The 55,919-nt window shown below is 61.0% G+C and carries 54 protein-coding genes (2 of these 54 cut by a window edge); 33 read left to right on the top strand and 21 right to left on the bottom strand.

Going from position 1 to position 55,919, the window contains the following annotated elements; genetic code table 11:
* Nucleotides 1–685, bottom strand: partial view of a GMP reductase gene (locus AACQ95_RS10360; RefSeq protein ID WP_042867634.1) — the 5' portion only. The gene continues 359 nt to the left of window position 1, outside the view; only the first 685 of its 1,044 coding nucleotides appear in the window; the start codon lies at nt 683–685; the stop codon falls past the left edge of the window.
* A 393-nt stretch (nt 686–1,078) separates the two neighbouring features.
* Between AACQ95_RS10360 and rloA3 the strand changes: the two genes are divergently transcribed.
* Complete coding sequence (gene rloA3 / locus AACQ95_RS10355) at nt 1,079–1,585, top strand: retropepsin-like aspartic peptidase RloA3 (protein WP_241278530.1); 507 nt, start codon at nt 1,079–1,081, stop codon at nt 1,583–1,585.
* A gap of 78 nt (nt 1,586–1,663) precedes the next feature.
* On the opposite strand, the gene AACQ95_RS10350 is transcribed toward rloA3, so the two are convergent.
* From AACQ95_RS10350 to AACQ95_RS10320, 7 genes are all read right to left on the bottom strand, one after another.
* A complete protein-coding gene (locus tag AACQ95_RS10350) occupies nt 1,664–3,106 on the bottom strand; it encodes an ATP-binding protein (RefSeq protein WP_241278529.1) in 1,443 nt (480 codons plus the stop codon).
* Nucleotides 3,103–3,792: a response regulator gene (locus AACQ95_RS10345; protein WP_043555117.1), complete on the bottom strand. Its 690-nt coding sequence runs from the start codon at nt 3,790–3,792 to the stop codon at nt 3,103–3,105. The genes AACQ95_RS10350 and AACQ95_RS10345 overlap by 4 nt, the downstream gene beginning before the upstream one ends.
* An 83-nt stretch (nt 3,793–3,875) precedes the next feature.
* Nucleotides 3,876–4,514, bottom strand: coding sequence for a tetratricopeptide repeat protein (locus AACQ95_RS10340; RefSeq protein ID WP_241278528.1), 639 nt, complete (start codon nt 4,512–4,514; stop codon nt 3,876–3,878).
* A 1-nt stretch (nt 4,515) separates the two neighbouring features.
* Nucleotides 4,516–5,361: an SDR family oxidoreductase gene (locus AACQ95_RS10335; protein WP_241278527.1), complete on the bottom strand. Its 846-nt coding sequence runs from the start codon at nt 5,359–5,361 to the stop codon at nt 4,516–4,518.
* Nucleotides 5,358–6,017, bottom strand: coding sequence for a TenA family transcriptional regulator (locus AACQ95_RS10330; RefSeq protein ID WP_241278526.1), 660 nt, complete (start codon nt 6,015–6,017; stop codon nt 5,358–5,360). Before AACQ95_RS10330 ends, AACQ95_RS10335 begins: the two co-directional genes overlap by 4 nt.
* Nucleotides 6,014–7,480 (bottom strand): AMP-dependent synthetase/ligase, encoded by a 1,467-nt coding sequence (locus AACQ95_RS10325; protein WP_241278525.1) that lies wholly within the window; start codon nt 7,478–7,480, stop codon nt 6,014–6,016. Before AACQ95_RS10325 ends, AACQ95_RS10330 begins: the two co-directional genes overlap by 4 nt.
* Nucleotides 7,477–8,121, bottom strand: a complete 645-nt coding sequence (locus tag AACQ95_RS10320; RefSeq protein WP_241278524.1) for a thermostable hemolysin — start codon at nt 8,119–8,121, stop codon at nt 7,477–7,479. Before AACQ95_RS10320 ends, AACQ95_RS10325 begins: the two co-directional genes overlap by 4 nt.
* A gap of 238 nt (nt 8,122–8,359) precedes the next feature.
* Here AACQ95_RS10320 and AACQ95_RS10315 point away from each other — a divergent pair, with 238 nt between their 5' ends.
* The 3 genes from AACQ95_RS10315 to AACQ95_RS10305 all read left to right on the top strand — a co-directional run bounded on the left by AACQ95_RS10315 (nt 8,360) and on the right by AACQ95_RS10305 (nt 11,120).
* A complete protein-coding gene (locus AACQ95_RS10315; protein ID WP_005317224.1) occupies nt 8,360–8,998 on the top strand; it encodes a class I SAM-dependent methyltransferase in 639 nt (212 codons plus the stop codon).
* 74 nt (nt 8,999–9,072) lie between these two features.
* Nucleotides 9,073–10,293, top strand: coding sequence for a winged helix-turn-helix domain-containing protein (locus tag AACQ95_RS10310; protein ID WP_241278523.1), 1,221 nt, complete (start codon nt 9,073–9,075; stop codon nt 10,291–10,293).
* A gap of 50 nt (nt 10,294–10,343) precedes the next feature.
* Nucleotides 10,344–11,120 carry a substrate-binding periplasmic protein gene (locus tag AACQ95_RS10305; RefSeq protein WP_241278522.1) on the top strand — a complete coding sequence of 259 codons (777 nt, stop codon included), beginning with the start codon at nt 10,344–10,346 and terminating at the stop codon, nt 11,118–11,120.
* A gap of 171 nt (nt 11,121–11,291) precedes the next feature.
* Here the strand turns inward: AACQ95_RS10305 and AACQ95_RS10300 are convergent, their stop codons facing one another.
* Nucleotides 11,292–11,933 (bottom strand): TetR/AcrR family transcriptional regulator, encoded by a 642-nt coding sequence (locus AACQ95_RS10300; RefSeq protein WP_241278521.1) that lies wholly within the window; start codon nt 11,931–11,933, stop codon nt 11,292–11,294.
* 93 nt (nt 11,934–12,026) lie between these two features.
* Here AACQ95_RS10300 and AACQ95_RS10295 point away from each other — a divergent pair, with 93 nt between their 5' ends.
* The gene (locus tag AACQ95_RS10295; protein WP_241278520.1) at nt 12,027–12,725 is read left to right on the top strand and encodes a DAPG hydrolase family protein; all 699 of its coding nucleotides are present in this window, start codon (nt 12,027–12,029) and stop codon (nt 12,723–12,725) included.
* A 138-nt stretch (nt 12,726–12,863) separates the two neighbouring features.
* On the opposite strand, the gene frdD is transcribed toward AACQ95_RS10295, so the two are convergent.
* The 7 genes from frdD to mscM all read right to left on the bottom strand — a co-directional run bounded on the left by frdD (nt 12,864) and on the right by mscM (nt 22,702).
* Nucleotides 12,864–13,220 carry a fumarate reductase subunit FrdD gene (gene frdD, locus AACQ95_RS10290; RefSeq protein ID WP_042867662.1) on the bottom strand — a complete coding sequence of 119 codons (357 nt, stop codon included), beginning with the start codon at nt 13,218–13,220 and terminating at the stop codon, nt 12,864–12,866.
* 11 nt (nt 13,221–13,231) lie between these two features.
* Complete coding sequence (locus AACQ95_RS10285) at nt 13,232–13,630, bottom strand: fumarate reductase subunit C (protein ID WP_021138209.1); 399 nt, start codon at nt 13,628–13,630, stop codon at nt 13,232–13,234.
* 16 nt (nt 13,631–13,646) lie between these two features.
* Nucleotides 13,647–14,381, bottom strand: coding sequence for a succinate dehydrogenase/fumarate reductase iron-sulfur subunit (locus AACQ95_RS10280; RefSeq protein ID WP_043135695.1), 735 nt, complete (start codon nt 14,379–14,381; stop codon nt 13,647–13,649).
* Entirely contained in the window at nt 14,374–16,158 is a 1,785-nt protein-coding gene (gene frdA, locus AACQ95_RS10275) for a fumarate reductase (quinol) flavoprotein subunit (RefSeq protein ID WP_043555131.1), read from the bottom strand. Before frdA ends, AACQ95_RS10280 begins: the two co-directional genes overlap by 8 nt.
* Before the next feature lie 517 nt (nt 16,159–16,675).
* Complete coding sequence (locus AACQ95_RS10270; protein WP_043555132.1) at nt 16,676–18,553, bottom strand: methyl-accepting chemotaxis protein; 1,878 nt, start codon at nt 18,551–18,553, stop codon at nt 16,676–16,678.
* Between the two features lie 156 nt (nt 18,554–18,709).
* The gene (locus AACQ95_RS10265; protein ID WP_241278519.1) at nt 18,710–19,396 is read right to left on the bottom strand and encodes a glycerophosphodiester phosphodiesterase; all 687 of its coding nucleotides are present in this window, start codon (nt 19,394–19,396) and stop codon (nt 18,710–18,712) included.
* Between the two features lie 24 nt (nt 19,397–19,420).
* Nucleotides 19,421–22,702, bottom strand: coding sequence for a miniconductance mechanosensitive channel MscM (gene mscM, locus AACQ95_RS10260; RefSeq protein ID WP_241278518.1), 3,282 nt, complete (start codon nt 22,700–22,702; stop codon nt 19,421–19,423).
* A gap of 155 nt (nt 22,703–22,857) precedes the next feature.
* Here mscM and AACQ95_RS10255 point away from each other — a divergent pair, with 155 nt between their 5' ends.
* A complete protein-coding gene (locus tag AACQ95_RS10255) occupies nt 22,858–24,192 on the top strand; it encodes an MATE family efflux transporter (protein WP_241278517.1) in 1,335 nt (444 codons plus the stop codon).
* A gap of 99 nt (nt 24,193–24,291) precedes the next feature.
* On the opposite strand, the gene AACQ95_RS10250 is transcribed toward AACQ95_RS10255, so the two are convergent.
* Together AACQ95_RS10250 and AACQ95_RS10245 are read right to left on the bottom strand one after the other, a co-directional pair.
* The gene (locus AACQ95_RS10250; RefSeq protein WP_241278516.1) at nt 24,292–25,116 is read right to left on the bottom strand and encodes a M23 family metallopeptidase; all 825 of its coding nucleotides are present in this window, start codon (nt 25,114–25,116) and stop codon (nt 24,292–24,294) included.
* Nucleotides 25,117–25,163: 47 nt separating this feature from the next.
* Nucleotides 25,164–26,009 carry a hypothetical protein gene (locus AACQ95_RS10245; protein WP_241278515.1) on the bottom strand — a complete coding sequence of 282 codons (846 nt, stop codon included), beginning with the start codon at nt 26,007–26,009 and terminating at the stop codon, nt 25,164–25,166.
* A gap of 177 nt (nt 26,010–26,186) precedes the next feature.
* Here AACQ95_RS10245 and AACQ95_RS10240 point away from each other — a divergent pair, with 177 nt between their 5' ends.
* A complete protein-coding gene (locus tag AACQ95_RS10240; protein ID WP_241278514.1) occupies nt 26,187–26,963 on the top strand; it encodes a BPSS1780 family membrane protein in 777 nt (258 codons plus the stop codon).
* A gap of 66 nt (nt 26,964–27,029) precedes the next feature.
* On the opposite strand, the gene AACQ95_RS10235 is transcribed toward AACQ95_RS10240, so the two are convergent.
* Nucleotides 27,030–27,929, bottom strand: coding sequence for a LysR family transcriptional regulator (locus tag AACQ95_RS10235; RefSeq protein ID WP_043135682.1), 900 nt, complete (start codon nt 27,927–27,929; stop codon nt 27,030–27,032).
* A gap of 127 nt (nt 27,930–28,056) precedes the next feature.
* Between AACQ95_RS10235 and AACQ95_RS10230 the strand changes: the two genes are divergently transcribed.
* From AACQ95_RS10230 to oxyR, 4 genes are all read left to right on the top strand, one after another.
* Nucleotides 28,057–28,917: a Vmh family MBL fold metallo-hydrolase gene (locus AACQ95_RS10230; RefSeq protein WP_043555148.1), complete on the top strand. Its 861-nt coding sequence runs from the start codon at nt 28,057–28,059 to the stop codon at nt 28,915–28,917.
* An 82-nt stretch (nt 28,918–28,999) separates the two neighbouring features.
* Nucleotides 29,000–29,635: a DsbA family protein gene (locus tag AACQ95_RS10225; protein WP_098982969.1), complete on the top strand. Its 636-nt coding sequence runs from the start codon at nt 29,000–29,002 to the stop codon at nt 29,633–29,635.
* A gap of 225 nt (nt 29,636–29,860) precedes the next feature.
* Nucleotides 29,861–31,501: a methyl-accepting chemotaxis protein gene (locus AACQ95_RS10220; protein ID WP_241278513.1), complete on the top strand. Its 1,641-nt coding sequence runs from the start codon at nt 29,861–29,863 to the stop codon at nt 31,499–31,501.
* A gap of 161 nt (nt 31,502–31,662) precedes the next feature.
* Nucleotides 31,663–32,559: a DNA-binding transcriptional regulator OxyR gene (gene oxyR / locus AACQ95_RS10215; RefSeq protein ID WP_043135675.1), complete on the top strand. Its 897-nt coding sequence runs from the start codon at nt 31,663–31,665 to the stop codon at nt 32,557–32,559.
* 72 nt (nt 32,560–32,631) lie between these two features.
* On the opposite strand, the gene AACQ95_RS10210 is transcribed toward oxyR, so the two are convergent.
* Entirely contained in the window at nt 32,632–35,121 is a 2,490-nt protein-coding gene (locus AACQ95_RS10210) for a penicillin-binding protein 1A (protein WP_241278512.1), read from the bottom strand.
* 285 nt (nt 35,122–35,406) lie between these two features.
* Between AACQ95_RS10210 and tapM the strand changes: the two genes are divergently transcribed.
* The 21 genes from tapM (at nt 35,407) to AACQ95_RS10105 (ending at nt 54,401) form a co-directional block, all read left to right on the top strand.
* Nucleotides 35,407–36,480 (top strand): PilM family type IVa pilus assembly protein TapM, encoded by a 1,074-nt coding sequence (gene tapM, locus AACQ95_RS10205; protein ID WP_156994840.1) that lies wholly within the window; start codon nt 35,407–35,409, stop codon nt 36,478–36,480.
* Complete coding sequence (gene tapN / locus AACQ95_RS10200; protein ID WP_043135670.1) at nt 36,468–37,046, top strand: PilN family type IV pilus biogenesis protein TapN; 579 nt, start codon at nt 36,468–36,470, stop codon at nt 37,044–37,046. Before tapM ends, tapN begins: the two co-directional genes overlap by 13 nt.
* Complete coding sequence (gene tapO / locus AACQ95_RS10195; RefSeq protein ID WP_241278511.1) at nt 37,043–37,642, top strand: PilO family type IV pilus biogenesis protein TapO; 600 nt, start codon at nt 37,043–37,045, stop codon at nt 37,640–37,642. Before tapN ends, tapO begins: the two co-directional genes overlap by 4 nt.
* Nucleotides 37,639–38,169: a pilus assembly protein PilP gene (locus AACQ95_RS10190; protein WP_043135667.1), complete on the top strand. Its 531-nt coding sequence runs from the start codon at nt 37,639–37,641 to the stop codon at nt 38,167–38,169. Before tapO ends, AACQ95_RS10190 begins: the two co-directional genes overlap by 4 nt.
* 15 nt (nt 38,170–38,184) lie before the next feature.
* Complete coding sequence (locus tag AACQ95_RS10185; RefSeq protein WP_241278510.1) at nt 38,185–40,383, top strand: type IV pilus secretin PilQ; 2,199 nt, start codon at nt 38,185–38,187, stop codon at nt 40,381–40,383.
* Nucleotides 40,384–40,574: 191 nt separating this feature from the next.
* Nucleotides 40,575–41,093, top strand: a complete 519-nt coding sequence (gene aroK, locus AACQ95_RS10180; RefSeq protein ID WP_005298388.1) for a shikimate kinase AroK — start codon at nt 40,575–40,577, stop codon at nt 41,091–41,093.
* 14 nt (nt 41,094–41,107) lie between these two features.
* Nucleotides 41,108–42,187: a 3-dehydroquinate synthase gene (gene aroB / locus AACQ95_RS10175; RefSeq protein WP_241278509.1), complete on the top strand. Its 1,080-nt coding sequence runs from the start codon at nt 41,108–41,110 to the stop codon at nt 42,185–42,187.
* Nucleotides 42,180–43,781, top strand: coding sequence for an SPOR domain-containing protein (locus AACQ95_RS10170; protein ID WP_241278508.1), 1,602 nt, complete (start codon nt 42,180–42,182; stop codon nt 43,779–43,781). The genes aroB and AACQ95_RS10170 overlap by 8 nt, the downstream gene beginning before the upstream one ends.
* Nucleotides 43,782–43,851: 70 nt before the next feature.
* Nucleotides 43,852–44,724, top strand: coding sequence for a Dam family site-specific DNA-(adenine-N6)-methyltransferase (locus AACQ95_RS10165; RefSeq protein ID WP_241278507.1), 873 nt, complete (start codon nt 43,852–43,854; stop codon nt 44,722–44,724).
* A 314-nt stretch (nt 44,725–45,038) separates the two neighbouring features.
* The gene (gene rpe, locus AACQ95_RS10160; RefSeq protein WP_042867708.1) at nt 45,039–45,713 is read left to right on the top strand and encodes a ribulose-phosphate 3-epimerase; all 675 of its coding nucleotides are present in this window, start codon (nt 45,039–45,041) and stop codon (nt 45,711–45,713) included.
* Nucleotides 45,700–46,368, top strand: coding sequence for a phosphoglycolate phosphatase (locus AACQ95_RS10155; RefSeq protein WP_241278506.1), 669 nt, complete (start codon nt 45,700–45,702; stop codon nt 46,366–46,368). Before rpe ends, AACQ95_RS10155 begins: the two co-directional genes overlap by 14 nt.
* Nucleotides 46,369–46,407: 39 nt before the next feature.
* Nucleotides 46,408–47,412 (top strand): tryptophan--tRNA ligase, encoded by a 1,005-nt coding sequence (trpS, locus tag AACQ95_RS10150; protein ID WP_042867712.1) that lies wholly within the window; start codon nt 46,408–46,410, stop codon nt 47,410–47,412.
* 123 nt (nt 47,413–47,535) lie between these two features.
* On the top strand, nt 47,536–47,751 hold the full coding sequence (locus tag AACQ95_RS10145; protein ID WP_042867714.1) for a hypothetical protein: 216 nt from the start codon (nt 47,536–47,538) through the stop codon (nt 47,749–47,751).
* 21 nt (nt 47,752–47,772) lie between these two features.
* Nucleotides 47,773–48,354: an aminodeoxychorismate synthase component II gene (locus tag AACQ95_RS10140; RefSeq protein ID WP_241278505.1), complete on the top strand. Its 582-nt coding sequence runs from the start codon at nt 47,773–47,775 to the stop codon at nt 48,352–48,354.
* A gap of 277 nt (nt 48,355–48,631) precedes the next feature.
* Nucleotides 48,632–49,849 (top strand): aspartate aminotransferase family protein, encoded by a 1,218-nt coding sequence (locus tag AACQ95_RS10135; protein ID WP_241278504.1) that lies wholly within the window; start codon nt 48,632–48,634, stop codon nt 49,847–49,849.
* 75 nt (nt 49,850–49,924) lie between these two features.
* Entirely contained in the window at nt 49,925–50,944 is a 1,020-nt protein-coding gene (astA, locus tag AACQ95_RS10130) for an arginine N-succinyltransferase (protein ID WP_043135651.1), read from the top strand.
* A 71-nt stretch (nt 50,945–51,015) separates the two neighbouring features.
* On the top strand, nt 51,016–52,485 hold the full coding sequence (gene astD / locus AACQ95_RS10125; RefSeq protein ID WP_241278503.1) for a succinylglutamate-semialdehyde dehydrogenase: 1,470 nt from the start codon (nt 51,016–51,018) through the stop codon (nt 52,483–52,485).
* A gap of 130 nt (nt 52,486–52,615) precedes the next feature.
* Nucleotides 52,616–53,413 (top strand): DUF1338 domain-containing protein, encoded by a 798-nt coding sequence (locus tag AACQ95_RS10120; protein ID WP_241278502.1) that lies wholly within the window; start codon nt 52,616–52,618, stop codon nt 53,411–53,413.
* Between the two features lie 185 nt (nt 53,414–53,598).
* Nucleotides 53,599–53,853 carry a hypothetical protein gene (locus tag AACQ95_RS10115; protein WP_241278501.1) on the top strand — a complete coding sequence of 85 codons (255 nt, stop codon included), beginning with the start codon at nt 53,599–53,601 and terminating at the stop codon, nt 53,851–53,853.
* 81 nt (nt 53,854–53,934) lie between these two features.
* The gene (locus AACQ95_RS10110; protein ID WP_156140160.1) at nt 53,935–54,186 is read left to right on the top strand and encodes a hypothetical protein; all 252 of its coding nucleotides are present in this window, start codon (nt 53,935–53,937) and stop codon (nt 54,184–54,186) included.
* The gene (locus AACQ95_RS10105; protein WP_241278500.1) at nt 54,186–54,401 is read left to right on the top strand and encodes a hypothetical protein; all 216 of its coding nucleotides are present in this window, start codon (nt 54,186–54,188) and stop codon (nt 54,399–54,401) included. The genes AACQ95_RS10110 and AACQ95_RS10105 overlap by 1 nt, the downstream gene beginning before the upstream one ends.
* Before the next feature lie 7 nt (nt 54,402–54,408).
* On the opposite strand, the gene AACQ95_RS10100 is transcribed toward AACQ95_RS10105, so the two are convergent.
* On the bottom strand, nt 54,409–55,005 hold the full coding sequence (locus tag AACQ95_RS10100; protein ID WP_241278499.1) for an HAD family hydrolase: 597 nt from the start codon (nt 55,003–55,005) through the stop codon (nt 54,409–54,411).
* 186 nt (nt 55,006–55,191) lie between these two features.
* Between AACQ95_RS10100 and AACQ95_RS10095 the strand changes: the two genes are divergently transcribed.
* Nucleotides 55,192–55,919, top strand: partial view of an MDR family MFS transporter gene (locus AACQ95_RS10095; RefSeq protein ID WP_241278498.1) — the 5' portion only. It continues 637 nt past the right edge of the window; the window shows 728 of its 1,365 coding nt (coding positions 1–728); the start codon lies at nt 55,192–55,194; its stop codon lies beyond the right edge, outside the window.

The raw sequence follows: 55,919 nt of genomic DNA, 5'->3' as shown, positions 1-55,919 counted from the left end.
CCACGTCACCCGGGCAGGTGCAGCCGCCGTCACCGACGATCTGGCCACCGAGGCCGTGGGCCGCATCGGCGCACTCTATGATGGCGGAGAGCTGGGGGTAGCCGACCCCTGTCTTGACCCTGGTGGTGCAGACAGAGCCCGGGCCTATGCCGACCTTGACGATGTCGGCGCCGGAGAGGATCAGCTCCTCCACCATCTCGCCTGTGACCACGTTGCCGGCCAGGATGACGTGGTTCGGGCAGGCTTCACGTATTTTGCGCAGGAACTCGACGAAGTGCTGGGAGTAGCCGTTGGCCACGTCCACGCAGATGAAGCGCAGGGCCGCCGACATGGCCAGGATCTGGCGGGTCTTGATGAAGTCCTCTTCGGAGGTGCCGGTCGATACCATCACATGGCCCAGCAGCGCCGGGTCTGTCTCGTTCACGAAGGCTTGCCACTGCGCAAGGCTGTAGTGCTTGTGGACTGCTGTCATCATCTCGAAGCCGGCCAGGGTTCTGGCCATGGCGAAGCTGCCGACGGTATCCATGTTGGCGGCGATGACGGGAACGCCCTGCCATTGAGTCTGGGTGTGCTTGAAGGTGAACTGACGGGTCAGGCTGACTTGGGAACGGCTCTTGAGAGTGGAGCGCTTGGGGCGGAACAGAACATCCTTGAAACCGAGCTTCAAGTCTTCTTCGATACGCATGACGAATTCCTTATTGAGCCTTGTTGAAAGTCACTTTTGCAGTGGTCAATTTTCGGCAGGCGCAAAAAAACCGGCGGTTTTCATGGCCTCCGGTTTACAACAGTGTAGGCAAAAATCCCGCCAGAACAAGACTGATAATTCACTCATCATTGTGTTAGCCTTTGGCGTCACAACCTGAGCGCAGCCTCGGGTGTCATCCAACACCGCTTTTCGGCCTGAACCTCCCCGCGAACACACTCCTCAATCACGCCTTTTTACCAGCCCATGTCGCGCCTTCGACGCGGGCGGAACAAGTCCGTCTGCCGCCGCGCTTCGCCAGTTGACAGCCGCCGTTTGCATCCCCATTCTGGGCCTCTCGGGCCAGCCTGGGCCCTGTCTGGACGAGGAACTGACATGTTTGGATCGCGAATGATGCCGCTGTTGCTGCTGGCCTGCCTCTCCCTGCCGGGGGCTGCCCATGCAGCCTCGGCTCCCGCCGTGTATGGCTGGATCGAGAAGGGGCTCATCATGCCAAGCGGCGTGGCGGTGAAGATGAAGCTGGATACCGGGGCGCTCACCTCCTCGATGGATGCGCGGGATCTGCACCACTTCAAGCGCGATGGCAAACCCTGGGTGCGCTTTACCCTGCAGGTGACGGATGCCAATACCGACCGGCAGGTGCGCCAGACCCTGGAGCGGCCGGTGGAGCACATGGTGACGGTGCGAGGCGCCGGCGGCATGGAGCAGCGCCCCACGGTCACCATGTCCATCTGCCTGGGCGACAAGGTGTATGAGGAGTGGTTCACCCTGCGGGATCGCAGCAAGATGATCTATCCGGTGCTGCTCGGTCGCCGTCTGCTGGCGGATCTGGGAGCGGTGGATTCGAGCCGTACCTTCACTGTGCAGCCCGGCTGCCGCTGAGTGGTGTCGCGCCAGAGGCGCTGCAAACAACAGAAACGGGGGCTCAGGCCCCCGTTTTCCATGCGCGCCGAGGCGGTATCATGAAGAAGGCTGCGGCGGCACGGGCAGCAGCACGCTTACCTCCAGTCCTCCCTCTGACCGGTTGTGGATGTCCAGATCCGCGCCGTGCAGCTGGGCGATGCGCGAGACGATGGCCATGCCGAGGCCGACCCCGTCTCCTTGCTGGGGATTGACCCGAAAGAAGCGCTCGCACAGGCGTGACAGGGCGGCGGTGGGGATGCCGGGGCCGTTGTCGCGGATATCGACCCTGACCCTGTTGCCTTCGTGCCGCACCTCGACCGCTATCTCGCCCTGCGCCTGGGTGTAGCGCAACGCATTGTCGATGAGGTTGCTGAACATCAGGTCCAGCAGGGTGGCTTGCCCCATCACTGTGAGCTGCTCCGGCCCCTCCAGTGACAGCTGCTGATCCTTTTTCAGGGCTATGGGGGCCAGGGTGGCCAGGGTGCCTTGCAGCAGCTGGTTCAGATTGAGCTCGGTCAGCTCCAGCCCCTGCTGGTTGTCGATACGGGCCTGGGTCAGCAGCTGGCGCAGCAGGCGATCGCTGCGATCGAGCGCCAGCAGCATCTTTTGCAACGACTGCTCGCGGCTGGCGTCATCCTCGGCTGCCAGCGCGTTTTCGCTGTGGATGCGCAGCACCGCCAGCGGGGTGCGCAGCTCGTGGGCCGCCTCGTTGGTGAACTGTTTCTCCCGCTCTATGGTGTCGGCCAGGGCGTGCATCAGGCGGTTGATCTCGTTGGTGAGCGGGGTCAGCTCCTGGGCGCGGATCTTCAGGTTGAGCGGGCTCAGGTTGGCGGGGTGGCGTTCGCCTATGGCCTGGGCCAGCAGTCGCAACGGTGCCAGGCCGCGGGAGATGAGCCACCACAGCAGGCCGAGCAGGAAGGGCAAGGTGATGAGCAGCGGCAGCATGGTCAGGGTGGCCATCTTGCTGGCCAGTTCGCTGCGCTCGTCGTCCCGCTCCGCCACCACCAGCCAGGTATGTTCGTCCCGGTTGTAGAGGGTGAAGGTGCGCCACTGATGCTGGTCTTTCTCGACCGTGTTGAAGCCGGGCGCCAGTTCGACCAGTGGCTGGCTGGGGGCGCTGGGGGAGCGCAGCAATATGCTGCCCTGTTCGTTCAGCAGCTGGAAGTAGAGGTTGCGTTCGAACTCGTGGCCGAAGGGGGTCAGCTCCCTGTCTTCGCCGCTCAGATTGAGGCTGGTGTCCTTCTGCCACTGATCCGGGTTGTGTTGCTCCCAATCTTCGTAGACGGTGCCGTTGGCGGGCAGCTCGCCATTTTGCTCCAGATAGCGGCTGAGCAGCTGATTGGTGATGCGGGAAGACTGGGCGAGGCGGGCATCGAACAGCTCCTCCATCTCGTGGCTGGCCTCCAGATAGCCGATGAGGGCGCTGATGGCCAGGCTGACGCTGACCAGCGCCAGTATGCCGGAGAGCAGAAAACGGCGGATGGAGCGGGGACTCGTCATGCCCGGCCGTCCCGGCGTTGGGCCTGCTCAAGCTGGGGAATGATGTAGCCGACCCCGCGAATGTTGCGGATGAGGTCGCTGTAGAACTTCTTGCGCAGGTGGTGGATATGGACCTCCACAGCATTGCTTTCGGCCCCCTCATCCCAGCCGTAGAGGCTCTGTTGCAGCTGATCCTTGCTCAGTACCCGGCCGCTCTGGGTGATGAGTTCCTGCAACAGCTTGTATTCGTGGGGGGTCAGCTTGACCGGCTCGCCCCGATAGATGACCTGCTGAGACTCGGGATAGAGCTGCAGCTCGCCATATTCCAGCATCGCCTGGGCCTGGCCCTTGCTGCGTCGCACCAGGGCGCGCAGGCGGGCGTTGAGCTCCTGCAGGGCGAAGGGCTTGACCATGTAGTCGTCGGAGCCCGCATCCAGCCCCAGTACCCGGTCGTCCAGGGCGTCGCGGGCGGTGAGGATCAGCACGGGCAGTGTCTGGCCTTCCCGGCGCAGCTTGCGCAGCAGGCTGATGCCGTCGATGTCCGGCAGGTTGAGATCCAGAATAAGGGCCGCAAACTCCTCGCTCTTGAGCACCGACAGGGCGGGCAGCCCCTGCTGCAGCCAATCCACCGTGTAGCCACTGCTGCGCAGGGCATCCACCATGCCATCGCCCAGCATCACATCATCTTCGACCAACAGGATCCGCATAGTCACTCCCCCTTAAACGACGCTGCCCACCAGTATGCAAGCGGGCGGGCAGAGTTTAAATAGCTGTTTGATCCGGCTTGTTTTTATAGCTTGGCGAGGCGATCCCGGATCTCGATGCGACGGCCCTGATCCGCCAGCTCGCGGCCGGGGCGGTCCGGCGCCGCCAGTGCCTTGTCCAGATAGGTTTTGGCTTCATCCTTGCGGCCCTGATCGAGCAGGAAGTCGCCGTAGAAGAAGTTGGGATCTATGCCGGTCGGGTTGATGAGCAGCGCCTGCTTGAGCAGCTGCTCGGCCTTCTCGTCATCGCCAAAGCCCACCGGCCAGCCCGGCACCTGATAGTAGAGCGAGCCCAGGCTGGTGTAGGCGGAGCCTTCCAGCGCCTTGGGATCCTGCTTGAGGGCTATCTCCAGCTTGGCCTTGGCCTCCTTGACCAGGCCCAGCGCCCCCAGCCCGCCCTTGGCACCAGCCCAGGTGCTCTTGACGATGGCAGACCAGATCAAGAGGTCGGTGCGAAAGGCCTCCTTGGCGCTGGCCTGATCGGCCCGGCCGCTCAGCTGTTCGAGGCAGTTCTCCTTGGCCTTGCCGGTCTGCTGATACTGACAGACGGCCCACTGCTGCTGGATGACGGGCAGGGCGTCGGCGGCCTGGGCCAGACCTGAGCCCAGCATGAGCAGCAGGAGGGTGCCGTGGCTGAAACGGGGGCGGAAAGTGGCGTGCTTCATCTTAACGTTCCTTCTCTGTCATGACGGAAGTGGAGTGCCCCGGATTGCCGGCAGCGGGCGCCGCGTGGCGGGCATAGCGCTCTATGATGGGTTTTTGCTTGGCCAGCGCCCGATCGACCAGGCCGGGCAGCAGGGCGTTGAGCCGCACGAACAGCTTCTCCGGCCAGCCGAGCCAGCTGCGGCGGGTTTCGTTGCACAGGGCGATGACGGCCTCCTCGGCCACGTCCTGCGGGCTGTCGGTGTGAGTGCCGAGCTCGGCATTCATCTCGTAGGCCGCCTCCGAGTTGAGGCGGGTGCGGGTGGCGCGGGGGGCGAAGTGCAGCACCTGGATGCCGGTCCCCTCCAGCTCGCGGCCGAGCGCCTCGCTGAAGCCGCGCAGGGCGAACTTGCTGGCGCAATAGACGCTGTAGCCGGCGTAGCCGATGGCACCGAAGCTGGAGCCTATGTTCATGATCACCGCCGGTTTGCGCAGCCGGGGCAGCAGCATGCGGGTGAGCTGGATTGGCGCCTCGACGTTGAGCAGCAGCTGGCGCTCGACCTGCTCGCTGTTCTGATCCTCCAGCCAGGCAAACTGGTTGCAGCCGGCGTTGTTGATCAGCACGTCCAGCCCCTCGTCCAGCGCCGGGTGCTGCAGCAGTTTGGCCCGCTCCTGTGGCGAGCCCAGATCGGCGATCACCGTCTGGTGGCGCTCCGGGTGCGGCAGCTCCTTGCAGAGGCGCTCCAGCGCACTGGCCCTGCGTCCATGCAGCAACAGGTGTGCCCCCTGGGCCGCCAGCTCCTGGGCCAGCGCTTCGCCGATCCCGCCGCTGGCGCCCGTGAGCAGCACGAGTTTTCCTTCAAGCTTCATGATGTCTGGTTTTCCGTCAGTTGATAGAGCATGTCGGCGTAGAGGCGGTAGACCACCCTGGCCGCGTGAATGATGGCGGCCTGATCCGCCGGGTCTTCCACCCGGTTCATCAGGGATTCGAAGAACTTGAGGTGCTCCTGATCCAGCGCGCCGTGGGAGCTCAGGTAGCTCATGGCCTGGGGGGGCAGGCCGAGACCCGTTTTCAGCTGATCGGCTACGGTCAGGGCGATGGCGACGCTGGTGCCTTCCAGCACCTGCACCATGCCGAAGAAGCCCATGGGGTTGCCGCGCTGTACCTGGTCGTAGAGAAAGGCCACCATCAGTTCGATGGGCAGTTCGGGCTGGCCGTGGCGCACCGCCTCGGCATCGCCACCACAGGCGCGGATGTCGCTCAGGATCCACTCCTGATGGCCGTACTCCTCGTCGATGTACTCGGCAATGGCGCCGCGCACCCATTCATACTCCTGGCCCAGCTTGCCGCCGGTGGCCATCAAGAGCGGCACCGTGTGGCGCACGTGATAGAAGGCCTGGGCGAGGAAGCACAGGTAGATGTCGCGGGAGATCTCCCCCTTGCGGCACGCCTCTATGATGGGGGCTTTGAACAGATGCTCCCGGGCCTGGGCTGTGGCTTGTTGCAGCACTTGGTAGAAGCTCATGAGGTCTCTCCTGTAAGGCATTGGCTGATCTGCCGGGAAAAGTGGTGATAAATCCGCTCGCGGCGGGGGCGACCGTTGGCGGTCAGCAGTTCCGGATGCTGATCCAGCGCCACCGGCAGCCAGTGATGGATGCGGGCGTAATCAGGCAGGCGGTGATTGAGTTGCTCGATCTGCTGGGCCAGCTGGGCGTCGGCGCCGGGCAGTGGCTGGATCAGGGCGACGTTGGCCGGTTGGCCGTCACCGAAGATCACGATGCGGGCGATGGCGGGACAGAGCTGGGCTTCCGCCTCGATCCACTCGGGGGAGAAGTTGCGGCCAAAAGCGGTGATCTGGACGTTCTTCTTGCGCCCCGTGATGTGCAGGTAGCCCTCATCATCCAGGTGGCCCAGATCGCCGGTGGCAACCAGTTCTGGCGCCGGTTCATCGCTGCCCAGATAGCCGAGCATGGCAGCCCCCTCCACCAGGATCTCGCCGTCGGCGGCGATCGATACCCGGCAGTGGGGCAGTGGCTGGCCTACGCTGCCCAGGCTGTGTCCATCCGGGCCGTTGAGCGCCACGACGGAGCCGCACTCCGACAGGCCATAACCTTCATAGACAGGCAGCCCCAGCTTGCGGGCCCGGCTGATGAGTTCGGGCGAGACCTTGCCGCCCCCCACAGCGACGAAGCGCAGGCCGGCCAGCTGCTCGGCCAGCGCCGGGTTGGCACTGCACAGGGCCAGCAGCAGGCGCAGCAGCTCGGGCACCAGCACCAGGCTGTGGGTGGGCCAGCGCAGCAGGGCCTGGGCCAGGGTGGCCGGGTCCAGCTTGCTGGAGCCGGCAAAGCCGAGCTCTCCCAGCGAGGGAATGCGGCTGCAGGCGCCGGTGAGCAACGGTACGTAGAGGCCGGTCAGGTTTTCCAGCAGTGTGGTGAGCGGCAGCAGGGTCAGATGTTTCTCAACGTTGGCCGGGGCGACCCGCTCGGCCAGCGACGCACAGACCGCCATCATCTGGGCCAGCGACAGGCAGACCCCTTTGGGCTGCCCCGTGCTGCCGGAGGTGTAGGTGATCTTGGCCGTGCCGGCCGGCAGGGGCGGCAGACTGGCAGGGGTGCGGCGCCACAGCGGCAGCTCGCCGACCGCCAGTTGCAGCGGCTCGCTGGCCTGCCAGCCGGGATGGTGGGGGCCGATCAGGGCGTCGGCGCCGCTGCTCTCCAGCAGCCACGCCTGCTGCTCCGGGCTGAAGAAGTGGGGAACCGGGATCACCACTATGCCGGCCTTGGCGCAGGCCAAGTCGATCAATGCCCAGGGCAGGCCATTGTCCAATTGCAGTGCCAGCCGGGCTATGCCGGCCTGCTGCAGACGCTCGGCCAGGGCGGACATCTGCAGCCACAACTGTTGGTAGCTGATCCTATGCTCGCCGCCACTCAGGGCCGGGCTGTGGGGGGCATGGCGGGCGAAATGGGCTATCTGGTCAAACAGCATCATAGGGCGTTCCGGTGCGGGCAGTTGAACAGGGAGGGCATGGGGGCCAGCAGGGAGAGCAGCAGGCTGCCCTGGGCCAGTGCCTGCCGTCCCTGGCCGAGATCCCCGACCATCACCTTGGGCTGGCAGTGGTAATAGGCGCCCCAGGCGCTGGCATCGTCACCCACCTTGTCGGCCTGGGCAGGGGCCAGCTCCACCGGGGTGAGGTGGAGGCGATGGAAGCTGTTGCGAAGCCGGGCTGTGCCGGTGAACACAACATAATCGAGGTCGTTGTCGCACAGCAGGCGGCAGAGCGCAGCAAACATCAGACGGGCGTTGCCCGGTTCGCTGCAGGCGAGATTGCCCACCTCTACGATGCGATTTCGCCGGGCGGGGGCACCCAGCCTTGTCTCGATGGCGACCTCTATGGGGTGGTCCAGATACTGTTCCAGATAGAGGCGTTCATCACTTGCCAACTTGAGGCCGCAGGCGCCGACCAGCAAGCCATCGGCCCGGTAGAGACCCAGCAAGCAGGGCAGGAAGTGGGGGATACGGGCATCGAATTCGTGGCTGTAGGCGGCCTGAATATAAGCCTGCAAGGCCATGACCTGTTCCGGTGTGTCGGCCAGGATCAGCCGGTAGGGGGCTTGAATGTCTGTGGTCATGGATGGCTCCTTCTTGTCTGTTAGGGTCAGACTAAAGGGGCAAACTTAAGAAACACTTAAGAGTGGGAAGAACAGCCTCATTTTTACCCAAAGGAACAGAAAACAGCCGCAACTAGCGGGGCTGCAGGCGGTTATTCCATGGGACAAAACCCCTTGTCAGCGGCCGCCCGGGCAGGCAAGCTGGCGCCCATTTCGAGCCCATCCCGGATTGGGCCTGTCACTCTTGTGAGGAAATCCCATGTGCCCGTCTCCTTGCCCGCTGTGCGGTGCAGTCGATTCCTATGCGCTGCCGGTGGCCGGCAAGCATTACCATCGTTGCCGGTCCTGCGAGCTGGTCTGGCTGGATGGCGCCGATCACCTGGGGCCGTCAGCGGAGAAGGCAGTCTATGACGGACACGACAATCAGGTGGACGATCCCCGCTACCGCCATTTTCTGATGCGCGCCTTCGGCGAGGTGCTGAGCCGGGTACCGCCACCGGCCAGTGGTCTCGATTTTGGCTGTGGCCCCGGGCCTGCGCTCATCGCCATGGGGCGGGAGGCGGGCTACCAGATGGCGGGTTATGACAAGTTCTATGCCGATCTTCCCGACTTGCTCACCCGCCAGTATGACTTCATCACCAGCACAGAGGTAATCGAGCATATCGCCGACCCGCGTGCTGCACTGGACGTGCTCTGGGGCTGCCTCAAGCCCGGCGGCATCCTGGTACTGCAGACCCAGCGGGTGCTGGACGATGACCGTTTCAAAACCTGGCGCTACCGCCATGACCCGACCCACATCGTCTTTTTTGCCGAGGCCTCGTTTCGCGCTTTGGCCATTCGCTGGCAGGCCGACGTCCTGTTTCCCCATGGGGATGTGGTTGTCTTCACCAAACCCTGAGCAGGGCGTTTTCATTTGGTCATGAGTTGGGCATGCTGATGGCCTTAAACCCCGGAACGGATGCCCCTATTTTCATGTCGATCCCTCATTTGTCACTGCAAGATGCCCGCCACCTGCAGCTCGCAGCCCAGGGGCTGCTGACCCCGCGTCGTGCCAAGGCCAAGCCTGCGGATCTGCTGGCGACCATTCGGCGTATGGCGCTGCTGCAGATAGATACCATTTCAGTGGTGGCGCGCAGCCCCTATCTGGTGCTGTTCAGCCGGCTGGGGCAGTACGATACGCGCTGGCTGGAGCAACTGCTGGCCGACGGCGATCTCTTCGAATACTGGGCCCACGAGGCCTGCTTCGTGCCGCGCGAGGATTACCGCCTGCTGCGCCATCGCATGCTGGATCCCGCCGCCATGGGCTGGAAGTTTTCGGCCAACTGGCTCGCCACCCATCAGCAGGAGATAGGCCAAATCATCGAGCGCATTCGCCAGCATGGCCCGGTGCGGGCGGCCGATTTCGAGCGCAAGGAGGGGAAGGGCAACGGCTGGTGGGACTGGAAGCCGGAGAAGCGCCATCTGGAGGTGCTCTTTACCGCGGGCCAGCTGATGGTACGCGAGCGGCGCAACTTCCAGCGGGTCTATGATCTGGCCGAGCGTATCATGCCCGACTGGCGTGACGAGCGGGATCTGCCGAGCCCGGAACAAGCTCAAAGGGACATGGTGCGGGCCAGTTGCCGGGCGCTGGGGCTGGTCAAGACCGGCTGGGTGGCCGACTACTATCGGCTGCGGCGCGGCAAATACGACGCTCTGCTCCACCAGCTGGCGGACGAGGGAGAACTGCTGCCGGTGCGGGTGGAGGGGTGGCAGCACGGCGCCTTCGTGCACGCCTCCCTTGCCGATGAGCTGGCGAGGGCCCAGGCAGGCACCCTCAAGGCGACCCACACCACGGCGCTGTCGCCGTTTGATCCGCTCGTTTGGGATCGCAAGCGAGCAAGTGAACTGTTCAACTTTGACTATCGCATCGAGTGCTATACCCCGGCGCCCAAACGCCAGTACGGCTACTTCGTGCTGCCGCTGCTGCATCGCGGCAAGCTGGTGGGCAGGATGGACGCCAAGGCCCATCGCCAGCAGGGGATCTTCGAGATAAAGAGTCTCTATCTGGAGGCGGGGGTCAGGGTGACCCGCACCCTGGCGCAGGATCTGGCCAGGGCGCTGCAGAAGCTGGCGCAGTGGCATCAGACCCCGAGCCTGCAGTACGGCGTCATTCCCGCGCCCCTGCTGGCCCTGTGGAGCGATCTTGACGGATGAGCGGCTCAGTCCTCTGAACTAAGCTGCAAGGGTAGCGAGGGAGGGAGACGATGACGCGATCCATGTTGTTGCTGCTGGGATGGGGCTTGGCCGGGCTGGTGGAGGCGGCCAAGCCCGAGGTGCAGATCTGCTTGGGAGAGGGCAACGAGTGGGCCCCCTTCACCTATTGGGAGCGCAAGGATGGCGTGCCCGACACCCGCCGCCTCACCGGCTCGGCCACCACACTGGTGCTCGATGCCCTGAAAAAACTGGGACTGTCGCACCAGGTCCGCTACCTGCCCTGGGCACGGGTGCAGCAGGAACTTGCGGATTATCGCCAGAACGGACTGTGCGAGCTGACCTGGGATGCCAGTTACAAACCCGAGCGGGCCGAGTATGCCTTCTACAGCGTGCCGCTCTACTACACCCACCTTGGTTTTTTCTATCTCAAGCGCCGCTTCCCCGAGGTGCCCGATCTGCAGACGGTAAACCGCTCCCGTGTGTGCGGTGTGATCGGCTACAACTATGCCCCCTATGGGCTGGTGCTGGAGCCGCGCCGGGTCAAGCAGTTGCAGCAGGCGCTGGACATGCTGGGGCGCGATCGCTGCGACTTCTTGCCCAGCGAGATTGAACCGCTGATGAGCGGCATCGGCCTTGGCATCTACCAGAGCGAGAGCGGTCTGCTCAACCTCGCCCTGCCCAGTCGCAAGGGCTTCTATCTGCTGGTGAGCAAGGGCTCACCACGCGCCTATGAGCTGGTGACCCGTATCAATCAGGTGCTCATCGACTTTCAGGACAGCGGCTACAGCGACGAGGTGATGCGCCGCTTCTTGCCACCGGTGGAGTGATGGCCGTAAAAAACCGGGCCTGATGCCCGGTTTCTTAATGACCGGGATGGGACCGGCTGACGGTGGGAGCCCCTCGGCAGTTCTCCGCACTCAGATGCCATCCCGTCCTTTGCCTGGACAGGCCTGAGAGCGTCTTCGCCGTGGTGTTGCATCCTTGCTGACGAAGGACACCTACCTTCGCATCAAACCAGGCAGCACCAGTGCAACGGCCGCGGCGATGCGCTCGTGGATGTCGCTGCCTGGCGCTAGCAAGCCGAGTGTCATCTGGCGCAGCGGCTCCGCCATGGTCATCGCCAGCAGCAGGTCGCTGGTTTGGGCGACATCCAGCTCGCGCAGCCAGCCCAATTGCTGCTGGCGCTGCAACCAGCTGGCCAGGGTCGCCCTGCCGCGCGCAATGCCGTTCTCCTGATAGGCCGCCAGCAGGGCATCGCGCCCCGCGAACTCATGTTGCAGCAGCCGGAACATGCCGACCGCCGGCGCGCTCAACACCTGGCCCGCAATCGCCTGCAAACCCAGCGCCAGCATATCCCCCAGCGCATCGGGGTGAGCTGCATCCTGCTCGAATGCCGGTTGGAAGGCATCGGTCCAGCTGCGTACCGCCTGCGCCACCAGCTCGTCTCGATTGGCGGCGAAGCGGTACAGGGTTTTCTTGGCGACCCCCGCCTGTTTGGCTACCGCATCCACGGTCGCGGCGCCGTACCCACCCTTCAGCAACAAGGTCAGCGTCGCCTCGGTCAGGGCGGCACGCAGGTCGGATTCCGGGGTGGCCGGCCGGCCGCGTGAAGGTACTGCGTCATCGGTTTGGTTCGACATGATTGGCTCCTGACAAGCATTGACAGACCCAGCATACAGGCATAGCGTAAATTAGGAAACGAACTTCGTTTCCTAATTTATCGGAGTCTCATCATGCATACTTCCGCTTTGTTTGCCCCCTGGGGCGTCAATGACATCAATGAGTTGCTCAGGCCGCAGCCGCTGCGCCTGGAAATGGGCCTGACCCGCAGCACCGGCGGTCTGCTGACGGTCGCCATCCGCACCGATCTGCACGGCTGCAAGGGGCGCATGCTGGATTGGTGGTTCACCTTCTTCGAGACGACCCAGCACATCAAGTGGTGGCACCCGCACGACCACGTCGAGCACCGGGGCTGGGATCATCACTGGAAAAGAGGAGAGCGCTATGTGGGGGCCAGCATAGATGCGGTGGAGTGGCTTGCCGAGCTGCCGCCAGTGGCGGCCCGCCTCAAGTTTCACGCCGCCGAAGAGGTATTCGCCCCGCAGCCGCTGCACGAGGCCCGGGAGACGCAGGCATTGTCTGCCGCCATCTGCGCCCGCATCGGCTTTGGCGATCAGGTGGCGCTGGATGAGCAGGGTGCACCGCTGGATGGCGAGATGCTGCACCTGGCGCGCGATACCCCTTATGGCTGCGTGCTGCGCAGCCGCTTCCTGCTGGGCAAGGCCTGCGCCAATCCACTTGATGAGGTGCCGGATGAGATCGGCTTCAATCTGATGCGCCACTGCTATAGCGAGTTCAGCTATCTGGCGCAGTTCCTGCCGTCGCTCTATTACGCGGAAAACGGCCGTGAACCCGCGCCGCGGCTCTGGTGAAGGGATGTGGAAAGTTGTTGCTGAGTGCCTTGTTTCATAAAGGGACCAGGCCCGCTATCGGACTGCAGTGTGAGCAGCCGAGAGGGATAATAAAAAAACCGGGCACTTGGCCCGGTTTGTCATTGCGTCAGGATGCGCTTACTGGAAGACCAGCACCATCAGCAGACCGACGGTAATGGCAGACACCAGGAAGGCGAAGCCATAGAACACATAGTGGTGCAGCTTGGTGGTATGGATCCCCAGATCATGCAGACCGTGGTAGATACGGTGCATGCCGTGCCAGATGGGCAGGGCTATGATCACCAGCAGGATGCAGGCACCCCACCAGGAGCTGGCGAACTCGAGTGCGCGTTCGTAGCTCATGGTCTCCACGTCCATGATGCCCATGGGCACCAGCAGACCTGTAATGAGGACAATCACCGGCAGCAGCATGGCAACCACCATGCCACCGGCACCAAACAGTCCCCAGTAAATGGGTTCGTCAGAACGTCTCATCATTAATCTCCTCAAGCCACGATGATCAGGATCAGCAGGGATACCACCGCCAGCGCCACATACTGGGCGATGACGATCGGCTTCTCCGGCACCAGGTCTTCACCACGGAAGATGCGCATGGCCTTGGGCGCCAGGGCGAACCAGGTCTTGGCGTGGAACAGGCAGGCTGCCAGCGCGATGACGTGGAACAGGATGGCGATCGGGCTTTGCAGGGATTCCAGCCAGCCGTTGAACGCCTCCTGACCCTGAACCAGACGCAGCAGACCCCACATCAGCACGACGGCATAGATGGAGACGAAGATGCTGGTGCCTTCGCGGATCATGTAACCGGTGTAGAAGGCATTCTTCAGCCACCAGTCTTTCTTCATTTCGCGGACGTAAGGCTTACGTTTGCTATTGGTGTTGTTCATGGTCTCATTCCTGATCTCAATCTGGCTTGAACATGGCGATCATGTAGTCCTTGGCGCTCTCGACCTTGCCAAGCTGGATGGCTGCGGCCGGATCCACACCCTTGGGGCAGACATCGGAGCAATAACCCACGAAGGTACAACCCCAGACACCCTCGTCCTGGCTGATGATCTTCATCCGCTCTTTGGACGCGCTGTCGCGGTTGTCGGCGTTGTAGCGATAGGCCAGTGCCAGGGCCGCCGGACCGGTGAACTTCTTGTTGATGCCATACTGCGGGCAGGCGGCGTAGCACAGACCACAGTTGATGCACATGGAGAACTGGTGATACTTCGCCATGTCGGCCGGAGTCTGGGTGTACTCGCCCTCGCACAGGCTGCGCGGTTCGCTCGGGATGATGTAGGGCTTGATGCTCTCCAGCTTCTCGATGAAATCGGACATGTCGACCACCAGATCGCGCTCGATCGGGAAGTTGTTGAGCGGCTCTATGGTCATCTTGCCCGGCAGATAGTCACGCAGGAAGGTCTTGCAACCCAGCTTCGGAATACCGTTGACCATCATGCCGCAGGAGCCGCAGATCGCCATGCGGCAGGACCAGCGGAAGCTCAGGGTGGAGTCGAGCTGATCCTTGATGTATTGCAGCGCATCCAGCAGGGACATCTCTTTCAGATAAGGCACCTGGAAGGTCTGCATCCAGGGCTCGTTGTCCTGCTCAGGGCGATAACGCAGGATTTCAATTTCGATCATCTCAGCCATTCTTCTTAGCCTCGTCTTGTTTCTCACCCTCGGAACCGTATACGCGTTTTGCCGGTTGGGATTTAGTGATCTTCACATCGGAGTAATCGATGGTCGGGGCGCCTTCCTGGTTGTAGAAGGAGAGGGAGTGCTTGAGGTAGTTCACGTCATCCCGCTCTTCATAACCGTCCAGACGCTGGTGGGAACCGCGGGACTCTTTCCGGTTGATGGCGGAATGTGCCATGGCTTCGGCTACGTCCAGCATGTAGCCCAGTTCGATGGCGTACAGCAGATCCGTGTTGAAGACAGAGGACTTGTCGTTGATCTTGACCTTCTTGTAACGGGCTTTCAGCTCGTTGATCTTGTCGATGGTGCCCTGCATCAGCTCTTCGGTACGGTAGATACCGACACCGGCTTCCATGGACATGCCCAACTCGTTGCGGATATCGGCCGGGTTTTCGGTACCGTCTATGTCCATCAGCGAGAGGTGTTGCTTGATCAACTGCTCGGCCTTGGCGGCCAGTGCCTGGGTGTCGCCGTGCGCCTGGGTCTTGGCGAATTCACCGGCGTGCTCGCCCGCTACCTTGCCGAATACCACTATCTCGGACAGGGAGTTGGAGCCCAGACGGTTGGCGCCATGCAGACCGACGGAGGCACACTCGCCCAGGGCGTAAAGGCCCGGCATGCGGGTGGCGCACTGACCGTTGGTCTCGATACCACCCATGGTGTAGTGGGCGGTCGGACGTACCGGGATAGGTTCCTTGACCGGATCCACACCCACGTAGGCCTTGGCCAGCTCGCAGATGAAGGGCAGACGCTCTTTCAGGTACTTCTCGCCGAGGTGGCGCAGGTCGAGGTGAACCACGTCGCCCATGGGGCCCTGGATCACGCGGCCTTTCTGCTGTTCCTGCCAGAATGCCTGGGAGAGACGATCGCGCGGACCCAGCTCCATGTGTTTGTTCTTCGGCTGGCCGACCGGAGTTTCCGGGCCCAGGCCGTAGTCTTGCAGGTAGCGGTAACCATCCTTGTTGACCAGGATGCCGCCTTCACCACGACAACCTTCGGTCATCAGTATGCCGGTGCCCGGCAGACCGGTCGGGTGATACTGAACGAATTCCATGTCGCGCAGCGGCACGCCGTGGCGGTAGGCCAGCGCCATGCCGTCACCTGTGACTATGCCACCGTTGGTGTTGTAGCGGTAAACGCGACCGGCGCCACCTGTGGCCAGAATGACGGACTTGGCCTGGATGAAGCGGGAGACGCCGTTCTGGATATCGAAGGTCAGCACGCCCTGCACGCGACCGTCGTCCACGATCAAGTCCATGCAGAAGTGCTCATCAAAGCGCTTGATGCTCGGGTACTTGATGGAGGTCTGGAACAGGGTGTGCAGAATGTGGAAACCGGATTTGTCTGCCGCGAACCAGGTCCGCGGGATCTTCATCCCGCCGAAACGACGCACGTTGGCCTTGCCGTCCGGCTTGCGGCTCCAGGGGCAACCCCAGTGCTCCAGCTGGATCATCTCGTTGGTGGCGTTGTTGACGAAGTAGTCGACCACGTCCTGCTCACACAACCAGTCGCCACCGGATACGGTGTCGTTGAAGTGGTTTTCGAGGGAGTCATCATCACGGACAACACCGGCGGCACCGCCTTCTGCGGCAACTGTGTGGCTGCGCATCGGGTAGACCTTGGAGATCAGGGCGATGTCCAGATCCGGGTGTGCTTCTGCTATGGCGATTGCGGCACGCAGGCCACCACCACCGGCACCGATGATGGCGACATCGGTCTTGATAATATCCACATCTGCCTCCTTAGGGATAGATTTGCTGGGCACGATTTTGCTCTATGAAAAAAATTCAGGCTTGATGCAAGTCAAACTGGTTTGTTTTAGTGCTTGGCAATGGTGACTTTTATCAAAATCACCCCATTCCATGGATGAAAACGCCGTAATTATCGCCATCCTTCAGTTATCGGTATCAGCCGCTGTCATTGCTATGGTTATTTTAAGCTCAGGATTATACGTAGTTTTCTTTCAAAAAAATGAGAAACACCTCTCTTTTTAGGTATTACCCATAAAGTTTTTAAGTTTTTTATCAAAAATATTTAATAAGAATTATTCACGGATTGGCTAATGGCGCGGATGAATTCAAAAAACTAATCCGAAAGTCGGTCTTGATGCGTTGCTTTATGACGAGATACCGCTTCGTATGAGAATTTCCATCCCCATAGTCCCGATCGTTGATATGGTAATAACTATTGAAACAAAAGCATTTTTTCATAAAAAAAGGGGCCTGTGTGGCCCCTTTGATTTACGCCGATCAGATGCGGAACATGCCGACCTGATTGCTCAGTTCACCTGAAATATTTTTAAGTTGTTCAGACAGATGGCGAGAACTGTCGGCGTCTACCGCCAGTTCGTCCGACACATCCTTGACCGCCTGGATGTTGCGGCTCACCTCATCGGTCACGGCGCGCTGCTCCTCGGCGGCGCTGGAGATCTGGGTGGCCATGTCGGAGATCTGGTTGATGGAGGCGGTGATCTGCTCCAGCGCCTGCGTGGCATCGTTCGCATCTTCCACGCTGTTCTGGGCCAGCAGCTGGCCTTCGTGCATGGTACTGACGGCGCCCTGGGTGTTGCGTTGCAGCGTCTCTATCATGCTGCGGATCTCGACGGTGGAGCTGTGGGTACGCTGTGACAGCACCCGCACCTCGTCGGCCACCACGGCAAAGCCACGACCCTGTTCACCGGCCCGCGCAGCCTCGATGGCGGCGTTCAGCGCCAGCAGGTTGGTCTGCTCGGCTATGCCCTGGATGGTGGAGAGTATTGTGTTGATCTCCTGCGCGTTCTTCTCCAGTTCCTGAATGATGCCGGAGGCCTGTTTGACCTGGGTGGCGAGATCCGTGATGGAGCGCTGGTTGCGGGCGATAACCTGCTTGCCGTGATCACAGCTGCTGGAGGAGCTGCGGGCCGCATCTGCGGTCTGTTCGGCGTTGCTGGCCACTTCCACCGCGGTGGCGGACATCTCGTGCACTGCAGTGGCGATCTGGGAGATCTCGTTTTGCTGGCGAGCCAAGCCCTGGCTGGATTTCTCCGCCATGTTGTGGGAGGACTTGGCCTGCTGGTTCAGTTGGCCGGAGGAGTTGGAGATATCCTGCACCATCACGTGGATGCGATCGATGAAGGTGTTGACGTGCTTGGCCACGACCCCCACCTCGTCTTCACGCTCGATCTTGACGCGGCGAGTCAGGTCACCGTTGCCGCGAGAGAGATCGGCAATCGCTTCCCCCAGGGTTTTCAGCGGGGCCAGGGAGCCGTTGATGGCGACGTAGGAGAAGCCGGCCACGATGAGAATGGTGAGCAGGCCTTGCAACAGGGCGGAAGTGACCATGCGCGACACGGACTGATAGGCAACCGCCTCATCCACCACTATGCCGAAATACCAGTTGGTGTTGGGGATCTCGGTCAGGTCGAACACGCTGGGTTTGCCGCTGATCTCCATCTCCGAGATGGTGTTGTCATGGGCCAGCTCGTTGACCTTGGCGGCGGTTAGATCCGGGGAGATGGCGGTCGCCTGTTTGAGGGCCAGCTCCTTGTCCGGGTGGGCTATGATGGTGCCATTGCTGTCCACCAGGATGGCGTAGGTGCCCTCCGAGTTGATGGCCAGCACATCGCGTACCAGCGCATCGATGGAGACGTCACCGGCGATCACCCCCTGGGTATTGCCGCGGGTGAAGGGCTCGGCGATGGTGATGATGAGTTGACCCGTGGTGATGTCGGCGTAGGGCGCCGTGATGGCGAGCTTGCCGGCAGCCATGGCGTCCTTGTACCAGGGGCGCTGACGGGGGTCATAGCCGGCCGGCAGATTGGTCGGCTTGCTCTGGATCATCTTGCCATCTTTCGTGCCCGCATAGACCAGATCGAAGTTGCCGGCATTCATGGATTGGGCCAGATGGCTGATGGGTTCGTCTTCCTTGGTGAAGGCCTCCTTGGTGGAGGTGACCATGCTGATCCGGGCGTCCAGCCAGCGGGAGATGCCTTTCACATTGGCAGCCGAGCTGTCGTCGATGAAACTCCAGATAAGGCGTTGGGTTTCGCTTCTCAGTTGGGAGGTGTTGTACCAGACCTGCAGGCCTGTGATGACCAGGATAATGACCCCGATGGCGAGGACAAGTTTGTTCTTGATGGATAAGTTCATATTTACATCCTTGTGAGCGTCAGTCTGCGATGTGTCGTTTTATTGTTATGAGCCAACTGTTATCGGCCAAAGTCGAACTTTTTGTATCCCGGTGCGCACTTAAATTTATAGCCTAAATCAGCATTTATCGATCTCCTGCCGAAATAATGAGTCCGATCAGGCCGGAGTAAGGAAGCGGTCCGGCCGGTTGGTAAATATCCCGTCCACCCCCATGGCGGCCAGTGCCGCCAGGTCGGCAGTGTGATCGACCGTATAGACCAGCACCTTCAAGCCCCGTCGATGGGCATCCATGACCAGCGCTGCCTCGACAAAGTCCAGGTCGCAGTTGAGCGACCAGGCTCCGAGCTCGGCCGCAAACGCCGCCAGGGTGAGGGGTATGGTGGCGGTCAAGGCTCCCAGTCGGATCTCGGGCCGCAGGGCGGCAAAGCGGGCCAGCTCAGGATGGTGGAAGGAGGAGACGACCCAGTGCGCTGGCGTGAAGCCGAGCTCCGCCTCGGCACGCCGGGTCAGTCGGGCCACCTCGTCGGCTGTTTGTGCCCCTTTCAGCTCGATATGCAGCTCGGCCTTGCCGGCGATGGCCTCCATCACCTGCCACAGGGTCGGGATAGGCTCCCCTTCCCCCGCATCAAGTCCCGCCAGATAGGCACGGGATTGCGCCGTCAGCACGCCGCTGCCGTCGGTGCAGCGTTCCAGTCGCCGGTCGTGGAAGACCCACAGCTCGCCGTCGGCCCGCTGCACATCTATCTCTATGGCCTGAGCGCCCAGTGTCAGCGCGAGCCTGATGGCCTTGAGGGTATTTTCCGGCGCCAGCCCGCTGGCGCCGCGATGGGCGATGATTTGCATGATATGGCTCCTGTTGCGCCGCGATCAGGCGCGGCTCAGTCGAATGTCGATCTGCTGGTGCGGCAGCCCCAGCCCCTGTTGTTGCAGCTTCTCCAGCACCAGCGAGTGCACCTCATGAGTGATGGGCATGCGGTGATCCATGCTGTTCACATAGAGCCGGATCTCGTAGATCAGCGCCGAGTCGGTGAATTCGATCAGGAACACCTCGGGGGAGGGGGTCTCAAGCACCAGGGTGGAGGCCCGGATCGACTCTTCCAGAATGGTCTGTACCCGCCTGGGCTCCTGGGTCAGGCCGATGCGGATGCGCAGCCGTACCCGGGTGATGGCATCGGACAGGGACCAGTTGATGAACTGCTCTGTGATGAAGGCCTTGTTGGGGACGATGATCTCCTTCCTGTCCCAATCCACTATGGTGGTGGCGCGGGTCTTGATCTTGGTGACTGTGCCGGTCAGCTCGCGGATGGTGACTGTGTCGCCGAGCCGGATCGGTTTCTCGAACAAAATGATGAGACCCGAGACGAAGTTGGCGAAGATCTCCTGCAGGCCGAAACCTAGGCCGAGAGAGAGGGCAGCCACCATCCACTGCGCCTTGGACCAGTCGATGCCGAGGATGGAGAAACCGCTCAGCGCCCCCACCACCAGCACTATGTATTTGGTGACAGTGGTAATGGCAAAGCCGGTGCCGGGGGAGAGGCTCAGGTGCTGGAGCAGGGTCAGCTCCATCAGGCCAGGCAGGTTGCGGGCCGTGACCACGGTCAGGATGAAGGTAAACGCCGTCAGCATCAGATCCTGCAATGTGATGGCGGAAAGCTGCTCTATGCCGCCAATCTTGCTGGTGACCTGCCACACCTCTATGCTGCGCAGGAAGCTGAACGCCGAGTTGAGTTCGGACCACTGCACCACCACCAGCATGGTGAAGCCCAGCATCAGCAGGGTGCGCACCAGCCCCAGCGACTGGGCGCTGATGGTATCCAGATCCAGCTCTGTATCTTCCACCACGTCCGGGATCTCCGAGCTGAGCTCGTCGTGCCCCTCCTCCCGGCCGCGTTGGGCCAGTATCTCGGCCCGCTTGCTCTTGGCCCGCTCGAAGGCGAGACGGCGGCGCTGGATCAGCATCCAGCGGTGCGCCAGATAGTAGACGAGCAGGCAGCCCAGCCCCATCAGCAGGCTCAGCTCCAGCTGGCGCAGCAGGATGCGCGAGGTGTAGAAGTAGCCGAGCAGGGAGCCGATCACTGCCAGCAGCGGGGCCAGCATCAGGCTGTTCCAGATGAAGTGGTGCAGCAAATGCGGCTTGGTCATGTCGGCCTGGCCCCAGGTGAGCGGCAGCCGCTCCCGGTTGAGACGAGCAAAAAACAGCAGCAGCCAGAGGGCGCCGACGATGAAGGCCATCCGGCCGAGGGAGTCGTAGAAGGCGTGATCCTGATAGCTGTTGGCCATCCCCTGCACGAAGAAGCTGGGGATGATCACCAGCAAGAGGGTGCGAAACTGGCTCCACACCTTCTGCACCCGTTCTTTCTGCCAGCGAAAATGGAGGCTCAGGATCCCCTTCTCCAGCGTCAGGTGACGCGCCATCAAGAGTGCCAGCAGCAGGAACCAGATCTCGCCGAGACCGCGGGCCACCGCCACCGCGAACGGATATTGCCAGGCGCCGTCGAGCAGGCCACGCACCATCAGCACCATGGCGGGCAGGGGCAGGGAGGCAAGCAGGGAGCGCATCAGCAGCCGGCTGGTGAGGCTGAACTTGTCCTGGGTCACCTTGCCGATACGGGGCGCTATGTGCTGGCTGTATTGGGTCAGATGGCGGGCCAGCTTGAACCAGCACCAGGCCAGCACCAGGATGCCGATGCCGGCGAAGGTGAGGGTGATGGGGTTGTTCTCGGCGATGGCCCGGGGCAGTTGCAACCAGTTGACCGGGTTGAGGGCGAGGCCGAGAGCCGCCGGTACCCCGAGCAGCACGGCCGGGGTGAGCGGGCGCACGTCCGGCATCCAGAACAGGTGGCTGGCACTGAGATCGCGGATCTCGTCGATCTTGCTGTTCTGGCGACTGTAGAGCAGCTTGAGCCGGGTCTGCTCCTGAATGAGGCTGTCGGAGGCGTCGTTGAGCCTGGTCAATAGCTGGCGACGGGCCTTGAGCAGGTTGTCGAGCACCGCCTGCTGGGAGCGGTCGAGGGCCATCTCATCGGTGGCCATCAGCTGCTCGCGCAGCTGGCGCGGATCCTTGAGCGCGTCCTGCTCCGTCTCGTACTGGTACTTGGCCATGCGCGCGTTGACGATGGCGGATTCCAGCTTGTCGAGGGGGAAGTAGGCCGGCAGATCGGAGAGCTTGCTGCGCAGGTTCTCGCCGTAGGCATTGCTGATCTGCAGCCACTCCAATTGCTCCCGCACCGAGTTGACCAGATCGTTCAGGGTCGAGAGGTTCTTGTCGATGGCCCTTTGATCGTCCTGCACCCGCTCTATCTGATCCTCCAGCGCACCGAGCTGGATGGAGAGCGCCTGGTTCTGCTGTTGCTGTTCCAGCAGCAGCGGCATGTCGGAGGTGAGTTGCTTGCGCAGCCGCTCGCTCTCCGCCAGCGCCAGCTCCGTCTTCTCCCGTCGCAGCTGGTTCTGCTGGTTGAGCAGGCTGGTCTGCCACTCGTCCTCGTCCGTGATGGCGAGGTTGAGCTCCTGCAGCTTCAGCTTGCCGAGATCGTTACGCTGCTGGGCGGAGAGTTGCTCCAGCTCCAGCATCTGGATCCGGTCGGACAGGCTCTGCTCCTTGAGGCGGGTGACCAGCTGCTGGGCCTCCTGCTGGCGATCCGATTCGCTGCTGAAGCTGAGCCGATCGAGCAGGGTGCGGGTCTGCTGCAACTGCTTGCGCAGCTCGTCGACCCGCAGGTGATACTCCTGGCCCGTGCTCTCCAGCTGGTTGAGGCTGTCCATCACAGCCTGGCGCTCCTTGCGCAGGTTGAGCTGGCGGTTGCTGCTCAGGCCTATGGCCTGGCGCAGCGGCTCCTCCTTGAGGGAGGAGAGCGGCGGGCGAGACTGGGGCTGATAGTTGTGCAGGCTCTCCTTGAGGCGGGCCGACTCCTTGGGGTAGTCGATGAGGATCTGCTGATAGGCCTTGCCCTGCTCGCGATAGCGCTGGGCTTCCCGGGCAAATTGCAGCGCCTGCTGATAACTTTCCCGCAACTTCTGGTTTTCCGGGCTGTCGGTCTTGGGCACGCTCTGCAGCAGCTCCTCCACCTGGGTGATGGCGTCATTGGCCTGAGCGAATGCAGGGGAGAGGCAGAGGGAGAGCAGCAGCAGGGAGAGCAGGCGTTGCAACATGGCGCACGTTTCCGTTCATGAGAGGTCGCCCTAGCCTAAAGCAGGGGCCGAGGCGGGTAAAGTTTTCCATATTAATGATTTGTAACATAAATAACGGGCGATCCGGACCTTGTTTGGCTATTATTCCGGCCGTTTTCCCCTCCTTAGAGCATCTTATGTCAGCAGTCGATCTGGGCACTGCCCCCCTTTCCCGCCTGTTTTGGCGCTACGTCACGCCGACCGTGGCCGCCATGCTGGTCACCGGCATCTATGTCACCATAGACGGCATCTTCGTCGGCCATATCCTGGGCCAGGACGGGCTGGCGGGCATGATGCTGGCGTATCCCATCTGCGCCGTGCTCTATGCGGTGGGGGCGCTGATCGGCATGGGTTCCTCGTCGCTCGCCTCCTTCTACCTCGGCAAGGGGGAGCCGGCGAAGGCGCGCCACATAGTCGGCAATGCGCTGGTGATGGTGCTGCTCGCTTCGGCCGTGCTCGCCTTTATCGGCATCAATTATGGGGATGAGATGCTGGCCTGGATGGGGGCCGAGGGGCTCATATTCGACGCCGGGCTCGCCTATCTGCAGTGGTACGCCTGGCTCGGAGTATTTGCCGTGCTCTCCATGGCGTTCACCGCCCTGCTGCGCAATGACGGGCGACCCGGTCTCGCCACCTGGATCCTGGTGGGCGGCGGCGTGCTCAACGTGCTGCTCGATTACCTGCTGATGGCGGTCGTCCCCTGGGGCCTCGCGGGGGCGGCCATCGCCACCATGCTCTCCCAGGCGGTGACCGGCGGTCTCTGTCTGTGGCACTTCTTCACCCCGCGCAGCCAGTTGCGCATTCGCTGGGATACGCTGGTACCGGACTGGCGACTGATGCGGGAGACGCTGCGGCTCGGGGTATCGAGCTTTCTGATGTACCTCTACCTGTCGGTGGTGCTGGCGCTGCACAACAAGGCGCTGCTGGCGGTGGGCAGCTCGCTGCACGTGGCCGCCTATGGCGTCATCAGCTACAGCGAGGCCTTCTTCTATCTCATCTTCGAGGGGATCGCCATGGGCATACAGCCCATCGCCAGCTTCAACGCGGGGGCGGGCAACTGGCAACGGGTGCTGCGGGTGCGCAACCTGGCGCTGGGTGTCACCCTGCTGGTGGCGCTGTGCGGCATGATCCCGCTCTATCTGTGGCCGGAAGGGGTGGTCTACCTGTTTGCCGGCGACAACGCGGCCCTCTTGCCGGTGGCGAGCCTCGGCATCTGGCTCTACTTCTGGGGGCTGCCGATGGAAGGGCTGTTGCTGGTGGGGGCCACTTACTTCCAGGCCATCAACCGGGCTCGCATCGCCTCCCTGCTTACCGGTGGCAAGCTGGTGCTGATCGGCGGCTTCCTGTGGGGCTTCTCATCCCTGTGGGGGGTGGCCGGGGTCTGGCTGGCGTTGCCGACTTGCAGCACTGTGCTGGTGCTGGTGATGTGGTGGGCCATGCGCAAGGAGGCCGGACTGCACGCCGCCGCTTGATACGCCGTCATCCGTCCATGAAAAAGGCAGCCCAGGCTGCCTTTTTCGTTTTATCCGGCCTGCTCATCACAGCAGATGGACGGGATTGGCTGTCTCGAGTCAGGGCTTGAAGGCGCCGATGAAGATGGCGGGATCGACCCGGGCATCGTTGAGGCTGACGTTCCAGTGCATGTGGGGACCTGTGGCGCGGCCGGTGGCGCCGACTCGGCCGACTATGCCGCCACGGGGCAGGGTCTGGCCCAGCTTCACGTCGATCTTCGACATGTGGCAGAACATGCTGATCAACCCCTGGCCGTGGTCGACGAAGACGGTGTTGCCATTGAAGAAGTAGTTGCCGATCAGGATCACCTTGCCCGCCGCTGGTGACTTGATGGGAGTGCCGGCACCGACCGCGAAGTCGAGGCCTGAGTGGGGGTTGCGCTCTTCGCCGTTGAAGAAGCGGCGCAGGCCGAACGGGCTGGAGAGCGGGCCCTGCACCGGCTTGTCGAACAGCAGGTTGCTGGGCAGGACAGGACTGAAGGTTTGATAGGCGCGGGTCTGCTCCGCCAGTTCGCGGTTGATGCGGGTCATGTCTTCGGCCAGCGGGTTGACCTGGCGGCTGTTTTTGAGCTTGATGTGCTGCTCGCGGTAGTGCTTGTTGCCGACCGTGAAGCCGAGGCTGCGACCATCATTCACCGTCAGGGTATGAGCCCCTTGCTGGCTTTTGAGGGGAATGCCGACGATGGCGATCCAGCGGCGATCCTCTTCCCGCACCACCAGCACGGGCTTGCCCTGATAACGGGCGGCGGGGGCCTGCGCTGCATTGCCAAGCGGCACCACGGCAACGCCGCCCGGCACCGGATGGTTGAGCAGACGGCTAATAAATCCCTCGGCGAGGGCACACTGGCTGGCCAGCAGCAACAAGATACAACAAACGACTCTCATGACGGTTCCACGTTATGGGTTGGGTCAAACGAACCAGGGCAAGGGCATCAGGACGCGGGCTGGAAGCGCTGATAGATGGCTTCCATCTGGACCGACACCTCCTGGCGGACCAGATCCAGCTCCAGCATGTCCTGCACGACTTTCAGCTGGCTCGGGTTGAGGAAGGCGCGGCTGCTCTCCAGCACGCGCTGGGTATAGGCCTTCTGGTTCTCCAGATAGGTGCCGGCATCGCCGCTCTCCTGCTGGGCCAGTTGCTGGTTGGCATCGCTCAGCAGACGCGTCAGGGATTGGCGCTGGGTCGGGGCCAGCAGCTCGCCGCGCTCCGCCAGTCGGCCCTGGATCTCCAGCAGGCGGTTGATGTCGCCCGAGTAGAGCTCCTGTTCCAGCCGGGTGCGGGTGTCGTCACCCAGCAGGTTGCTGATGTTGCTCCAGATGCGCTGGCTCTCCTGCTCGTAGGCATCGGGGTGATCGAAGCCGAGGCGATAGAGCTCGCGCAGCTGCTCCTGCACCTGAGCGCGCACGTCCTCTACCACGTCCAGCCGATCGAACACTGTGGTGAGCTGGCTGCCCTGCTCGGCATCGTAGAGCCGCTCTATCAGCACAGAGCCGTCGCTGGACTGGCTCCACTGGCTGATGGCGGCCTCCAGCTCCGGATTGGGGGCCATGGCCTCCTGTGCGGGGGCGGGCTCACCCTGCGATCCCTTGCCGGGCAGCTTGGCCATCAGGTTCTGACTGGCGCTCTGGCTGGCCGCTGTGTCGCACTGGGCCAGGGCTGGGCCGTCGGCGGCGTCGGGTTGCGGCTGGGGCGCTGGGGGGGCGGATTGATCCTGCCATTGCCAGAGGTTGAGCAGCAGGGAGGCCAGCAGGATCGGCGCCAGATGAAGTGTACGCATCTTGGATTCTCTTGAATAAGTGAATGCCCCTGGTGCGGGGGTCTCTTATGATAACCGTAACGCCTGATACAAGCAGCCCTGACGTGCGAAGCAGCAACCGGCGATCGTCTGCCATTGAGTCAGCCGGCCCATGGCTCTAGAATCGGCAGCCAGCCCGTCATCATCTGAGGAAACGTTATGAATGGATTGTCCCCCCTGCGCGCCGAGCCCGCCCGTCACCCCATCGGGCGTGGCTGGGTCTGGGTGCGATCCGGCTTCGATATTTTCAACAAGGGCATGGGCGTCAGTGTCGCCATGGTCCTGATCTGGTTCGCGGTCGGCCTGCTGCTGGAACGCCTGCCGGCGGGCGGCCTCATCTCCCAGTTGCTCTACATGGTGTGGGGCGCGGGCTGGGTGGTGGTGGCCCAGCGTGGCTACGAGGGCAATCAGCTCAAGTTTGCCGACTTCTTCGCCGGGTTTCGCAACAAGCTGACCCCGCTGATGCTGGGTGGCCTGCTGGTGCTGGCCCTGTTCATTCTGATCGGGCTCATCTGCCTCGGGCTGCTCTCCATGTGGGGGTTGACCTCCCTGCTGACCCAGGATCCCGAGTCCATGGTGGTGAGCGTGGCGCAGGCGCAGGGGCTGCTGCTCTGCCTGCTGCTGGGGCTGGCACTGCTGATCCCGGTGTTGATGGCCATCACCTTTGCGCCCGCCCTCATCTATTTCCACGATGTCGGCATATTGCAGGCCGCCAAGCTCAGCTTCAAAGGTTGCCTGACCAACATGTGGCCCTTCTTCTGGTGGGGGCTGATCGCCGCCGGGTTGATGCTGTTTGGCGCCGCCCTGATGTTGATCGGCCTGCTGGTGGTGATACCGGCCCTCAATTACTCCATCTATGTGGCGTATCGGGACATCTATCTGGATGTGTCTCAGGAGGCGCCGTCCGAGGCTCCGCTGACCGGCTTCGAAGCCTGATCCGGATGCGGGTAATCGGATGTCATGAACAAGAAGGGGCCTGCGGGCCCCTTTTGCATGGTGGCATTACTCCTGCCACATGGGATCGGCTGCCATGCGCACCACCAGGAAATCGAGGAAGCTGCGCAGCAGGGGCGACATCTGCTTGCGGGTGCCATAGACACCGTAGACTCCGAGGCGCTTGGGTTGCCATGCCTCGAGCAGGGGCACCAGGGCGCCACTCTCCAGCTGGGATTGCACCGAGTAGCGGGGCTGCATGCTGATGCCGGCGCCACCCAGGGTCGCCTCCAGCAGCAGGTTGGAGATGTTGGCACTGAGATTGCCGCTGACCGGCACGGATTCAGGTCCGGCGGGTCCCTGAAACTCCCACAGGCTCTTGCCGAAATAGGTGTAGGTGAGGCAGTTGTGCAGGGCGAGATCCTGCACCTTGTGCGGCGTCGGGTGTCTGGCCAGATAGGCCGGGCTGGCACAGACCACTGAGTGGCAGGTGCCGAGCCGGCGGGCCACCAGGTTGGGATCCAGATCATTGGTGATGCGAATGGCCAGATCGATCCGCTCCTCCACCAGGTTGACGGTGCGGTCCAGCAGCAGGATGTCGATGGCGGTGCCCGCATACTGGGCCAGATAGTCGTTGGCGGCTCCCACCAGCAGGGCCTCTGAGAGGGAATAACTGCTGGTGATGCGCAGTTGCCCCTTGGGCGCCTCATCGCCGCGGATGGCGATCTGCTCCATCTCCTCCCCCAGTGCCAGCATGGCCCTGGCGCGGTTCAATGCCTCTTCACCAGGTCCTGTCAGACTGAGCCGGCGGGTGGTGCGGTGCAGCAGACGGGCCCCCATCCACTGCTCCAGTTCAGCCAGGTAGCGCGTCACCATGGCGCGCGACATCTCCAGCTTCTCCCCGGCGCCGCTCAGGCTGCCCTGTTCGACTACGCTGACAAAGACCCGTAATGCGGTCAGTCGATCCATGTGCAGGCCCTCTATATGCTCGATTAATGCAACAGTGATGTGCTTATTATGCTGTATTTGTACCGTTAATGATCCAATAAACTGTGTCCATCTGATGAACCCCTGATGACTTGATGAGGAATACCCGATGAACAACACCCTGATCCGCAACCTGACCCTGGCCACCACCCTGCTGAGTGGCGCCGCCATGGCTGCCCCCCTGACAGTGACCGTCTACAACCCGGGCGAGAAGGCCATCTTCCCTGTCTCCTCTTCCCTGGTGGCCGGTGACAAAGAGGCCATTCTGATCGATGCCCAGTTTGATGTGAAAAATGGCCAGGCCCTGGTCGACATGATCAAGCAAAGCGGCAAGCAGCTGACCACCGTCTATATCAGCGCAGGTGATCCCGACTTCTACTTTGGTCTGGAGCCCATAATGAAGGCGTTTCCGAAAGTCAAAGTCCTGGCGGACCAGCATGTGGTTGACCACATCAACAAGACCAAGGATGACAAGCTGACCTATTGGGGACCCATCCTGGGCGCAGGTGCACCCAAAGCCCTGACGGTACCGGAAGTGATGACCGCCTCTTACCTGACCCTCGAAGGCGAGAAGATCGAGATCAAGGAGATGAACACGCCGACCGCTTACCTGTGGGCGCCGTCCATCAAGACAGCATTGGGTGGTGTGCCCGTCTACAGCGGCGTGCACGTCTGGATGGCGGACAGCCAGACCAAGGAAGCCCGCGCTCACTGGGTGAAGACCCTCAACGAGCTGCTGGCCATGAAACCCGAGCGTGTCGTGCCAGGCCACTTCCTGGGGACTGCGCCCAAGGGTACCGAAGCCGTGACCTTCACCCGTGACTATGTCCAGCGCTTCGAGCAGGAGCTGGCCAAGTCCAAAAACTCCGGCGAGCTGATTGAAGGCCTGAAGAAAGCCTTCCCGTCCCTGCCGGTCGACGATGGTCTGGCCATAGGTGCCAAGGTCAACACCGGTGAAATGAAGTGGTAATTGCCTGACGCCTGCTTCCCTGTGTTTTTTTACCGGGCCCTTGGGCCCGGTTTTTTTAGCCAAACAATCGAGAATGAATCACATGAACGAGACAAGCCTGCATTACGTATACGACCCCCTCTGCGGCTGGTGCTATGGCGCTGCCCCCTTGCTGCAAGCGGCGGCCGGGATCCCCGGTCTTCACATAGAGCTGCATGCCGGCGGCCTCTGGCTGGGCGAGCGTCGTCAGCCCATGGGTCAGGCCCTGCGTGACTACGTCCGCCCTCATGACGAGCGGATCCAGGCCCTGACTGGCCAGCCCTTCGGTGAGGGTTATTTCAACGACTTGCTGCTGCGCGATGGCCTGTTGCTCGACTCGGAGCAACCCATCCGCGCCATATTGGCGATGTCGACGTTGGGCGGCAATGGTCTGACCCTGCTGCACCGCATCCAGCAATCCCACTATCGCGATGGCATCTGGATCGGTTCCCTCGAGCACCTGAGCAGCCTGGCTGCGGAGCAGGGCATCGATGCTGCGGCATTTGCAGATGCTTATCAGAACGTGGATCTGGCCGGCCATCTGGCAGCCAGCCAGGGCTGGATGCGCCGCCTCGGTGGGCAGGGCTACCCGACCCTGGGGTTGGTGCAAGGGGACAAGGTGACGCCGCTGTCCGCCTCTTCCTTCCTGGGCGAGCCGGCGGCCTTTGCCCGCCAGATCCAGGCGGTGATGGGACGCTGAAACCCCGTCTTTTCGGTTGGTGGGCGGGATGACAAGCAAACCCAGGCTGAGAGGGACAGATTTTTCCTACCCGCTTGATCCTCATGCTATCCGTGGGCATGACGATATATTGACTAGCGGATAGTTTGAAAATCATCTGCTTGCGATCATCGCGCTATGCTCTATGGGTGATGGCTCGGGAGTTCGGCTCCACGGGTTTGCGTCTAGCCGCCAAGGATACCAATCATGTTCAAAAATATGTCTATAGGTCAGAAGTTGAGTGCCGGCTTTGCCGTATTGGCCTTGCTGGTTCTGGGGTTGGCGTGGTTTTCCATCGCTCAGCTGTCACGCCTCTACGGTGATACTGAAACCATCTCCGGGAATTTGTTGCCATCGACCCGCTATGCCAGCCAGATGCATGTGGCGATTCTCGATGCTCGTCGCTCCGAGCTGGCTCAGGTCATCGGCGGCCTGAACAAGGATGCCCAGGAGGTCAGTGACCGCACCGCCACCTTTAACAAGGCGAAGCAGGAGTTTGATGCGGCGGCGCAAAAATATGGCTCGCTGCCCTTCAGCACGGATGAAGAGCGGCAGACCTACGAGCAGTTGATTGCTGCCGGTGCCAAATATTTCTCCGTGCATGAGGAGCTGGTGGCCGCCTTTGCCAACGGGGATCTGGAGAAGGTCAAGAGCCTGCGCAAGAACGAGACCCGGATCGCACTGGAGGAGGTGGGTTCCAAATCTTATCGTCTGCGCGAGATCAACAACGAAATTGCCGACGGCATGGTCAAATCGGTCGCCGAGCTTTACAGCAACTCGCGCAACATGAGCATCCTGGTGGGAGTGATGACGCTGGCGTTCGTCGTCGTCGTGGCCTGGTTGCTGACCGGCCAGATCCGCAATCCCGTCATGGCCCTGCTGGAGCAGACTCGCAAGGTCTCTGCCGGCGATCTGGCGACGCACCTCGACTTGAGACAGTTCAACAACGACGAACTGGGCCAGCTGGCCAAAGGTTTTGGCGAGATGCAGAAAAACTTGCGCAACCTGGTCAGCGAGGTGTCTGGCTCAGTTGTACAGCTCAGCTCGGCGGCGGAAGAGATCAGCGCCGTGGCCCGTCAGTCTGCCAACAATATGAACAGCCAGCAGCATGAGCTGAACCAGCTGGCGACCGCCATGAACGAGATGCAGGCCACGGTACAGGAGGTGTCCCGCAACACCAGTGATGCCGCTAGTGCCGCCAGTGCCGCCAGCAGCACGGCCGAGCTGGGGGCTCGCACCGTCAACGACTCCATCAAGCGCATTGAACAGGTGGCTGGCGCCATCGAGAGCACGGCCGTGGTGATCCGCCAGCTCGGCGATGACAGCCGCAACATCGGCATGGTGCTCGAAGTGATCCGAGGGATCGCAGAGCAGACCAACCTGCTGGCGCTCAACGCTGCCATCGAGGCGGCCCGGGCCGGTGAACAGGGTCGTGGTTTCGCCGTGGTGGCCGATGAGGTGCGTACCCTGGCGAAACGGACTCAGGATTCCACCTCCCAGATCAACACCATCATCGCCGAACTGCAGCAGCGGGCCGAACAAGCCGGTACTACCATGCAGCAGAGCCAGGACATGATGAACTCCACAGTGAGCACGGCGCGGGAGGCGGGAGCGTCCATTTCCGAGATCAGTGGCTCTGTGGAGAGCATCTCTCACATGAACATACAGATTGCGACCGCGACCGAAGAGCAGGGCGCTGTGAGCGAAGAGCTCAACCGCAACGTGGTCAACATCAGCCATGCCTCGGAAGAGGTGGCGGCTGGTGCGACCCAGATGGCACAGGCCTGCAACGACCTCAACCACCTGGCGACCCAGCTGCAGGAGATGGTACGTCGCTTCCGGGTGTAATGACGGTTTGACACTCGCCGCTTGAGCGGGCCCGGATCCTGGATCCGGGCCCGTTTTGTTTTTCCATCCGCCTGTCTTTTTCCATTCAGTTACCATCCCTTGTCCCTCCTGCCTTTCTTGGGCATGCTAATGGCCCAATTGGTTGGCAGGATTCTGGATGTATGAACCTTCGCGATCTCGAGTATTTGGTGGCATTGGAAGAGGAGAAGCACTTTCGCAAGGCGGCGGAGCGCTGCTTCGTCAGCCAGCCGACCCTGAGCGGCCAGCTGCGCAAGCTGGAGGACGAGCTGGGGGTGATCCTGATCGAGCGCACCTCCCGCAAGGTGTTGTTTACCCCGGCCGGTGACGCCATGGCCCATCAGGCCCGCAAGGTGCTAAAAGAGGTGCGTGAGCTCAAGAGCATAGGCCAGCACTTCGCCGAACCCATGTCCGGAGAGATCCATATCGGTTTCATTCCCACCGTCGGCCCCTATCTGCTGCCCCACATCATCCAGGATCTGCGCGAGCATTTTCCCAAGCTGGAGTTCTATCTCTATGAGGAGCAGACCCAGGTGCTGCTCAAGCGGCTGGAAGAAGGGGAGCTGGATTGTCTCATCCTCGCCGAACTTGAGGGTATGGAAGGGTTTGGCTCGATTCCCCTCTATCAGGAGCCCATGTGGCTGGCGGTGCCGCAGCATCACCCGGAAGCCAGGGCCAAGTCGGTACCGCTCAGCAATCTCAAGGGCAAGAAACTGCTGATGCTGGCCGATGGCCACTGTCTGCGGGATCAGGCGATGGGGTTCTGCTTCGCCGCGGGTATCGGTGAGGATCAGCGCTTCAAGGGCACCAGCCTGGAGACGTTGCGCAACATGGTCGCCGCGGGCAGCGGCATGACGCTGGTGCCCAAACTGGCCGTGCCTGCCAATGCGGAGGAAGGGGGCGTCAGCTATCGCCCCGTGATTGACCCGGTGCCGGGCCGCGCCATCTCGTTGCTCTATCGCCACTACTCGGTACGCAGGCCCTGCTTCAACGAGCTGGCTGCCCGTATCTCCAGTCTGATGAAGAGCCTGCTTGGCTGACGGCGACGCATTATGTGGTCACAAAAAGAAAACCGGCGCCTTGGCGCCGGTTTTTTTATCTTGAGCTGTCGCTTAGAAGATATCGTCGGTAGAGACTGGTCCGTCAGTGGGCGAGCCGTCGCCGCCATACACCTGATTGCTGTCCGAGCTCTGGGTCGCATAGCGGGTCGGCTCAGTGCCTTCCTTGAAGAACTCCTCAGTGCTGCTGCCATCGGTGCGATTGGTCAGCAGACCGGTCTCGCGATCGACCCGTACCGTGATGATCCCCTCGGGTACCGGCATCTTGCGCTCGGGCACCTGCTTGAGTGCCGTCTTCATGAAGTCGATCCAGATAGGCTGGGCCGCTCCGCCGCCGAACTCGGCCCGGCCAAGACCCCGCTGGTGGTTGTCAAAACCTATCCAGGAGGTGGCGACCAGGTTCGGCGTGTAACCGGAGAACCAGGCATCACGGGATTCGTTGGTGGTCCCTGTCTTGCCGGAGATGTCGTGACGCTTGAGGTCGCGAGCCGCCCGCCAGCCGGTACCGCGCCAGCCGTTGCCACCCCAGATGGCGGTGGTCAGGGTATCCGTGACCAGGAAGGTGCTCTGGGCACTGATGGTCTGTGGCGCCATGTTGTTGGGCACCACAGGATCGATCGGGCACTGGGCCTTCCAGTCGCCGCCGGTATTGGCGTAGGCATCGGCACTGTCGAGACCGGCCGCGGCCAGCACGCCGCAATCATGACAGGCGGCGGCAGGGTTGGCCTGATACAGGGGCTCCCCGAAGCTGTCGGTCACGTCCGTGATGAAATAGGGGGTGACCTGGAAGCCGCCGTTGGCCATGACGGAATAACCGCGCACCACTTCCAGCGGGGTGAATTCGGCGGCGCCCAGCGCCAGCGATTCATTGCGGGATATGGTATCGCGCGCGAACCCGAAGCGGGTCAGGCCGTCGATATAGGTATCCAGACCGATGGCGCGCATCAGTCGCACCGACATCACGTTCTTGGACTTGGCAAGACCGAGCCGCAGCGAGGTGGGACCTTCGTAGATGGCCGGGGAGTTCTTGGGCTGCCACATGGGGCCCTTGGAGGGGTCCCACTGGTTGATCGGCGCATCATTGATGAGGGAGGCCAGGGTATAGCCCTGCTCCAGCGCTGTGGCATAGAGGAAGGGCTTGATGTTGGAGCCTATCTGACGGCGCGCCTGATCGACCCGGTTGAATTTGGACAGCTCGAAGCTGAAGCCGCCGACCAGGGCCTCGATGGCACCATCCTGCGGGTTCATGGCCACCAGGGCGGCGTTGACCTCGGGGATCTGGGAGAGCAGCAGCTCTTCCCCCTTCTCCCGCACCCAGATTTGGGCGCCGACTTTCAGCATGTCGCGGGCGGAGCGGGGGGCGAAACCCTGGCGATCATCGGTGATGAAGGCGCGAGCCCATTTGATGCCGTTCCAGCCGAGTTCTGCCTGCTTGCCATTTTTCAGCACCAGGGTCGCACTCTTGTCACCCAGCTTGGTGACCACGGCGGCCATCAGGGGCTCATAAGTGGGTTGCTTGGCCAGGTGCGCCATGATCTGGTCGTAATCCCAGTCGGCTTCTCCCGCTTTCCACAGCTGGGCTGTCGTGCCACGGTAGCCATGACGGGTATCGTAGTCGAACACGCCATCCAGCAGGGCCAGACGTGCGGCACGCTGGCGCTTGGCAGTGACTGTGGTGTAGACGTGCAGGCCCATGGTGTAGGCGTCTTCACCAAACTGCTCCACCATCTTCTGGCGCACCATCTCCCCCAAATAAGGGGCATTGAGGGTGATCTCGGCGCCGTGATAGCGGGCCTTGATCGGCATCTTGGAGGCCTCGTCATACTGGGCCTGGGTGATCTTGCCGGTTTCCAGCATGCGACCCAGCACCACGTTGCGGCGGGCGAAGGCACGCTCCGGTGAACGGATCGGGTTCAACATGGACGGTGCCTTGGGCAGGCCGGCTATGATGGCGATCTCGTCCAGGGTCAGGTCCTTGACCTCTTTGCCGAAGTAGACCTGAGCGGCGGCGCCTATCCCGAACGCGCGGTAACCGAGCGGTATCTTGTTGAGGTAGAGCTGCAGTATCTCGTCCTTGGAGAGATTCTGCTCGATACGCCAGGCCAGGAACACTTCCTTGACCTTGCGCACTATGGTTTTCTCATTGCTCAGGAAGAAGTTGCGAGCGACCTGCTGGGTGATGGTACTGGCGCCCTGACGTGCATGGCCGGAGACGGCCCAGACGGTGGCGGCTCGAATGATACCGATCGGGTCTATGCCCGGGTGCTCATAGAAGCGGGCATCCTCGGTCGCGAGCACGGCATCTATCATGGACTGGGGAATTTCATCCAGACGCAGCGGGATGCGACGAATTTCGCCAAATTGGGAGATCAATTCCCCATCCCGGCTGTACACCTTCATCGGGGTGGCCAGCTTGACGTCGCGCAGCGCGGTCACATCGGGCAACTGGGGCTTGATGTAGAAGTAGATACCGATGAGGCTGGCAACACCCAGCACTGCACCCAGCATCATGACAATAAACAGGCGTACGAGCCATTTCAGCATGGAAGAACTACCAATCGTCTTAAAATTAGCCAACGGGCGCAGAGTATAGCCCTTTTGCCTCCGGGAATTCGAGGTTTTCCTGTCAGCAGTCAGGCTCCTCGAGAAGAGGCGGGAGGTTAGCATTCTGCGGCTCAATAACCAAGGGGAGGTGGGGGCGGCAAGAAAGCGAGATGCATCACTTTTCGGTGTAAACTTTATGACATTGATAGATAGAGCATTTAGGATGAGTTAAGTCATCATCATCTGATTAGCTGTCCTACAATCAATCCTAAAACCCAATAACGCATGGATGTGTATATGTTTGGGCTATTCAATAAAGGTTCCCTGCTTCCTCTGGCGGGTATTGATTTTGGGAGCCAGACCATCAAGGCTGTCACTATCACCGGGCGCCCCGGCAAGCTGCATTTTGAATCTGTGGCCGAAGTGGCGACCCCCAAGGGCACCCTGGTCGATTATCAGTTGCAGGATATCGAACGGGTCAGCCAGTCTCTCAAGGCCCTCAAGCGCCTCATCTCTGGCAACAGCCAGTACGTGGCGACGGCCGTCACCGGTTCCAATGTGATCACCAAAGTCATTCAGGTTGATGCCAGCCTGGGTGAGAACGAGCTGGAAAATCAGGTCCAGATGGAGGCCGAACAGCTCATCCCATTCCCCCTCGATGAAGTGAGCCTGGATTTTGAGATCCTCGGCAAGGTCAATGATCAGGATCGCCAGGAGGTGCTGCTGAGCGCCGCCCGTACCGAGAGCGTGAGCGGTCGGGTCACGGCACTGGCCGAAGCCGAGATGACCACCAAGGTAGTGGACGTGGGGGCTCATGCGCTGGGCCGCGCCGTCCTCGCCTGTCTGCCCGATTTGCTTGCCTGGGAAAAGCCGGTTGGCGTTATCGATATCGGTGCCAGTGCCATGACCTTTGCCGCGCTAGTCAAGGGCGAGGTGATCTACTCCCGTCTGCAGAATTTCGGCGGTGATCAATACAGCCAGGCATTGGCCTCTTTCTACAACCTGTCGCTGGACGATGCAGAGCAGGCCAAGCTGCAGGGCAAATTGCCGGTTGATTACGAGCTGGATGTGCTGCTGCCTCACATTAATGCCTTGCTGCAGCAAGTCAGGCGCAACGTTCAGCTGTTTTGCAGCTCCTCCGGACACAGGGAGCTCTCCAAGCTGGTGCTGACTGGCGGTGGCAGCCTGCTACCCGGGCTGGTCGCCCAGGTCGGCAATGAACTCAATTGTGAAGTATTGCATCCCGATCCCTTCGCCCTGTTTGGCAAACCCAAAGGGGAGGGGGGGCTTGCCCATGGTGCCAAGTACATGACGGCGCTGGGTCTGGCATTGAGGAGCTTCACGCCATGTCAAATATAAACCTACTCCCCTGGCGCGAAGCCAGAGCTCAGCGACAGAAGAAACAGTTCGGGGTCATGCTCGGGATTTTCCTGGCGATCACCGCTTCCCTCGGCTTTGCCGCCGACTGGCTGGTGGAGCAGCAGATCAGTCATCAACAGCAGCGCAATCAACGCTTGCAGCAGGAGATGACCATACTCGACGCACAGCTCGGCGAGATCCGCTTGCTCAAAGAGAGGCGCAAGGAGCTGATCGATCGCATGCAACTGATCGAGCATCTGCAGATGCGTCGCAATCTGCCGGTTCGGCTGTTCAACCAGTTGCCCTCGCTGGTGCCCAATGGTGTGTATCTGAACACGCTGGCCTTGCAAGACAACCGGATCGACGTCAACGGCAAGACCGAGGCCTATGGCCGGGTTGCCAGCATGATGCGACGCATCGATGGCTCCGGCTGGCTGGGGCAGTCACAGATCAGCACGATTTTTGCGGCCGACGTTGCGCCTGTCTCGCTGAGCCAGTTCTCCATGATGTTCCAGGTCGCAGCTGCGGCTGGCGCCACCGTCGATGCGGTTAAGGGGCAAGAATGAACCTGCAACAGCTCAATGAACTGGATCTCAACAACATTGCTGGCTGGCCCAAGTTGGCCAAAGGCATTTTCATCCTGTTTTTCTGTGCCTTGCTGGGCGGTGCCATCTATTACTACGTGATTGCGAATTCATTGACCTTGTTGACAGAGGAAACCAACAAGGAGGCTGAACTGAAGGCGCAGTTCGAGAGCAAGGCGATGCTGGCGGCCAATCTGGGGGCATACAAGATACAGATGGTACAGCTTGAGCAGTTGGTCGATACCCAGCTCAAACAGTTACCCAATACGCACGAAGTGGCCGGCTTGCTGGACGATATCAGCTTCATTGCGACCGACAATGGTCTCAAATTGAATCGCATCAACTGGGAGCCCGAGATAAAGCACGAGTTTTCCACCGAACTGCCCATGCGGATCGAGGTGGTGGGCACCTACCATGAGATTGGCAAGTTCACGGCCGACATGGCGGCGCTGCCGCGGATCGTCATCCTGGAGTCGTTCACCCTGGGTCAGAGCAAGGAGCCGGACGAGATGATCGGCATGTCGATGCTGGCCAAGACCTACAAGTACAACGGCAAGACAGTGGGGCAGAAAAAATGAGAATGATCTGCGTACTGTTGCCCGTCTGTCTGCTGACAGCCTGCGGTGGGCAGGATGACATGGATAACTATGTGGCTCAGACCAAGGCCAGACAGCCTGTGCCTATCGAGCCGCTGCCTGAAATCAAACCCTTTTCGCCCATGGCCTATCACCTCAGCGATCAGCGCAGCCCCTTCATTGCGCCCCAGCCAGAGGCCAGCAGCGCCAAGGTGGATGCCAAGGTGAAACCGGATTGTGCCCAGATAGTCGCCAACAGAGAGAAGGAAGTGTTGGAGAGCTATTCACTGGCCAGCCTGATCATGCAGGGCTCGCTCGGCAAGCAGGGCCAGTTGTGGGCCTTGATCCGGACGCCGGATGGCCAATCCGTCCGGGTGGGTCTCAACCAACATATGGGACTGGATCAGGGTCGGGTGATCAGGATCACTGACACTTACGTGGATTTGATTGAGACTATACCGGATGGAAAAGGATGCTGGGTCACCAGAGAAACCCAGTTGGGCATGGCCAATCTTGAAGCAAAACGATAATCAGGGATGACTGCGATGAGAACAACAATCGGTACTGTAACCAGAGTTGCCCTGCTGTTTTGCGCCGGAGCATGGAGCCAGGCCTGGGCTGTGGCCACCTTGCAAGAGGTGAAGGTGAATCCGCTGATGGCCGACCAGCTGTTGCTGGAGTTGAGCTTCAGTGAACCGGTAAGCGGTTTTACCGACCGGCTATCCTATGAGCCCAATCAGCTGTTGCTGCATGTGCCGGGAGCCGTGGGGGCACTCAATGTCAATCCGCTTCCCATCAAGCAGCAGGGTGTCGATAACCTCAAGGTCGAGGGCAAGGGCGCCGGGCTCGACATCAAGATAGCGCTCGATCAATTGACCCCTTATCAGGTGCACCAGCAGGGCAACAAGTTGCTGGTCGCTCTGGGAGAAAAGGCAACCATGCCGCTGCCGGCTTCGACCCAGTCGGTTGGTATGGTCTCATCACCAGCGGCTTCGCCCGCTTTTGTCAATCCTCAACCTGTGGTGCAATCAGCCCTGATTAACACCCAGCTGGTCGCCCAGTCAGCCCCGGTGGCAGCACCAGTGGCCAGTAAACCCGTCTTGCCTGCGGCTCAAACCGGGGCGAGCGGCGCCTATTTCAACTCCGTCAAGGGGGTAGATTTCAGACGTGGCAAGGAGGGGCAGGGGGAGTTCCTGGTCACGCTGGACAACAGCTCGGCGGCAGTCGATGTCAGCAGCCGTGGCCAGACAGTGCTGGCCAAGTTCCATGGTACCAGGGTGCCGGACGACCTGCTCAATCTAATCAATGTGCAGGACTTTGCCACCCCCGTCTCCCAGGTGGAGGTGTTCCGTCAGGGCAATGACACCCTGTTCGAGCTCTCCATCAACGGCCAGTTTGATTATCGCTACGATCAGGCGGACAAGACGTTCATCGTCGAGGTGAAAAAACGCACCGCAGTGACCGCTGGCAAGCAGTATCAGGGCAAGCCGATTTCGCTGAACTTCCAGGACATCCCGGTGCGCACCGTGCTGCAGCTCATCGCCGATTTCAACAACCTAAACCTGGTCACCACGGACTCGGTGTCGGGCAATATCACGCTGCGGCTTGATGGCGTGCCTTGGGAGCAGGCACTGGACATCATCCTCAAGGTGAGAGGGCTGGATAAACGACTGGATAACAACATTCTGCTGGTGGCGCCGGCAGAAGAGATAGCCGCCCGCGAGAAGCAGCAGCTGGAGAGTCGCAATCAGGTGGCCGATCTGGCACCCCTCTATACTGAATACCTGCAGATCAACTATGCCAAGGCATCCGAGGTGGCGGCGTTGCTCTCCTCCGAAAGCACCAAGCTGCTCTCTTCCAAGGGGGCCGTAAGTGTCGATGAGCGGACCAACGTGCTGGTGGTCAAGGATACGGCAGATGTCATCAGCAACATCAAGCGCATGCTGGACATTCTGGACATTCCGGTCAAACAGGTGGTGATCGAAGCGCGCATGGTGACCATAGATGATGGTTTCGACGAGGCGCTCGGGGTGCGTTGGGGGGTGACCAAGAACGACGGTCACGGCAACAGCACGTCAGGTACCATCGAAGGCAATGACGGCTCCGGCAATAACAACGGCGGTTCGGCCATCACCCGTCCCGGGGTGGATGACAGATTGAACGTCAATCTGCCGGTGACCAATGCCGCTGGCACCCTGGCATTCCAGGTGGCCCGCCTGGCAGATGGCACCCTGCTGGACCTCGAGCTGTCGGCGCTGGAAAAAGAGAGCAAGGCTGAAATCATCGCCAGCCCCCGTGTTACCACCGCCAACCAGAAACCGGCGCTGATCGAGCAGGGTACCGAGATCCCCTATGTGGAGTCCTCCTCCAGTGGTGCCACCTCGGTCACCTTCAAGAAGGCAGTATTGAGCCTCAAGGTCACGCCGCAAATCACGCCGGACAACCGGGTTATCCTGGATCTGACCGTGACCCAGGATACCAAGGGCGAGACGGTACCAACCGGTACCGGTGATGCCGTCTCCATCAATGCCCAGTCCATCACCACCCAGGTGCTGGTCAACAATGGCGAGACCCTGGTGCTTGGCGGCATCTATCAACAGACCATCAAGAGCGACGTCAGCAAGGTGCCTCTGCTCGGTGATATCCCGGGTCTTGGCGTGTTGTTTCGCAAGACAACCAGCGAGAATAAAAAGCGGGAATTGCTGATTTTCGTGACGCCGAAGATAGTCACCGACGCCTTCTGAATGCTTTACATGTGAGGGTAAAACACATATAACCTTACGCCCCAATGAGGCTGGGGCGTAAGGGCTGCGGTTGCCAGTCCCGATTTCTATTGAGATAATCCCCCTCCTGATCCATCGCAAGACAAGGTTCATAGGTACCCCGATCGAGTGTTTGTCGGGGTCGTACAGTTTGTAATTACTAATGAAAAGACATGGCTGAGAAACGCAATATTTTCCTGATAGGTCCCATGGGTGCGGGCAAGAGCACCATAGGTAGACATCTGGCAGAACAACTGCATATGGAGTTTTTCGACTCAGATCATGAGATTGAGCGCCGCAGTGGTGCCGATATCGGCTGGGTGTTCGATGTTGAAGGCGAAGAGGGTTTCCGGATCCGCGAAGAGAAGGTCATAGGCGACCTTTCAGAACAGCAGGGTATCGTGCTGGCGACGGGTGGCGGTGCCATCAAGAGCCGTGAAACACGGAACAAGCTCTCTGCTCGCGGTATCGTGGTGTACCTCGAAACAACGATTGAAAAGCAGCTGGCGCGCACACAAAGAGACAAGCGCCGCCCACTGCTGCAAACCGAAGAGCCGCCGCGCGAAGTACTCGAGCGTCTGGCACAAGAGCGCAATGCACTGTATGAAGAAGTGGCTGACTTTGTCATCCAGACTGATGATCAGAGCGCTAAAGTTGTTGCTAATCAAATTGTTAAGTTGATTGGCATGTAATCTAGAGGACGTCCATGGAAAGGTTGAAGGTCGAACTGGGTGAACGCAGTTATCCCATCGAGATAGCGGCGGGTCTGTTGCAGCATGCAGAGGTGCTGACACAAACCATCAAGGGCAAGCGGGTCATGATAGTGACCAATACCGTTGTCGCACCCTTGTATCTTGAGCGGATTATCCAGTTGCTGTCCGGTTTTCAGGTTGAACACCTGATCCTGCCGGATGGTGAAGCCTACAAGACCCTGGCAACCTTCGAGCGGATCATGTCTGCTCTGCTGGAAACCAACCATGGTCGGGACACTACACTGATCGCCCTGGGGGGCGGTGTGATAGGGGATGTTGTCGGCTTTGCTGCGGCAAGCTACCAACGTGGCATTCCTTTTATTCAAGTGCCTACCACACTGCTCTCCCAGGTTGATTCCTCCGTCGGCGGCAAGACCGCCGTCAATCATCCCCTCGGCAAGAACATGATTGGGGCCTTCTATCAGCCCAAGCATGTGGTCATCGACACCGAATGCCTCAAGACCCTGCCTGCCCGTGAATTTGCCGCCGGCATGGCCGAGGTCATCAAGTACGGCATCATCTGGGACGCCGAATTCTTCTCTTGGCTCGAAACCAACATGTCCCGTCTGCAGGCGCTGGAACCGGCTGCCCTGGCGTATGCCATTCGTCGCTGCTGCGAGATCAAGGCCGATGTGGTGGGGCAGGACGAGACTGAGCACAGTGTGCGTGCCCTGTTGAACCTGGGCCACACCTTTGGTCACGCCATCGAGGCCGAGAAAGGCTACGGCAACTGGCTGCACGGCGAAGCCGTTGCCGCAGGCATGATGCTGGCCGCATTCACGGCCGAGGCGCATGGCGAGCTGGATAAGCGGCAGGTCGCTCGTATCCGCGATCTGTTGCTGGCCGCGAATCTGCCGGTACAAGCCCCGGCCGAGATGGATTTCGATGCCTTCATTCGCCATATGCGGCGTGACAAGAAGGTACTGGAAGGCAAGCTGCGACTGGTGCTGCCGGTCGGTATCGGTCATGCACAGGTGGTGGCCGATGTCTCTGATGCTGAATTGTTGGCGGTGATCGAGTCTGGTCGTGAGTAATAATAAACTGCTTAAGCTTCCTTCCCAGCGGCAGCTGGTTGACCGGCTGCTGCACCTGATTGAATTCAATCACCCCTTTATTTTCCTCTGTGGCAAGCACGGCAGTGGTCGCGGCACCCTGTGTGAATCTCTGCTCGGCGCCCTGCCCGAAAAAGTACGGGTGGTGAGCCTGATTGGCAGCTCTGCCATGAAGATGGCGGACGTGCGCCAGTTGCTGTTGCCGCAGGTGGTGGCAAGGCCGCTGTTCAATCCACAGGATGCGCTGGCCGACAGCTTCTTTCGCATGCTGGAAGGCAAACCTGCCACCCTGCTGCTGCTGATCGAACGCGCCGACGAGTTGCCCGCCGAGCTGGTCGGCGAGCTGTGGAGCCTCTGTCGTCACAACGATACCCTGACCGTGCCCCATCAGCTGGCCATAGTGCTCTCCGGCAGTGACGTCTGGTGTCGCAACCAGAAGGCGCAGCTGAAAGGGCGGGCCATGCCGGCACTGGAGCTGGAAGTCGCGCCACTGAGCGCGCCAGAGCAACGTATCTTCTTGTATGAGAAAGCCAAAGAGCTCAAGATCCCGACAGCCCTCTTGCCCAAGCTGAAAGTGGAAGAGATCCTGAAAGCGGCAAATGGACATCCGTCCACCATCATGCAGTTACTGGAGGATATCATGACCGACAGAAGGCCCAAGAAGCGTCAGGCCGAGTTGCCCGTCAAGAAGATTGCGACCGTGCTGGCACTGGTTGCCGCCGGTTTGCTGGCCCTGAGCTATCTGCTGCCAGCCCTGTTCAACGGTGAGAGCAAGAGCACTGCGCTGGAACCTGCGCAAACCACCGCCTTTCCCATACCCGTTTCTGGCGGGGATCCGCTGACCATAGGCGGCAGTAACACCAGCCAGAATGGCAATCAGAGCACAACCCATGATGGCGGTGCTGGCAATTCTGGCGGTGTGGTGCGCGATTGGCAGCCGGATGCCAAGGTGCTGCCCAAGGCGGTCGAGAGCGAGACTGTGACCACGGAATCGACCAACTACGAGGGACGCCGGGTGGTGATCTCAGATGAAGTGGTCGAGAAACTGATGAAGCAGCCCGATGTCAGCGGTGCCTTACCCACGGCCGTGGTGGATGAGCTGACCGGTGCTGGTTCCCAGGCCGTTGCGACTCAGGTCGCCCAGGCTCAGAATGCATCGACCCAGGGCCTGCTTGCCAAGCCGGCCACTGCGCCCAAGACCCAGAGTACCTCGGTTGCAACCAAACCGGCGGCCAAGCCAGCCGTGGTTGAACCCGTGGCGGCCCCCTCACCCAAGGTGGCATTGACGCCGGCGGCGACCCTGAACAAGAAGCCCAGGAATCATTACAGCGTCCAGCTGATGGGGGCCAGCAACACCAAGGCCGTCGACAAGTTCGTGGCCGAGCATGCGCTGGCTGGCAATATCTGGGTTTACAAAACCCAGTTCCGTGGCAGCCCCTGGTACGTGGTACTGCAAGGGGATTATGCCAACGCCGCCCAGGCCAAGGCCGCCATTCGCAAGCTCTCGCCCGCCCTGCTCAAGGGTCAGCCCTGGCCCAAGTCGTTTGCTCAGGTACAAAAAGAGTTGAAGCAATAGCCATTGCGCCCGGTAAGGGGGTAGAATCGTCCCCCTTTTTTGGTCGATGCCTTCTTAACACCGGATTTCCATGAAAAAAACACGCGCTTTTTTAAAATGGGCCGGGGGAAAATACTCCCTGGTTGAAGAGATTGCCGAGCGCTTGCCGGCCGGGCGTGTGTTGCTGGAGCCCTTCGTCGGGGCCGGGTCCGTGTTTCTCAACACCGACTACGACGCCTATGTGCTCAACGACATCAATCCGGATCTGATCTGCCTTTACAACCATCTCAAGCTGACGCCTGACCGATTCATCGCCGAGGCGCGCAAGCTGTTTGTGGCCGAGCACAATCACAAGGCGGCCTACTATCGGCTGCGTACCCAGTTCAACCAGACCGAGACCACCTTCGAGCGGGCGCTGCTGTTCCTGTTTCTCAACCGTCACGGTTTCAATGGTTTGTGTCGCTATAACAAGAAGGGCGGCTTCAATGTGCCATTCGGTTCCTACAAGAAGCCCTACTTCCCGGAGAAAGAGCTGTGGGCTTTTGCCGAGAAGGCGCAGAAGGCGACCTTCATCTGCGAAAGCTACGCCGATGCCATCAAGCGTGCTGAACCGGACTGGGTGATCTACTGCGATCCCCCCTATGCGCCGCTTTCCACCACGGCGAGCTTCACTACCTATTCCGCAGGTGGCTTCACGCTGGATGATCAGGCCATACTGGCGCGGCTGGCCCGTCACACGGCGGCCCGCAAGGGGGTGCCCGTGCTCATCAGCAACCACGACATAGAGCTGACCCGCGAGCTCTACCGTGGTGCGCGACTGGACGAGATCCTGGTCAAGCGCACCATCAGCCGCAACGGCGGCAGCCGCAACAAGGTGGCCGAGCTGCTGGCGCTCTATCCGCCCGGTATCGAGCCGGAGCAGGGTTACTACCCCAGCGACGCCGAGCTTGCCTCACTCGGCTGACCTTCTGACGGCACCTTTGGGTGCCGCCGCTGTTTCTGCCTGTCGTTATCATTGTGTTCGCATCGTTTTCGCCGGATATGGGCGGTAAAGCCGCAGGCCCGTTTTTTCCTCCCCGTGTATTAGGCGTTTTTATCGGATATGAGCGGTAAAGCCGCAGGCCCATTTTTTCCTCCCTGTGTATGGGGTGTTTTCATCGGATATGGGCGGTAAAGCTGCGGGACCATTTTTTCCTCCCCGTGTTCGGGTCGTTTTCATCGGATATTTGCGGTAAAATTGCGCCGCTTTTTCTGCCCGCTAGCCAATGGATGACGCTGATGAAAGACTTTCTGATTGCCCCCTCGATCCTTTCCGCCGATTTCGCCCGTCTGGGCGATGATGTCGCCAGGGTGCTGACCGCCGGTGCCGACGTGGTGCATTTCGACGTGATGGATAACCACTATGTCCCCAACCTGACCATAGGCCCCATGGTCTGTCAGGCCCTGCGCGACTATGGCATAGAGGCGCTCATCGATGTGCACCTGATGGTCAAGCCGGTGGATCGCATAGTCCCGGACTTCGCCAAAGCGGGCGCCAATCTGATCACCTTCCACCCGGAAGCGTCCGATCACGTGGATCGCACCCTGGGCCTCATCAAGGAGCAGGGCTGTCAGGCGGGTCTGGTGCTGAACCCGGCGACGCCGCTCTCCTGCCTCGAATACGTGATGGACAAGCTGGATGTGATCCTGCTGATGTCGGTCAACCCGGGCTTCGGTGGCCAGAGCTTCATCCCCGGCACCCTCGACAAGCTGCGCCAGGTGCGTCGCCTGATCGACGAGAGTGGCCGTGACATTCGTCTCGAGATCGACGGCGGCGTCAAGGTCGACAACATTCGCGAGATAGCACAAGCCGGTGCCGACATGTTCGTGGCCGGTTCTGCCATCTTCAGCCAGCCGGACTACAAGGCAGTGATCGACCGTATGCGCGCGGAGCTTGCCCATGTCGAACGCTGAGCGTGATTTTGATCTGGTGCTGTTCGATCTGGACGGCACCCTGATCGACAGCGCCCCTCAACTGGCGCTGGCGGTCAACCGTACCCTCACCGAGCTGGGACTGGCCGAGGCCGACGAGGCCGTGGTACGTACCTGGGTCGGCAATGGCGCCGACAAGCTGATCCAGCGCGCGCTGGATTACCGCGAGGCCCCCGAGCTGTTTGCCAGGGCGCGCCCCCTGTTCGATCGGCATTATCAGGCCTGTCTGCTGGAAGGGCTGGCCATGTATGACGGGGTGGAGCAGAGTCTGCGCCGCCTGCAGAAGCTCGGTTACAAACAGGCCGTGGTGACCAACAAGCCGAGTCACTTCGTGCAGCCCATCCTGGATGCCCTCGGCATCGGTGACTGTTTCGCGCTCTGGCTGGGCGGCAACTGTGTGCCCGTTAAAAAACCCAGCCCGGATCCGCTGCTGCACGCCTGCCACGAGTTGGGCGTCAGCCCGTCGCGCACCCTGATGGTGGGCGACTCCGAGAATGACGTGCTGGCCGCTCAGGCCGCCGGCATGAAGGTGGTGGGACTGACCTACGGCTATAACTATGGCCGCCCCATCGCAGATTCCCGCCCGGACTGGGTATGCGAGCAGTTTGCCCAGCTCGATGCGCTGCTGGCCGAATAAGGCTGCTGGGCTGGCCGAATAACAAGGATTAACACTCTCATGACTAAACCAATCGTACTGAGCGGGGCCCAACCGTCGGGCCAGCTGACCATAGGCAACTACCTGGGGGCCCTGCGTCAGTGGGTCAACATGCAGGATGATTTCGACTGCCTCTACTGCATCGTCGACCTGCACGCCATCACCACCCGCCAGGAGCCGGCTGCCCTGCGCAAGGCGTGTCTCGATGCCGCCGCCCTCTATCTGGCGGTGGGGATTGATCCGGCCAAGAGCACCGTCTTCATCCAGTCTCACGTGCCACAGCACGCCGAGCTGGGCTGGATCCTGAACTGCTACACCCAGATGGGCGAGCTGTCGCGCATGACCCAGTTCAAGGACAAGTCCGCCCGTTTCGAGAACAACGTCAACGTCGGCCTGTTCGGCTATCCGGTGCTGATGGCTGCCGATATCCTGCTCTATCAGGCCAATCAGGTGCCGGTCGGCAACGATCAGAAGCAACATCTGGAGCTGACTCGCGACATCTGCACCCGGTTCAACAACCTGCACGGCGAGGTGTTCACTCTGCCCGAGCCCTTCATCCCCACCGACGGGGCGCGGGTGATGAGTCTGCAGGATCCGACCAAGAAGATGTCCAAATCTGACGACAACGAGGCCAACTTCATCGGCCTGCTGGAAGATCCCAAGCAGATCGTCAAGAAGATCAAGCGGGCGGTAACCGACTCCGACGAGCCGGCCGTGGTGCGCTTCGATCCGGAAAACAAGCCGGGTGTCTCCAACCTGCTGACCCTGATGTCCGGGGTGACGGGGCGCTCCATCCCAGAGCTGGAGCAGCACTTCGAAGGCAAGATGTACGGTCACCTCAAGACCGAGACTGCCGAGGCGGTCGTCGCCTTGCTGGAACCCATCCAGGCGCGCTTCCGCGAGCTGCGTCAGGATGAGGCTCATCTGCAAACAATTTTGGCGGCAGGTGCACAAAAGGCACGTGAAAGGGCTGAAAAAACCCTGACCAGCGTATATGATGTAGTCGGCTTCGTTCCTCGAGCCTGACATACTGGGAAGGTGTAGTAGAAGAGAGCTGGGTATTTGCCTGGCTTTCTTTGTTTTACCCGACCTGCTATTCGTTAATTCATCTTCCAATTTCAAACGCGGGCTTCTGCCCCAAGAGTAAGCATGTCTGTCGAATCCAATACCATGATTGAAGAGCTGGGCGACAAGGGTCACTGGCTGCGTAAATTTCGCAAGGCCAAGAACCTCAATACCCTGCAGCTGATGGTCTCCAACGCCATCGACAAATACCACAAGACCCCTGCCATCGCCGCCGCCATCTATCTGGCCGAGTGTCAGCGCGAGCGCGAAATGGAACAGGGTCGTTATCTGGATCGTTGATTCTCTGTTTCTGGTTACCCCATGCTGTTGCTGATCGATAACTACGACTCCTTTACCTGGAACCTGGTGCAGTATTTTGGCGCCCTGGGGCAAGAGGTGGTGGTGAAGCGCAATGATGAACTGACGCTGGACGCCATAGCGCAGCTATCCCCCCGTTATCTGGTGATCTCTCCCGGCCCCTGCACCCCCAATGAGGCGGGCATTTCCCTTGCTGCCATCAGCCGGTTTGCCGGCCAGCTTCCCATTCTGGGCGTCTGTCTCGGCCACCAGTCGCTGGCGCAGGCTTTCGGGGCTCGGGTGGTGCGCGCCCGTCAGGTGATGCATGGCAAGACGTCGCTCATCCGCCATCAGGGGCAGGGTATATTTCGCGGTCTGAACGACCCGCTGCGGGTCACCCGTTATCATTCGCTGATCGTGGATCAGGGCACACTGCCTGACTGTTTCGAGATCACCGCCTGGAGCGAGCACGCCGATGGCTCCTTTGACGAGATCATGGGCCTGCGCCACAAGCAGTTGAATATAGAGGGGGTTCAGTTCCATCCGGAGAGCATTTTGAGCGAACAGGGCCACCAATTGCTGGCCAATTTTTTAGCAAGTTCCTGAATAGTTGTGATCGGCCTCCCAGAATCGAAATGAGGCCAAAAATATTTTCCCTGACACTTTATTCACCTCCCTCCCTGTCCAAATTATCTCTTGCCAATACCCCCTGAGCCGTTATGCAATGCGGTTGCCTAAAATCTCACAGGCAATCGAACATTGTTCCCTGTAACTCGCTTTGTTGCAGACTTTTAGCTTTTTTTCTGTGACAATGCCGATGTGTTTACATGGATTTAACTTTTGGGCGGTGGATTATTCTGTCGCCAGATCGAAGGAGAGCAATATGTCAGAGTTGTTGGCAGTGACACGTGAAGTGTTTGATGAAGTGATGGTTCCCAACTATGCGCCCGCCAAGATCATCCCGGTGCGTGGTGAAGGGTCACGTGTCTGGGATCAGGAAGGCCGTGAGTATGTCGATTTTGCCGGCGGGATTGCCGTCAATGGCCTCGGCCATTGTCATCCCAAGCTGGTCGAAGCCCTGAAAACCCAGGGTGAGAAGCTGTGGCACCTTTCCAACGTGATGACCAACGAGCCGGCTCTGCGTCTGGCCAAGAAGCTGGTTGCCGCCACCTTTGCCGACAAGGTCTATTTCTGCAACTCGGGCGCCGAAGCCAACGAGGCGGCCCTCAAGCTGGCCCGTCGTTACGCCATCGAGAAGTTCGGGGAGCACAAGACCCAGATCATCGCCTTCCATCAGGGTTTCCACGGTCGTACCTTCTTTACCGTCAGCGTCGGTGGCCAGGCCGCCTACTCCGATGGTTTCGGTCCCAAGCCCGCGGATATCACCCATGTGACTTACAACGATCTGGCGGAGCTGGCTGCCGTCATCTCCGACAATACCTGCGCCGTGGTGATGGAGCCGCTGCAAGGGGAGGGGGGCATCATTCGTCCGACCGACGAGTTTGCCAAGGGCGTGCGCGAGCTGTGCGACAAGCACAATGCCCTGCTGGTCTATGACGAGGTGCAATCCGGGGTCGGCCGTACCGGTGATCTGTTTGCCTACATGGGTCTGGGCGTTACGCCTGACATCCTCACCAGCGCCAAGGCGCTCGGCGGCGGCTTCCCCATCGGTGCCATGCTGACCACCAACGAGATCGCGGCTCACCTGAAAGTGGGTACTCACGGCTCCACCTACGGCGGCAACCCGCTGGCGTGCGCCGTGGCCGAGGCGGTGATCGACGTGGTCAACACCCCGGAAGTGCTGAGCGGCATCAAGCACCGCGAGCAGCTGTTCCGCGCTGGGCTCGACGCCATCAATGCCAAGTACCACTGCTTCAGCGAAGTGCGTGGCAAGGGCCTGCTGCTCGGCGCCGTGCTGAACGACGACTACAAGGGCCGTTCCCGTGACTTCCTGCTGGCCTCCATCGATCAGGGGCTGATGGCACTGGTCGCGGGTACCAACGTGGTGCGTTTCGCCCCCTCGCTGGTTATCCCGGAAGCGGACATCAAGGAAGGGCTGGCCCGGTTCGAGAAAGCGGTTGCCCAGGTGGTTAACGCCTGATCCAAATTGAGGTGGGGAGCCCTCCCGGCAGGAGCCGGGACCCCACCTGTCGTCAATGAAAGGGAGTTGTCATTTATGTTGGTTATCCGTCCCATCGAGCAAAAAGATTTTGCCGGTCTCAAGACCTGTGCCATCGAATCCGGCACCGGCATGACCTCGTTGCCCGTCAACGATGAACTGCTGCAGCGCAAGATAGATGCTTCGACCCAGACCTTCTCGGACAAACCGGCAGGTAAGGGTGATTGCCTCTACTTCTTCGTGGCTGAGGATCTGGAGACCGGCGAAATGGTCGGTACCTGTGCCATCGATGCGGCCGTGGGCCTGTCCCAGCCGTTCTACAACTATCACATCGGCAAGGTGGTCCACTCTTCCCCCAAGCTCGGCATCTACAACGTGGTCGAGACGCTCACCCTGTCCAATGACTACACAGGCAATTCCGAACTCTGCACCCTGTTTCTGCGTGAATGCGCCCGCGAGGGGCTCAACGGCCGTCTGCTCTCCAAGCACCGTTTCCTGTTCATGGCCGAGCATCCGGAATTATTCGACGATACCGTCTTTGCCGAGATGCGTGGCGTCTCCGATGGCAATGGTCACAGCCCCTTCTACGAGTGGCTGCAAAAGCATTTCTTCTCGATGGATTTTCCCACCGTCGACTATCTCACCGGCATCGGCAAGAAGCGCTTCATCGCCGAGCTGATGCCCAAGTACCCCATCTACGTCAACCTGCTGAGCAACGAGGCGCGCGCCGTCATCGGCCAGACCCACGAGAAGACCCGCCCGGCCATCAAGATGCTGCAGGATGAAGGCTTCGTGAACCGGGGCTATGTCGACATCTTCGATGCCGGCCCCACAGTCGAGTGTGACGTGAAGAATATCCGCAGCGTGCGCCGCAGCCAGAAGTTGCGGGTGCTGATCGGCGAACCCATAGGTGGCAAGATCCACCTGGTCTGCAATGCCCGCTACGAGCACTACCGTGCCTGCTACGGCAATATCCGGGTCGATCTGGACAAGCACGAAGCCATCATTCCGCCCAAGATGGCGACGGCACTCAAGGTGCAAGATGGCGACATGGTACGGGCCGTCGATCTCGATTGAGCCGTATTGGCAGTAAAACCGCATATGAAACAGGCAGCCAAGGCTGCTTGCGAACCACAGGGAGTGAATGGATGAGCCAGTTAGTACAACTGATAGACGGTCAATGGCTTGCCGGTGAAGGCAAGCCATTCGAGTCAAGGGATCCGGCGAAGAACGAGGTGATCTGGCAAGGGGGCGCCGCCAGCGCCACCCAGGTGGATGCCGCCGTCAAGGCCGCCCGCAGCGCCTTCTACCATTGGTCTGATATGAGCCTGGAGGCGCGTCTTGCCATAGTGCGCCGTTACGCCGAGCTGCTCGGCGAGCACAAGGAGGCGCTGGCGCTCACCATAGCCCGCGAAACCGGCAAACCGCTGTGGGAGACCCGCACCGAAGTGGCCGCCATGCAGGGCAAGATCGCCATCTCCATCCGCGCCCATGACGAGCGCACCGGCACGGTCGAAAACCCCATGCCGGGCGCCAAGGCATTCGTGCGCCACAAGCCCCACGGCGTGGTCGCCGTGTTCGGCCCCTACAACTTCCCGGGCCATCTGCCGAACGGTCACATAGTGCCTGCACTGATCGCCGGCAATGCCGTGGTGTTCAAGCCTTCCGAACTGACCCCCATGGTGGCCGAGGCCATGCTGAAGATCTGGCAGGAGGCGGGGCTGCCCAAGGGCGTGCTCAACCTGGTGCAGGGCGAGGTGGAGACAGGCAAGGCGCTGGCGGGCAATCCGGATATCGACGGTCTCTTCTTCACCGGTTCGTCCCGTACCGGCCACTTCCTGCATCAGCAGTTTGCCGGTCAGCCCGGCAAGATCCTGGCGCTGGAGATGGGCGGCAACAACCCGCTCATCGTCAAGGATGTGAGCGATATCGACGGCGCAGTTCACGCCATAGTCCAGTCCGCCTTCATCACCTCAGGCCAGCGCTGCACCTGCTCGCGCCGCCTGTTTGTCGAGCGCGGCGCCCGGGGCGATGCCCTGATCAAGCGTCTGGTGGAGGTGGTCGGCCAGATCAAGGTCGGCCTCTATGACGCCGCCGAACAACCCTTTATGGGCGCCATGATCAGCGAGCGAGCTGCGCTGGGCATGGTCGAGGCGCAAGCCAAGCTGCAAGGGCTGGGTGGCGAGAGTCTGCTCTCCCTCAAGCATCTGGAAGCGGGCACCGGCTTCGTCTCTCCCGGCATCATAGATGTGACCGCCGTGAGCGCGCTGCCGGACGAAGAGTATTTCGGCCCGCTGCTGCAGCTGATTCGTTACGACGATTTCGATGCCGCCATCGACCAGGGCAACGCCACCAGCTTCGGCCTCTCGGCCGGCCTGCTGGGTGACAGCGAGGCGGACTGGCACCACTTCTTCAAGCGGATCCGCGCCGGTATAGTCAACTGGAACAAGCCCATCACGGGCGCCTCCAGCGCCGCGCCGTTCGGCGGTATCGGTGCCTCCGGCAACCACAGGGCGAGCGCCTACTACGCCGCCGACTACTGTGCGTACCCGGTGGCTTCCGTCGAAGACAGCAAGGCAGCCATGCCGGATCAGTTGTCTCCGGGTTTGACCTTTTAACAAGGAAGAGGCCGGCAGCAAGGCCGCCACGGCTGACACTGTCCTCCTCTGCGCTGAGCGCTGATAACAAAAAATAAAAGGGGCACTGAACAGGTGCCCTTGTCTGTACCCGCAATCAAAGGAAAGAGAGATGCAAAAGGATATCGACACCCTGTTCGGTCACTTGTGGGATAACTACATTCAAGTCACCCCGAGTGCCCTCAAGGTCCACACCCTGCTGGGTGGCGGCGAGCCCATCGTCAACGATCACGTGGCGTTTCGCACCTACAACCTGCCCAAATTGGGCCTCGAGAAGCTGGCCGCCCACTTCCTGGCGCTCGGCTACGAGCAGAAGGGTGAGTACGTGTTCAAGGCCAAGAAGCTCTACGCCAAGCACTTCGAGCATCAAGATCCGGACGCCCCCAAGGTGTTCATCAGCGAGCTGAAGGTGGAAGAACTCTCCGAGGCTGCCCAGGCCATCATTCACAAGCTGGCGGATCAGGTACCCGATCACCTGACCGATACCCAGGCATTCCTCTACACGGGCGCCCCCTGGCAGGTCTCCTGGGATGATTACCAGACCCTGCTGGCGGAGAGTGAGTATGCAGCCTGGATGGCGGCCTGGGGTTATCGTGCCAACCACTTCACGGTCAACATCAATCGCCTCAAGCAGTTCGATACCATCCAACAGGTCAACGCCGCCCTCAAGGCGGCCGGCTTCGTGCTCAACGGCGTGGGTGGCGAGGTGAAAGGGGACCCGCAGGTGATGCTGGAGCAATCCTCCACCATGGCCGACAAGGCGGATGTGCCCTTCAGCGACGGCGTGCGCACCATTCCGAGCTGCTTCTACGAGTTCGCCCTGCGCTACCCGCAGGCCGACGGCGTGCTCTACCCGGGCTTCGTCGAAGCCTCGGCCGACAAGATCTTCGAATCCACCAACGCCATGTAACGGCGATGGTTGGAAAAAACGCCCCAGAAGGGGCGTTTTTTTATGGATTTTACGCAGGCCTGACGTCCCCTTTACCCCGCCTTGACCCTGCTTTTCCTGATTTTTCGCTAGCATGAAACCGCCCGCTTGAGCGGGCCATCGCCGCCCTCTGGCGGTGGATGTCGCGCGTTATTCGGAGTCATGCCATGAAGAGTGTTCTGCCCCTGTTGTTATTCCTCGCCACTGCCACCGCCATGGCGGCCGATCAGGGCAGTCGCACCCCGCCCAAGCCGCCTCGCGAGATGTCGGCCGAGATGAAGACGGCCTTTGAGAGCTGCAAGGAGAGCGGCAAACCGGGGGAGGCCGCATTTGACAGCTGCATGGCCGAGCTGGGTTTTGCCAGACCGATGGGCGCCGCCCCTGGCGGTGACAAGGGGGAGGATGAGGTGACGGCAAACTGAGAGTGAGCTGGCTACCCATTCGGGGTGAGCCAGTTTGCAACCGCCGGTGTAGAGTGGGGGTCCAATGCCTCGGAGCCCGCCATGTCTCGCTATCACTTCTTCAAACAAGGTCAGTCATTTACCTATCTCGATACCTGGGCGGTCGGTTATGACGATGAGCGTCGCCAACTGGTCGAGCAGGGGTTTGTGACTGTCGTTGCCCCCTCTTTTGCCGATACCCCGGCCGAGGCGCTGACACTGTTGCAGGATCATGAGGCGCTGGAAGAGGAGCGCAGGGTGCACAATCCGTGGTACACAGTCGCCGGCATTCTCGGCCTGCTGGGGATGAGCTGATGGCCCTGTCTGGCAAGGGGGCCGGCGTTGCCACGCTGCTGCGCTGGTCTGTCTTGAAAGGGCCGCTCTGTCGCGGCCTGTTCAGCGCCCTGTTTATCTATCTGGCGTCCCTGCCAGCGGATCTCTATTTCACTTTCCATTGGGAGATGGCCCTGGGCCTCTTCCTGCTCGCCTTCCTTGACGGACTCTGGCAGCAGTGGCGGGCGCGTCGCTAACCTGGTCTCACACCCGCTGCAGTTCGCCTTCGGTGGCCAGCAGGGTGGCCATGCCGCCGGCCTTGCCTGCCTGAATGCCGATCTGGGTATCTTCGAACACCAGGCAGTTGGCGGGGTTGGCGCCGAGCAGCTCGGCCACTTTCAGGAAGGTGTCGGGGTGGGGCTTGTGGTTGTCGATGTCATCGGCGCTGACCAGCACAGAGATATAGGCATCCAGACCGGTATTTTTCAAAATGCGCTGCGCATGATCCCGCGATGAGCCCGTGCCTATGCCCATGGGCACCTTGCCGTGGCAGCGCTTGACCAGCTCCCACATGGCGGGAAACACGCTGACCTTGTCGATATGCGCCAGATAGAGCGCCACCTTGCGTCGGGTGAAGGCATCCACATCGATCTCCAGCCCATGCTGCTCGGCCAGGATGGCGACTATCTTGCGGGTGGGAATGCCGCCGTATTCATTGAGCCGTGCCCGATCAAACGGCAGACCGAACTCGGCGCTGGTTGCCTCCCAGGCATCCAGATGCAGGGGCATGGAGTCCACCAGGGTGCCGTCCATATCGAAAATCAGGGCGTCGTATTGATCAAACCGGAACTGCTCGGACATGGGGCTGCTTCCTCTTGGGGTGTGAACAGCCAGCCTATCAGAATGCAGGAGGCAGTGCCGCGACCGCCGTCATGGTTGCGGGCTGGCGGCGCCATGGCAGTGGTTTTGGCCATCGGCTGGTGATTTATGAGACAATAACAAGTTCTGCGCCGCAGATCCTGGCATTTCAAATTAGCGAGCCCCTATATGTCCCCAAAAACCATCTTCTCGAGCGTGGCCCTGGTGATCGCCCTGGGTTCACTGGAAAAGAGCATAGTCACCACCCCCTTGCCCATCATAGGCGCCGAGCTGAACGCCGGCGCAGCCCTCACCTGGGTGGTCACCGCCTACCTGCTGGCGGCCACCGCCGCCCTGCCCATCTACGGCAAGCTGAGCGACATGTTCGGCCGGGTACGCATGCTCAACATCGGCATAGGCCTGTTTCTGGCAGGCTCTGTGGCCTGCGGCCTGGCCCAGGATCTGCCGACCCTGCTGGCGGCCCGCGTGCTGCAGGGGCTGGGGGGCGGCGGCCTGATTGCGCTCGCCTTCACCGTCATCGCCGACAGCATACCGCCGCGGGAGGTGGGCAAGTATCAGGGCTACATCTCGGCCGTCTATGCGGTCTCCAGCATCGCCGGGCCCCTGCTCGGTGGCTACTTCACCGAACAGCTGAGCTGGCGCTGGATCTTCTGGATCAACCTGCCGCTCGGGGCGCTTGCGCTCTGGCTGGTGAACCGCAACCTGGGCCACCTCAATGTGCGCCGCCACAGTCGCTTCGACTGGAAGGGGGCGGCGCTGCTGATCACAGTCACCACGCTGAGCTTGCTGCTGCTCTCGCCGGAGACAGCCCTGCCTGCCATCTGGCTGGCGGCGGGGCTGGCGATAGCCCTGCTGCTGCTGATCCTGGTGGAGCGGCGCGCCCACGACCCCATATT

Source organism: Aeromonas sp. MR19, assembly GCF_963899305.1.
Taxonomy (GTDB): domain Bacteria; phylum Pseudomonadota; class Gammaproteobacteria; order Enterobacterales; family Aeromonadaceae; genus Aeromonas; species Aeromonas bestiarum.
Note: the sequence above shows the minus strand (reverse complement) of the source record. Positions and strands in the feature narration are given on the sequence as shown.

Excerpts from the sequence above, each read along its gene's own strand:
- rloA3 (WP_241278530.1), top strand. The coding sequence starts at position 1,079 with ATGTTTGGATCGCGAATGATGCCGCTGTTGCTGCTGGCCTGCCTCTCC.
- AACQ95_RS10350 (WP_241278529.1), bottom strand. The coding sequence starts at position 3,106 with ATGACGAGTCCCCGCTCCATCCGCCGTTTTCTGCTCTCCGGCATACTG.
- AACQ95_RS10345 (WP_043555117.1), bottom strand. The coding sequence starts at position 3,792 with ATGCGGATCCTGTTGGTCGAAGATGATGTGATGCTGGGCGATGGCATG.
- AACQ95_RS10340 (WP_241278528.1), bottom strand. The coding sequence starts at position 4,514 with ATGAAGCACGCCACTTTCCGCCCCCGTTTCAGCCACGGCACCCTCCTG.
- AACQ95_RS10335 (WP_241278527.1), bottom strand. The coding sequence starts at position 5,361 with ATGAAGCTTGAAGGAAAACTCGTGCTGCTCACGGGCGCCAGCGGCGGG.
- AACQ95_RS10330 (WP_241278526.1), bottom strand. The coding sequence starts at position 6,017 with ATGAGCTTCTACCAAGTGCTGCAACAAGCCACAGCCCAGGCCCGGGAG.
- AACQ95_RS10325 (WP_241278525.1), bottom strand. The coding sequence starts at position 7,480 with ATGATGCTGTTTGACCAGATAGCCCATTTCGCCCGCCATGCCCCCCAC.
- AACQ95_RS10320 (WP_241278524.1), bottom strand. The coding sequence starts at position 8,121 with ATGACCACAGACATTCAAGCCCCCTACCGGCTGATCCTGGCCGACACA.
- AACQ95_RS10315 (WP_005317224.1), top strand. The coding sequence starts at position 8,360 with ATGTGCCCGTCTCCTTGCCCGCTGTGCGGTGCAGTCGATTCCTATGCG.
- AACQ95_RS10310 (WP_241278523.1), top strand. The coding sequence starts at position 9,073 with ATGTCGATCCCTCATTTGTCACTGCAAGATGCCCGCCACCTGCAGCTC.
- AACQ95_RS10305 (WP_241278522.1), top strand. The coding sequence starts at position 10,344 with ATGACGCGATCCATGTTGTTGCTGCTGGGATGGGGCTTGGCCGGGCTG.
- AACQ95_RS10300 (WP_241278521.1), bottom strand. The coding sequence starts at position 11,933 with ATGTCGAACCAAACCGATGACGCAGTACCTTCACGCGGCCGGCCGGCC.
- AACQ95_RS10295 (WP_241278520.1), top strand. The coding sequence starts at position 12,027 with ATGCATACTTCCGCTTTGTTTGCCCCCTGGGGCGTCAATGACATCAAT.
- frdD (WP_042867662.1), bottom strand. The coding sequence starts at position 13,220 with ATGAGACGTTCTGACGAACCCATTTACTGGGGACTGTTTGGTGCCGGT.
- AACQ95_RS10285 (WP_021138209.1), bottom strand. The coding sequence starts at position 13,630 with ATGAACAACACCAATAGCAAACGTAAGCCTTACGTCCGCGAAATGAAG.
- AACQ95_RS10280 (WP_043135695.1), bottom strand. The coding sequence starts at position 14,381 with ATGGCTGAGATGATCGAAATTGAAATCCTGCGTTATCGCCCTGAGCAG.
- AACQ95_RS10270 (WP_043555132.1), bottom strand. The coding sequence starts at position 18,553 with ATGAACTTATCCATCAAGAACAAACTTGTCCTCGCCATCGGGGTCATT.
- AACQ95_RS10265 (WP_241278519.1), bottom strand. The coding sequence starts at position 19,396 with ATGCAAATCATCGCCCATCGCGGCGCCAGCGGGCTGGCGCCGGAAAAT.
- mscM (WP_241278518.1), bottom strand. The coding sequence starts at position 22,702 with ATGTTGCAACGCCTGCTCTCCCTGCTGCTGCTCTCCCTCTGCCTCTCC.
- AACQ95_RS10255 (WP_241278517.1), top strand. The coding sequence starts at position 22,858 with ATGTCAGCAGTCGATCTGGGCACTGCCCCCCTTTCCCGCCTGTTTTGG.
- AACQ95_RS10250 (WP_241278516.1), bottom strand. The coding sequence starts at position 25,116 with ATGAGAGTCGTTTGTTGTATCTTGTTGCTGCTGGCCAGCCAGTGTGCC.
- AACQ95_RS10245 (WP_241278515.1), bottom strand. The coding sequence starts at position 26,009 with ATGCGTACACTTCATCTGGCGCCGATCCTGCTGGCCTCCCTGCTGCTC.
- AACQ95_RS10240 (WP_241278514.1), top strand. The coding sequence starts at position 26,187 with ATGAATGGATTGTCCCCCCTGCGCGCCGAGCCCGCCCGTCACCCCATC.
- AACQ95_RS10235 (WP_043135682.1), bottom strand. The coding sequence starts at position 27,929 with ATGGATCGACTGACCGCATTACGGGTCTTTGTCAGCGTAGTCGAACAG.
- AACQ95_RS10230 (WP_043555148.1), top strand. The coding sequence starts at position 28,057 with ATGAACAACACCCTGATCCGCAACCTGACCCTGGCCACCACCCTGCTG.
- AACQ95_RS10225 (WP_098982969.1), top strand. The coding sequence starts at position 29,000 with ATGAACGAGACAAGCCTGCATTACGTATACGACCCCCTCTGCGGCTGG.
- AACQ95_RS10220 (WP_241278513.1), top strand. The coding sequence starts at position 29,861 with ATGTTCAAAAATATGTCTATAGGTCAGAAGTTGAGTGCCGGCTTTGCC.
- oxyR (WP_043135675.1), top strand. The coding sequence starts at position 31,663 with ATGAACCTTCGCGATCTCGAGTATTTGGTGGCATTGGAAGAGGAGAAG.
- AACQ95_RS10210 (WP_241278512.1), bottom strand. The coding sequence starts at position 35,121 with ATGCTGAAATGGCTCGTACGCCTGTTTATTGTCATGATGCTGGGTGCA.
- tapM (WP_156994840.1), top strand. The coding sequence starts at position 35,407 with ATGGATGTGTATATGTTTGGGCTATTCAATAAAGGTTCCCTGCTTCCT.
- tapN (WP_043135670.1), top strand. The coding sequence starts at position 36,468 with ATGTCAAATATAAACCTACTCCCCTGGCGCGAAGCCAGAGCTCAGCGA.
- tapO (WP_241278511.1), top strand. The coding sequence starts at position 37,043 with ATGAACCTGCAACAGCTCAATGAACTGGATCTCAACAACATTGCTGGC.
- AACQ95_RS10190 (WP_043135667.1), top strand. The coding sequence starts at position 37,639 with ATGAGAATGATCTGCGTACTGTTGCCCGTCTGTCTGCTGACAGCCTGC.
- AACQ95_RS10185 (WP_241278510.1), top strand. The coding sequence starts at position 38,185 with ATGAGAACAACAATCGGTACTGTAACCAGAGTTGCCCTGCTGTTTTGC.
- aroK (WP_005298388.1), top strand. The coding sequence starts at position 40,575 with ATGGCTGAGAAACGCAATATTTTCCTGATAGGTCCCATGGGTGCGGGC.
- aroB (WP_241278509.1), top strand. The coding sequence starts at position 41,108 with ATGGAAAGGTTGAAGGTCGAACTGGGTGAACGCAGTTATCCCATCGAG.
- AACQ95_RS10165 (WP_241278507.1), top strand. The coding sequence starts at position 43,852 with ATGAAAAAAACACGCGCTTTTTTAAAATGGGCCGGGGGAAAATACTCC.
- rpe (WP_042867708.1), top strand. The coding sequence starts at position 45,039 with ATGAAAGACTTTCTGATTGCCCCCTCGATCCTTTCCGCCGATTTCGCC.
- AACQ95_RS10155 (WP_241278506.1), top strand. The coding sequence starts at position 45,700 with ATGTCGAACGCTGAGCGTGATTTTGATCTGGTGCTGTTCGATCTGGAC.
- trpS (WP_042867712.1), top strand. The coding sequence starts at position 46,408 with ATGACTAAACCAATCGTACTGAGCGGGGCCCAACCGTCGGGCCAGCTG.
- AACQ95_RS10145 (WP_042867714.1), top strand. The coding sequence starts at position 47,536 with ATGTCTGTCGAATCCAATACCATGATTGAAGAGCTGGGCGACAAGGGT.
- AACQ95_RS10140 (WP_241278505.1), top strand. The coding sequence starts at position 47,773 with ATGCTGTTGCTGATCGATAACTACGACTCCTTTACCTGGAACCTGGTG.
- AACQ95_RS10135 (WP_241278504.1), top strand. The coding sequence starts at position 48,632 with ATGTCAGAGTTGTTGGCAGTGACACGTGAAGTGTTTGATGAAGTGATG.
- astA (WP_043135651.1), top strand. The coding sequence starts at position 49,925 with ATGTTGGTTATCCGTCCCATCGAGCAAAAAGATTTTGCCGGTCTCAAG.
- astD (WP_241278503.1), top strand. The coding sequence starts at position 51,016 with ATGAGCCAGTTAGTACAACTGATAGACGGTCAATGGCTTGCCGGTGAA.
- AACQ95_RS10120 (WP_241278502.1), top strand. The coding sequence starts at position 52,616 with ATGCAAAAGGATATCGACACCCTGTTCGGTCACTTGTGGGATAACTAC.
- AACQ95_RS10115 (WP_241278501.1), top strand. The coding sequence starts at position 53,599 with ATGAAGAGTGTTCTGCCCCTGTTGTTATTCCTCGCCACTGCCACCGCC.
- AACQ95_RS10110 (WP_156140160.1), top strand. The coding sequence starts at position 53,935 with ATGTCTCGCTATCACTTCTTCAAACAAGGTCAGTCATTTACCTATCTC.
- AACQ95_RS10105 (WP_241278500.1), top strand. The coding sequence starts at position 54,186 with ATGGCCCTGTCTGGCAAGGGGGCCGGCGTTGCCACGCTGCTGCGCTGG.
- AACQ95_RS10100 (WP_241278499.1), bottom strand. The coding sequence starts at position 55,005 with ATGTCCGAGCAGTTCCGGTTTGATCAATACGACGCCCTGATTTTCGAT.